The sequence below is a fragment of the Tistrella sp. genome (assembly GCF_002684955.1).
GTDB lineage: Bacteria > Pseudomonadota > Alphaproteobacteria > Tistrellales > Tistrellaceae > Tistrella > Tistrella mobilis.
Genome location: NZ_NYWI01000073.1, coordinates 115,344 through 173,014, shown reverse-complemented (window position 1 = coordinate 173,014; position 57,671 = coordinate 115,344). Strand labels below are relative to the sequence as shown.

Here is a 57,671-nt window from a genome sequence, read left to right as displayed (position 1 = left end):
TGGGTGTGCTCTCGGCCGAGGATGCGCTGGACTGGGGCCTGACCGGGCCGATGCTGCGCGGCTCGGGCGTGCCCTGGGATCTGCGCAAGGCGCAGCCCTATGACGTCTATGACCGCATGGACTTCGACATTCCGGTCGGTCGCAACGGCGATGTCTACGACCGCTACAATGTTCGCATGAAGGAAGTGCGCGAGTCGCTGAAGATCGTGCGCCAGTGCATCGAGCAGATGCCCGACGGCCCGTACCGGACCGAGGATCGCAAGGTGGCGCCGCCGGCCCGCGCCGACATGAAGCGGTCGATGGAAGCGCTGATCCATCACTTCAAGCTCTACACCGAAGGCTTCAAGGTGCCGGCCGGCGAGGTCTATGTGGGCACCGAGGCGCCGAAGGGCGAGTTCGGCGTCTATCTGGTGTCGGACGGCACCAACAAGCCCTATCGCTGCAAGATCCGCGCGCCCGGATTCGCTCATATCGCGGCCATGGATTTCATGTCGAAGGGCCATCTGCTGGCCGATGCCGTCGCCATCCTGGCGAATATGGACATCGTGTTCGGCGAGATCGATCGTTGAGGGGACCGGGACCAGTGAGCGACACCAACGTCGAACCTGCGAGCTTCGCCTTCACGGAAGAGAATCTCGCCCAAGCCGCGAAGATCATCGCGAAATACCCTGAAGGCCGCCAGCAGAGCGCGGTCATGCCGCTGCTCGATCTGGCCCAGCGCCAGGGCGATGGCTGGCTGCCGCGGGTGGCCATGGATTACATTGCCGATCTTCTCGGCATGCCGCCGATCCGGGTGTACGAGGTCGCGACCTTCTACACCATGTACAATCTGAAGCCGATCGGCCGGCATCACGTCCAGGTCTGCACCACGACGCCGTGCTGGCTGCGCGGGTCGGACGAGGTGCTGGGCGCGTGCAAGAAGCATCTCGGCATTGAGGTGGGCGAAACCACCGAAGACGGGCTGTTCACGCTGGCCGAGGTGGAGTGCCTCGGTGCCTGCGCCAATGCGCCGATGATGCAGATCGGTGACGACTACTACGAGGATCTGGACGCGGAGCTGACCGTGCGGGTGCTCGAGGCGCTGAAGCGTGGCGAGACGCCGAAGCCCGGTCCGCAGACCGGCCGCCGCAGGGGCTCGGAGCCCGAGGGCTGGCAGCCGTCGGCGACCCAGGCCGCACCCGGGACCGCAGGAGGCAACGATGCTGCGTGATCAGGATCGCATCTTCACCAATCTCCACGGCTATGACGATTTCCGTCTGGCCGGTGCCCGCCGCCGCGGCGATTGGGATGGGACCAAGGACATCATCGCCAAGGGCGCCGACTGGATCGTCCAGGAGATGAAGGCGAGCGGCCTGCGCGGCCGTGGCGGTGCGGGCTTCCCGACCGGCGTGAAGTGGTCCTTCATGCCGAAGAACGACCCGCGCCCGTCCTATCTGGTCGTGAACGCCGACGAAGGCGAACCCGGCACCTGCAAGGATCGCGAGATCATGCGCCACGACCCGCACAAGCTGGTCGAGGGCTGCCTGATCGCCGGTTTTGCGATGAAGGCGGTCGCCGCTTATATCTACATCCGCGGCGAATTCCTCCGCGAGGCCCAGGCGCTGCAGACCGCGATCGACGAAGCCTACGAGGCCGGGTTGATCGGCAAGAATGCCTGCGGTACCGGCTATGACTTCGACGTCTACATCCATCTGGGTGCCGGCGCCTATATCTGCGGCGAAGAAACCGCGCTGATCGAGAGCCTGGAAGGCAAGAAGGGCCAGCCGCGCCTGAAGCCGCCGTTCCCGGCCATGGCCGGCCTTTACGGCTGCCCGACCACGGTGAACAACGTCGAGAGCATCGCGGTGGCGCCGACCATCCTGCGCCGCAGTGCCGCCTGGTTCGCCGGCCTCGGCCGCGAGAACAACACCGGCACCAAGATCTTCTCGATCTCCGGCCACGTGAACAAGCCGTGCAACATCGAAGAAGAGATGGGCATCCCGCTGAAGGAGCTCATCGAACGTCATGCCGGTGGCGTGCGTGGCGGCTGGGACAACCTGCTGGCCATTATCCCCGGCGGCTCTTCGGTGCCGTTGCTGCCCAAGTCGATCTGCGACGACGTGCTGATGGATTTCGACAGCCTGCGTGCGGTCAAGTCCGGCCTCGGCACCGCCGCGGTGATCGTGATGGACAAGTCCACCGACGTGGTGCGCGCCATCGCCCGGCTGTCGAAGTTCTACATGCATGAGAGCTGCGGCCAGTGCACGCCGTGCCGCGAAGGCACGGGCTGGCTCTGGCGGACCATGGACCGCATGGTCAAGGGTCAGGCGACCGTCGCCGAGATCGACCGGCTGGAGCAGGTGACCTACCAGATCGAAGGCCACACCATCTGCGCGCTGGGCGATGCCGCGGCGTGGCCGGTGCAGGGCCTGATCCGTCACTTCCGTCCGGAACTCGAGCGGCGCCTCAGCGCCGCCCGGGACGCGGCCCGCGCGGCCTGAGGAGGATCCGATGCCTAAACTGACCATCGACGGCCTCGAAGTCGAGGTGCCCGCCGGGGCGACCGTGCTTCAGGCCTGCGAAGCGGCCGGCGCCGAGATCCCCCGCTTCTGCTATCACGAGCGTCTGTCGATCGCCGGCAACTGCCGTATGTGTCTGGTGGAGCAGGAGCGGGCGCCCAAGCCCATCGCGTCCTGCGCCATGCCGGCCGCCGACGGCATGGTGATCCACACCAACACCGAGCGGGTGAAGAAGGCCCGCGAGGGCGTGATGGAGTTCCTGCTGATCAATCATCCGCTCGACTGCCCGATCTGCGACCAGGGCGGCGAGTGCGATCTGCAGGACCAGGCCATGGCCTATGGCCGCGGCCAGAGCCGCTATGACGACGAGAAGCGCGCGGTGAAGGACAAGGATCTGGGTCCGCTGATCCAGACCTGGATGACCCGCTGCATCCACTGCACCCGCTGCGTGCGCTTCGCCACGGAAATCGCCGGCGTGCCTGAGATGGGCGCGACCGGCCGCGGCGAGCACATGGAGATCGGCACCTATGTCGAGAAGGCCCTGAGCTCCGAGCTGTCGGGCAACATGATCGACCTTTGCCCGGTGGGCGCGCTGACCTCCAAGCCCTATGCCTTCAATGCCCGCCCCTGGGAGTTGAAGAAGACCGAATCGATCGACGTGCTCGATGCGGTCGGCGCCAATATCCGCGTCGATGTCCGCGGTCGCGAGGTGCTGCGCATCCTGCCGCGCCTGCACGAGGATGTGAACGAAGAGTGGCTGGGCGACAAGAGCCGCTTCGCCTATGACGGGCTGAAGCGCCAGCGCCTGGACCGCCCCTATATCCGCGAGAACGGCCGCCTGCGCCCCGCCGGTTGGGACGAGGCCTTCGAGGCGATCCGGGCCCGTCTGGCGGGCCGGGATCCGAAGAAGGTGGCGGGCCTGGTCGGCGATCTGGTCGATTGCGAATCGATGACCGCCTTCCGCGATCTGATGCGCGACGTGATCGGCACGGTTCATGTCGACTGCCGCCAGGACGGCGCGGCGCTGGATCCGACCCAGCGCTCCACCTGGCTGTTCAACAGCACCATCGCCGGCATCGAGCAGGCGGATGCGGTGCTGCTGGTCGGCACCGATCCGCGCCGCGAGGCGCCGCTGGTCAACGCCCGCTTCCGCAAGCGCTGGCGCAAGGGCGGGTTCCGCGGCTGGTCGATCGGGCCGAAGCTGGAGCTTACCTGGCCGGTCGAGGATCTGGGCGCTGACGCGACCCGGCTGGAGGCGATTGCCTCTGGCGCCGATCCGCTGGCCGAAGTGCTGCGCAATGCCGAGCGGCCGATGATCGTGGTCGGCATGGGCGCGCTGACCCGCGCCGACGGTGCCCGCATCCTGGGTGCCGCCCGCAAGGTTGCCGAGCGCTGCGGCATGGTTCGCGACGGCTGGAACGGCTTCAACGTCCTGCAGACCGCGGCTGCCCGCGTCGGCGGCATGGAGCTGGGTCTGGTGCCGGGCGAGGGTGGCCTCTCGACCCGCGAGATCGTGGCGGCTGCCGGCCGGGGCGAGATCGACACGGTGTTCCTGCTGGGCGCCGACGAGATCCAGACCGATGCGCTGGGCGATGCCTTCGTGATCTATCAGGGCCATCACGGCGACGCCGGCGCCCATCGCGCCGATGTGGTGCTGCCGGGTGCCGCCTATACCGAGAAGAACGCCACCTATGTGAACCTTGAGGGCCGCCCGCAGCGCGCGCATCTCGCGGTGTTCCCGGTGGGTGAGGCGCGCGAGGACTGGAAGATCCTCCGGGCGCTCTCAGGCGTGCTGGGCAAGGCGCTGCCTTACGACGACCTCTCGGGCGTGCGCGCCCGGATGGCGGCGATCGCGCCCCGTCTGGCGAAGATCGACCGGATCGAGCCGGCGGGTCTGGGCGGTGCCTTCGGTCAGACCGGCGCACCGGACAAGGCGCCGCTCTCGTCCCCGGTCACCAACTACTACATGACCGACCCGATCTCGCGCGCGTCGAAGACCATGGCGACCTGCACCGCGATCTATGCGGGCAACCCGCTCCAGCAGGACAAGGCGACCGGCACCAATGGCTGAGTTCTTTTCCGGATATGTCTGGCCCGGGGTGATCATCGTCGCCCAGATCCTGGCCATCGTGCTGCCGCTGCTGATCGCGGTCGCCTATCTGACGCTGATGGAACGCCGGGTGATCGGCTACATCCAGATGCGCCGCGGTCCGAACGTGGTCGGCCCCTTCGGCATGCTTCAGCCTTTCGCCGACGCGCTGAAGCTGCTGACCAAGGAAACCATCATCCCCTCGCGCTCGAACCGGTTCCTGTTCCTGTTCGCGCCGATGCTGACCCTGATCCTCAGCCTTGTCGCCTGGGCGGTGATCCCCTTCGACGACGGCTGGGTGCTCTCCGACATCAATGTCGGCGTGCTCTACCTGTTCGCGATCTCGTCGCTCGGCGTCTACGGCATCATCGTCGCAGGCTGGGCGTCGAACTCGCGCTACGCCTTCCTCGGCGCGCTGCGCTCGGCGGCACAGATGGTGTCTTACGAGGTCTCGATCGGCCTCGTGATTATCACGGTGCTGCTGTGCGTCGGGTCGCTGAACCTGTCGGAGATCGTGCGGGCGCAGGAGACGGTGTGGTTCGCCATCCCGCTCTTCCCGATGTTCGTGGTCTTCTTCATCTCGGCGCTGGCCGAAACCAACCGTCTGCCCTTCGACCTTCCGGAGGCGGAAGCGGAGCTCGTGTCGGGCTATAACGTCGAGTATTCCTCGATGCCCTTCGCGCTCTTCTTCCTGGGCGAGTATGCCAACATGATCCTGATGAGCGGGATGACCACCATCCTGTTCCTCGGCGGCTGGCTGCCCCCGTTCGACATCGCGCCGCTGAACTGGATTCCGGGCGTGGTGTGGTTCCTGATCAAGATCTTCCTGCTGCTGTTCACCTTCATCTGGATCCGTGGCACGTTCCCGCGCTACCGCTATGACCAGCTGATGCGTCTGGGCTGGAAGGTCTTCCTGCCGTTCTCGCTGCTGTGGGTGGTGCTCACTGCCGGTGTGCTGGTCGGTTTCGGCTGGCTGCCCGGGCAGTAAGCTCCCGTCAGGCAGCCTGCCCGGGCAAAAGCCGGGCAGGGGACCCAGAATGCGGGGACGCGTGCTTGCCAAGCGCGCTTCCCGGAGTAAGGTAAGCCCGCCATCCGGGCCGGCCCATGCCGGACCGTCCCGGACGGGGGAGGAGAGGTTGAGATGGCATCCATCGGCCAGACCGCACGCGCATTCCTGCTCACCGAGATCGTGAAGGGCATGGCGCTGACGTTGCGCTACTTCTTCAAGCCGAAGGTGACGCTGAACTACCCCTATGAGAAGGGCCCGATCAGCCCCCGCTTCCGCGGCGAACATGCGCTGCGCCGGTATCCCAACGGCGAAGAGCGCTGCATCGCGTGCAAGCTGTGCGAGGCGATCTGCCCGGCTCTGGCGATCACGATCGAGGCGGAACCCCGTGCCGACGGCAGCCGGCGCACGACCCGCTACGACATCGACATGACCAAGTGCATCTATTGCGGCTTCTGCCAGGAGGCGTGCCCGGTGGATGCGATCGTCGAAGGTCCGAACTTCGAGTTCGCGACCGAGACGCGCGAGGAACTGTTCTACGACAAGGCCAGGCTCCTCGCGAATGGCGACCGGTGGGAACGGGAGATCGCGGCCAACCTGGCCGACGTTGCCCCCTACCGTTGACGGTAAGAGATCGCCGGCCCCGATGAGGGGCCGGCGGACGGTTTGAAGGGACCCGCCGCCGCAGCGGGTGCCATGCGACAAGAAACGAGATCGGACGAGGGCGGAGAATGGTTCTTCAGGCGCTGGCCTTCTACCTCTTCGCCGCGGTGACGGTGGCATCGGGCGTGATGGTGATCACCGCCCGAAACCCGGTTCACTCGGTGTTGTTCCTCATTCTGGCCTTCTTCAACTCGGCCGGCCTGTTCGTGCTGCTGGGTGCCGAATTCCTGGCGATGATCCTGGTCGTCGTCTATGTCGGCGCCGTGGCGGTGCTCTTCCTCTTCGTGGTGATGATGCTGGACATCAACTTCGTCCAGCTCCGCGAAGGCTTTCAGCGATATCTGCCGGTCGGTGCGCTGATCGGGCTGGTGCTGGCGGCGGAACTGGTGCTCATCGGCGGCAGCTACGGCCTGTCCGATACGGCCCAGCCGCTCTTTGCCGCACCGGTCGGCGTGCCCGAGGGCGTCTCGAACGTCGAGGCGCTGGGGCAGCTCGTCTACACCAAGTACGTCTATCTCTTCCAGGCTGCCGGCCTCGTGCTGCTGGTCGCGATGATCGGTGCGATCGTCCTGACCCTGCGCACCCGTCCCGGCGTCGTCCGTCAGGACCCTGCCAAGCAGAGTGCGCGGACGATCGAGGAGTCGGTCGAGATCAAGAAGGTCCCAACGGGTAAGGGCATCTGATGAGCATCGGCGTCGAGCATTATCTGGTCCTGGCCGCGATCCTGTTCACCCTCGGGATCTTCGGGATCTTCCTGAACCGCAAGAACGTCATCACGATCCTGATGTCGATCGAACTGATGCTGCTTGCGGTCAACATCAACTTCGTCGCTTTCTCGACCCAGCTCCAGGATCTGGTGGGGCAGGTTTTCGCGATGTTCGTCCTTACCGTCGCTGCGGCCGAAGCAGCGATCGGCCTCGCCGTGCTCGTGGTCTACTTCCGTAACCGCGGCTCGATCGAGGTCGAGGACATCAACCTGATGAAGGGCTGAGGCCGCGATGTACGTCGCACTGATCCTGCTTCCGCTCGCGGCGGCGATCGTCGCCGGCTTCTTCGGCCGTGTGATCGGCGATCGGGGGTCGCAGCTCGTGACCACCGGCGCCGTCGGCCTGGCCGCGCTGCTCTCCGTCGTCGCCTTCTTCGATGTCGCCGTGGGCGGCAACGCGACCACCGTCAACCTCTTCACCTGGATCCGGTCGGGCGAACTCGCCTTCTCCTGGGCGCTCCGGATCGACTCGCTGACCGCCGTCATGCTGATCGTGGTCAACGGCGTCTCGTTCATGGTTCATATCTACTCGATCGGGTATATGAGCCATGACCCCCACAAGCCGCGCTTCATGGCCTATCTGTCGCTGTTCACCTTTGCGATGCTGACGCTGGTGACCGCCGACAACCTGGTCCAGATGTTCTTCGGCTGGGAAGGCGTCGGTCTGGCCTCGTATCTGCTGATCGGCTTCTGGTACAAGCGGCCCTCGGCGAACAAGGCGGCGATGAAGGCCTTCGTGGTCAACCGCGTCGGCGACTTCGGCTTCTCGCTGGGCATCTTCGCGCTGTTCTTTGTGACCGGCTCGGTCGGCTTCGATGCGATCTTCGCCGATCTCGGCACGGTGGCCGGCACCAATATCGACTTCCTCGGCATGACCCTGCCGACGATCGAAGTCATCGCGGTGCTGCTGTTCATCGGCGCGATGGGCAAGTCGGCGCAGCTCGGCCTGCACACCTGGCTGCCGGATGCGATGGAAGGCCCGACCCCGGTCTCGGCCCTCATCCATGCCGCCACCATGGTGACCGCGGGCGTGTTCATGGTCGCGCGCCTGTCGCCGGTCTTCGAACTCACCAGCTTCACCAGCGACATGATCACGGTGATCGGCGCCTCGACCGCCTTCTTCGCGGCGACCGTCGGCCTCACCCAGACCGACATCAAGCGGGTCATCGCCTATTCGACCTGCTCGCAGCTCGGCTACATGTTCTTCGCGGCGGGTGTCGGTGCCTATCCGGCGGCGATCTTCCACCTGATGACCCATGCCTTCTTCAAGGCGCTGCTCTTCCTGGGGGCCGGCTCGGTCATCCACGCGATGTCCGATGAACAGGACATGCGCAAGATGGGCGGCATCTGGAAGCTCATCCCGGTCACCTACACCTTCATGTGGATCGGCTCTCTGGCGCTTGCCGGTCTGCCGCCCTTCGCCGGCTTCTTCTCGAAGGACATGATCCTCGAAACCGCCTATGCAGCCCATACCGGCGTCGGCGCCTATGCCTTCTGGCTCGGCATCGCCGCGGCGTTCATGACTGCCTTCTACAGCTGGCGCCTGCTGTTCATGACCTTCCATGGCAAGCCGCGTGCCGACAAGCACACCATGGATCATGTCCATGAGAGCCCGCTGGTCATGACCGCGCCGTTGTTCCCGCTGGCGGTGGGCGCGATCGTCGCCGGCTATATCGGCCTGCCGATGGTGGATCCGGAGCTGCACTTCTGGAACGGCGCCATCACCATGCTGGGTGAGCACAACATCCTGGAAGAGGCGCATCATGTGCCCGGCTGGGTGAAGCTGCTGCCGCTGGTGATGAGCGTGGGCGGCATTGCGCTGGCCTGGTTCCTCTACACCCGCCGGCCCGACCTGCCGGGCAAGATCGCCCGCGACTTCTCGGGTCTGCACAAGTTCCTGCTCAACAAGTGGTATTTCGACGAGCTCTACGATGCGATCTTCGTGCGTCCGTCGCTCTGGATCGGTCGTGTGCTCTGGCAGGCCGGTGATCGCAAGATCATCGACGGCCTCGGCCCCGACGGCATCGCCGCGGTGTCGGTCGATCTGGCACGGCGTGCCGGCCGCATGCAGTCCGGCTACGTCTACCACTACGCCTTTGCCATGCTCATCGGTCTCGCGCTGATCGTGTCCTACTTCTTCTTCGGTCTGGAGGCCGGCTGGTGATGACGGATTGGCCGCTTCTCTCAACGGTCGTCTTCCTGCCGCTGATCGGCGCGGGGTTCATCCTGCTGATCCGTGGTGACGAGGCGACCGTGGCCCGCAACGCCCGCAGCGTCGCGCTGTGGACGAGCGTCATCACCTTCCTGATCTCCCTGCTGCTGTGGACGGGCTTCGACAGCTCGACCGCTGCCTTCCAGTTCGTCGAGAAGGCGGAGTGGTTCCCGGGCTACGGGATCGACTACCATCTCGGCATCGACGGCATCTCGCTCTGGTTCGTCCTGCTCACCACCCTGCTGATCCCGATCTGCGTGCTGGCGAGCTGGGAATCGATCACCAAGCGGGTGAAGGAATACATGATCGCGTTCCTGGCCATGGAAACGCTGATCATCGGCTCCTTCGTGGCGCTCGACTTCGTCCTCTTCTACTTCTTCTTCGAGGCGATGCTGATCCCGCTGTTCCTGATCATCGGCATCTGGGGCGGCAAGCGGCGGATCTACGCGTCCTTCAAGTTCTTCCTCTACACCATGCTCGGTTCGGTGCTGATGCTGGTGGCGCTGCTCTACATGTACTTCCAGGCCGGCACCACCGACATCCCGACCCTGATGGCCACCCCCTTCGGCCGCGAGGCGCAGATCTTCCTGTGGCTGGCGATGTTCGCCTCGTTCGCGGTGAAGATGCCGATGTGGCCGGTGCACACCTGGCTGCCCGACGCCCATGTCGAGGCGCCGACGGCCGGTTCGGTTCTGCTGGCAGGCATCCTGCTGAAGGTCGGCGGCTACGGCTTCCTGCGCTTCAGCTTGCCGATGCTGCCGGATGCGAGCCAGTACTTCGCGCCGCTGATCTTCGGCCTGTCGATGGTGGCGGTGGTCTACACCTCGCTCGTGGCCCTGGTGCAGGGCGACATGAAGAAGCTGATCGCCTACAGCTCGGTCGCCCATATGGGCTTCGTGACCATCGGCATCTACACCTTCAACACCCAGGGCATCGAAGGCTCGATCATTCAGATGCTCAGCCACGGGCTTGTGTCCGGTGCGCTGTTTCTCTGCGTGGGCGTCGTCTACGACCGCATGCACACCCGCGACATCGACCGCTATGGCGGCCTGGTGAACCGGATGCCCGGCTACGCGCTGATCTTCCTGTTCTTCACCATGGCCTCGATCGGCCTGCCCGGCACCTCGGGCTTCGTGGGTGAGTTCCTGGTGCTGGTCGGCGCCTTCCAGGCCAATACCTGGGTTGCCTTCATCGCCGCCACCGGCGTGATCCTGGGCGCCTGCTACATGCTGTGGCTCTACCGTCGGGTGGTGTTCGGCGAGCTGGTCCGCGAGGATCTGAAGGGCATCCTCGACATGAACCGTCGTGAGGTCCTGGCCTTCGCGCCGCTGGTGGTGCTCACCCTCTGGATGGGCATCTATCCCGAGACCTTCCTCGAGCCGATCCGCGCCTCGGTCGCCAACCTGCTGACCCAGGTTCAGGTCGAGAAGGCCGCCATGGTGCTCGACACCGTGAACCAGCTCGCGCAGCGCTGACGAGAGGCATCGAGGCACAAGATGACGTCCTATCCTCTTCCCGATCTCGCCCCGGCGCTGCCCGAGCTCTGGCTCGCAGCGCTGGCCCTTGCCCTTGTCGTCGTCGGCGTCTTTGCGGGTAAGGACAAGGCCACCGGCCTGCTGTCCTGGCTGGCCGGCATCGGCTTCGCCATCGCCGCCGTTCTGATCGTGACCGGCCCCGAGGGGCGGGTCGTGACCTTCAACGGCATGTTCGTGACCGACAGCTTCGGCGCCTTCATGAAGGTGCTGGTGCTGATCGCGTCGATGTTCTCTCTCGTCATGGCCCGCGACTACCTCGCCCGCGAAGGCGTGGTGCGCTTCGAATATCCGCTGCTGATCGTGCTCGCCACGGTCGGCATGATGATGATGATCTCGTCGAACGACCTGATCGCGCTCTATATGGGCCTGGAGCTGCAGAGCCTGTCGCTCTACGTGCTCGCCGCCTTCAAGCGCGACAGCGTGCGGTCGACCGAGGCGGGTCTGAAGTACTTCGTCCTGGGCGCGCTGTCCTCGGGCATGCTGCTCTACGGGTGCAGCCTGGTCTATGGCTTCGCCGGCTCGACCAGCTTCGAGGCGCTCGCGCAGAGCCTGCAGGGCCAGCCCTCGCTCGGCGTTCTGGTCGGTCTGGTCTTCATCCTGGTCGGCCTGGCCTTCAAGATCTCGGCGGTGCCGTTCCACATGTGGACGCCCGACGTCTATGAAGGCGCGCCGACCAGCGTGTCGGCCTTCTTCGCCATGGCGCCCAAGATCGCGGCAATGGGCCTGCTCATCCGTGTGCTGGCCGAGCCCTTCGGTGGCCTCGTCCACAGCTGGCAGCAGATCACCTGGTTCATCTCGGTGGCCTCGATGGTTCTGGCGGCCTTCGCCGCCATCGGCCAGACCAACGTCAAGCGCCTGCTCGCCTACAGCTCGATCGGCCATGTCGGCTATGCCCTGGTCGGCCTCACCGCCGGCACGGCGGACGGCTTCCGCGGCGTCGCGGCCTATATGGCGATCTACCTGTTCATGACGCTCGGCACCTTCTCGATCGTGCTGGTCATGCGCCGTCAGGGCCGGATGGTCGAAGAGATCTCGGATCTCGCCGGCCTGTCGCGTTCCCGGCCCGTGCTCGCCTTCGTGATGGGGGCGATGATGTTCTCGCTGGCAGGTATTCCGCCGCTGGCGGGCTTCATCGGTAAGCTGTTCGTCTTCCGCGCTGCGGTCGATGCCGGGTTCATCGTTCTGGCGGTGGTCGGCGTGGCGTCGAGCGTGGTCAGCGCCTTCTACTATCTGCGCGTCGTCAAGGTGATGTATTTCGACGAGCCGGCCGAGGCGTTGGACCGTGGCGTCAGCCCGGGCCTGACCGTGACGCTGGGGGTCAGCTTCGCCTTCACGATGCTGTACTTCATCTGGCCGGGCCTGCTGCTCGACTATGCCGGGCAGGCCGCTGCGGCGCTGATGCCGTGACCGCGGCCGCGGACGGCGCGCCGGAGCTGCCGCCGGCCTTTACGGTGGTGGCGCTGGAGGAGGTGGAAAGCACCAACCTCGAAGCGCGCCGCCTGGCCGAGGCCGGTGCACCCGACGGCACCCTGGTCATCGCGTCCCGCCAGACCTCGGGGCGTGGTCGCCAGGGCCGCCAATGGCTGTCGCCGGTCGGCAATCTGTATATGAGCCTTCTGCTGCGCCCGCAGGTCCCGATCGGACTTGCGGCGCAGCTTTCTCTCGTCTCGGGCCTGGCGATGGCCGATGCGGTTCGGGCGATCCTGCCGGCGGGCGCTACCGTCCGTCCGGCGGTGAAATGGCCCAACGACCTGCTGCTGGCGGGCGAGGGGGGCGTCGGCAAGCTGAGCGGGACGCTGCTGGAGAGTGGCGAGGATGCCCGCGGTCTCTATGTGATCGCAGGGATCGGCGCCAATGTCCGGGTGCATCCGGGGCCGACCGACGGGGTGTTTCCGCCGATCGTGCTGGCGGAACAGCCCGGCGCACACCATCTCATGGTTCGGGATCTGGTCGAGGCGTTCGGCCCTGCCTTCCTCAACCGCCGTTCGGCCTGGATGCGGGGCGGGCTGGCGGCCATTCGGGAAGACTGGCTGGCGGCAGCCTATGGCATCGGACAGACCGCGACCGTGCGCTATGGCACAACGCCGGTGACCGGTCGGTTCGACGGCATCGATGACGACGGATCGCTGCTGCTCGCACAGCCGGATGGCAGTGTCCGCCGGCTGGCGGCCGGCGAGGTGGTGTTTGCGAAACCGCCGGTAACGGGCGGCGCATGAACGAGATGAGACGGGAAGGAACACGCCCATGCTGCTCACCATCGATGTCGGCAACACCAATACGGTGTTTGCGGTTCATGACGGCGATGGCTGGCGCGGGCAATGGCGGGCGAGCACCGACGGCCGGCGCACGGCGGATGAATACGCCGTCTGGCTGCTGCAGCTGTTCGCGCTCGAGGGGCTGACCGTCGACGACGTCCATGCGGTGATCATCTCGTCGGTGGTGCCGCAGACCAAGTTTTCGCTTCGGCAGCTGTGCCTGAAGTATTTTCGCTCCGAGCCGATGATGATCGGCGACCCCGAGGTCAATCTCGGGCTTCGGATCGATATGGACCGCCCGCGCGAAGTGGGCGCCGACCGCCTGGTGAACGCCATCGCCGCCCACAAGATCTATGGCGGGGACCTGATCGTGATCGACTTCGGCACCGCGACCACCTTCGATGTGGTCGGCGCCGACGGCTCCTATCAGGGTGGCGTGGTCGCACCGGGCATCAACCTGTCACTGGAGGCGCTGCACCGCGCCGCCGCGAAACTGCCGAGGATCGCCGTGGAACGCACGGAGAAGGTCATCGGCAAGGATACCGTGCCGGCAATGCAGGCCGGCGTCTTCTGGGGGTATGTCGGGCTGATCGAAGGTCTGGTACGTCGGATCGTCGATGAATACGGCAAGCCGATGACGGTGATCGCCACCGGCGGACTCGCCCCCATCTTCTTCAACGCGACCGATGCGATCCAGCATGCCGACCCGGATATCACCCTGGTCGGCCTGCTGGAAATCCACCGGCTCAACATTTCCGAGAAGGCATGACACGACAGAAGGATGACGCGCTACCCCCGACCGTGAGGATCGAGCCGGGCGAGGAATTGCTGTTTCTGCCGCTGGGCGGGGCCAATGAGATCGGGATGAATCTCAATCTCTATGGCTGCCGCGGCAGCTGGGTCGTGGTCGATTTCGGCCTGGGCTTTGCCGATGACCGGCTGCCCGGCGTCGATGTCGTCCTGCCCGACATCGCATTCCTCGAAGCCCGGCGCGACGCGATCGCGGCAATCGTGCTGACCCACGCCCACGAGGACCATCTGGGCGCGGTTCCCTATCTCTGGCGGCGGCTGCGGCTGCCGATCTACGCCACGCCTTTTGCCGCCGCCGTGGTGCGCGCGAAGCTGAAGGAATCCGGCGTTTCGGAGCGCGAACTCGACATCACCGAAATTCCGCTCGGCGGCCGCCTGCAACTGGGGCCGTTCGACATGGAATTCGTGTCGCTGACCCATTCGATCCCCGAGCCGAATGCGATCGCGATCCGCACGCCCTTCGGCACGGTGATGCATACCGGCGACTGGAAGATCGATCCCGAACCGCTGGTCGGCGACGTGACCGACGAAGACCGGCTGCGCGAGATTGGCGAGGAAGGCGTCCTCGCCATGGTCTGCGATTCGACCAATGTATTCCGCGAAGCGGATGCGGGGTCGGAAGCCGATGTGCGCGCCAGGCTGGGTGATCTGGTCAAGGGCCGCAAGGGGCAGGTCTTCGTGGCCACCTTCGCGTCCAACATCGCCCGGGTCGAGACGGTGGTGAAGGCCGCGGCGGATGCCGGGCGCAAGGTGGTGGTTCTGGGCCGCGGCCTCGACCGGATGATCCGGGCGGCGACCGAGACCGGCTATCTGGACATCGCCGATCTTCTTGCCAGCGATCGCGAGGCCGACCGGCTGCCGGCCGAGCGTCTGCTCTATCTGGTGACGGGTTGCCAGGGGGAACCCAATGCGGCGCTTGCCCGCATCGCCCGGGGCGAGCATCCGGCGGCGGATCTGCGCGAGGGCGACACCGTTCTGCTGTCCTCGCGCCAGATCCCCGGCAATGAGCGCAAGATCGGCCGGCTGCTGAACCAGCTGGCCCGTCAGGGCGCCGAGGTGATCACAGAGCGTGACGCCGACATCCATGTCTCGGGCCATGGCGGCCGCGACGAGCTGGCCCGGATGTATCGCTGGGTGAAGCCGCGCATCGCCGTACCGGTGCATGGCGAACCCCGCCATCTGATCGAGCATGTCGCGCTGGCCCGCAGCCTGCAGGTGCCCGAGGCGGTGACGGTGGAAAACGGCGCGCTGGTTCGCCTGGCACCGGGGACGCCGGGGCGGATCGCGAAGATCGCCAGCGGCTATCTGATCGCCGACGGCACCGAGGTGTTGCCCGCCGATGGCGAGGTGATCCGCGCCCGCAAGCGCATGCTCTACGAAGGGGCCGCCTTCGCCACCGTGGTCGTCGACCAGTATGGCGAGTTGAAGGCGGATCCGCGGGTGGCGCTGCCGGGTGTCTCCGACCCCGATGACGACGAGGACAGCCTGGCCGCCGATCTGGTCGAGGATCTGGCCGAGGCGATCGACGGGCTGGATGACGACGAGGTGCTGAAGGACGAGCGCATCCACGAGGTCGCCCGACTGGCCCTGCGTCGCCGGCTCAGGACCCGTCGTGGCAAGAAGCCCTTGATCGACGTGCATGTCGTGCGAATCTAGGTCATTATGTTGCGTTGCGGCCGGACAGGACGCAACGCAACAACGGCCTTCCGTCCGCCCCCTCGATATCCGCAGCCGGGGGCGGGCGAATACCGGGTGCAATCAATAGCAAGAACGGGTGCCGGCAAGCGGTTCCGGCCCCATCGTGAGGAGACACAGAGCCGATGATCGGACGCCTCAACCACGTGGCCATCGTCGTCCCCGATATCGAGGCGGCGGCGAACCTGTACCGGAACACTTTCGGCGCCACCGTTTCGGCCGCCAAGGATCAGCCGGCCCATGGCGTGACCACCGTCTTCGTGCGTCTCGACAACACCGCGATCGAACTGCTGCATCCGCTGGGCGAGGACAGCCCGGTGGCCAAGTTCCTGGAGCGCAACCCGTCCGGCGGCGTGCACCATGTGTGCTACGAGGTCGAGGACATCTATGCCGCGCGCGACAAGCTGAAGGCCGACGGCATGCGGGTTCTGGGCGACGGCGAGCCGAAGATCGGCGCCCATGACAAGCCGATCCTGTTCCTGCACCCCAAGGACACCAACGGCACGCTGGTCGAGCTGGAGCAGGTCTGAGCGGTCGTCCGGTCAGATCCGGGTTTTGTGCGACGCCCGCCGGTCCGATGCGCCCGGCGGGCGTCGTGCATGATAGTCCTTGCACATACGGGAGCCCTCGCCCGATGCAGAGCTGGTTCACCGCCGCCCTGGTCTATGTCATCGTCTGGTGGCTGTTGTTCTTCATGGTCCTGCCGATCGGCGTGCGCCACGACCGGAAGGACGAACACGCCGAGGCATCGGGCGCACCGCGCAATCCGCGCATGTGGATCAAGGCAGGCGCCACCAGCCTGGTCGCCATTGCCGTCACCTATGGCATTGACCAACTGATCCGGTCGGGCATGCTGGCCGGGCTGGTGCAATGATATTTTCCATGACTGCGGAAGTCCGCCAGGTATAGAACCTGGCACAAGGGTGACTTGGCCTGTCGTCGAGCCGTGGGGGCGCATGCATATTTTCGTCATCAGTCTGCAGACATCCGTCGACCGTCGGCGCCGTATTCTGGACAGGCTGGCCGAGCTGGGCCTGACGGCGGAGATCTTCTGGGGTATTGATGGTCGGAAGCTCCCCCCCTCGGAGCGCCGATATGCCGGTAGATTACGCCGACTCCTCTACGGCAAGGATCTGACGGACGGTGAGATCGGATGTGCCCAGTCTCATTTCGCAGTCTGTGCCGAGATTGCGGCACGCGGACTGGAGTGCGCCATGGTGCTTGAGGATGACGCCATTCTCGCAGATCACCTGCCGCAGGTGCTGGAGATTCTCTCTGGCTGCGGGCCGGTGCAGGGTGATCGGGGCTGGGATTTCGTGCGCTTTCTCGGCAAGCCCAAAAACATCAAGCGTCGGAAGGTGGTTGCCGATCTCGGCAACGGCCTGACGCTCTGCCGCTTCTTCGGAACGCCGGGGACTGCCTGCGGCTATGTGGTCACGGCCAGGGCCGCCGGAGTTCTTGCTGCATGTGGCCGCACGCTCTGGACGCCCGTCGACATTCTCTACGGCCAGGTATGGCTGCATCGTCTGCGTGTACGATGCATTGTGCCGTCACCAGCCATTCCCGATGACGACGTCGCCTCCACGATCGAAGACGCGCGTTTCGTTAAGAAGCGAGGGCTTCGGGGGTGGGAGCGGATCGTGCATCCCATCGCCAGGATGGGCTTCAAGATCTTCGATGGCGCCATGAAGTACGCAACTTATTATGGCGGCATCTGTCTGGACCGTCTGCCGATCAGATCCCGCGGATGATCGCCAGCCGCAGCCCCAGCGCCATCAGTGCTCCGCCCGTCAGGCGGTCGATCCAGGGGCCGACCCTGAGCAGGCGGCGGCGGATGCCGGGGCTGCCGATGAAGCAGGCGACGCTGCCGAACCACAGAAGTTCCACCGCAACCATGGTCGCGCCATAGAGGATCTTCACCGGCTCGGGCGTTGCCGGATCGATGATCTGGGTGAACAGCGCCAGAAAGAAGATCGAGACCTTGGGGTTGAGCAGATTGGTGGCGAGCCCGGCCATCATCGAGGCGCGGTAGCTGCGCGGCTCGACCGCGGTCCCGGCTGCCATGCCCGCGGCCACGATCGGCGAGTGACGCGAGAACAGGGCCTTGGCGCCGATCCAGATCAGGAAGGCGGCCCCCGCCCAGCGCAGCACGTCATAGGCCCAGGGTGTGCTCGCGATCAGCACCGTGATGCCGACGAGGCCAAAGGTCGCGTGCACGGCATTGCCGCAGGCGAGGCCGGTTGCAACCGCAAAACCGTGGGCGCGGCCGCGGGTCAGCGTGGTGCGCATGGTGATGATCAGATTGGGCCCGGGCGACATCGCCCCCAGCATGCCGATGCCGAAAATCGCAGCCCAGGCCAGGAACAGGCCGTCGGGCAGGGTGTTGCTGACCATGGGAAGCGCTCATCCGTCGAGGGAACTGCCGGTGATGATCGGTCACCGAGATGGCCTGCGCAAGTCTGGGTCTAAGCCGCGCAGCGTCCGGGAAGCAGAGCGCGCAACCGCTCGGCGACGAAGCCGGTGAAGGACTGGGCGAGGGCGGGCGGCGCTTTGGCTTCTCCGAAGACAGCCAGCTCAACTTCGCCCAGCGGCGGGAAGCCGTGCTCATCGGTCAGCAGTTTCAGCCCGGCGGGCACGGTCGAGTCGCAGAGCACGCCGATGCCGAGGCCGGCGGTCACCGCCGCCGAGACGCCTGCGACGCTTTCCGAGGTGTAGACCACCCGCCAGCGCCGCAGCCGCTGGTCGAGGGCCTCGATCGCCCGGGCGCGAAAGATGCAGGGCGCGGGCAGGGTGCAGAGCGGCAGCGGTGCCTCGGCATCGATCTGGAAATCGGGAGCCGCCACCCAGCGCAGCGGCTCGGTCATCAGCACCCGGCCGCGGTCGACGCCGGCATCACGGTTGGCGATCACCAGATCCACCGTGCCCCGGTCCAGTGCCTCCATCAGGCTTGAGCCCATGGCGGCGCGAACCTCTACCCGCACCCGCGGATGGGCACGGGCGAAGGCCGAAAGCACCGCCGGCAGATGGCGGGGAACGAAGTATTCCGCAACCCCGATGCGCAGCTCCCCCTCCGCCTCGGGTTCCGAAAAGCGGCGCAGGGTTTCGTCGTGCAGCGCCAGCATGCGCCGGGCATAGCCCAGCAGCAATTCGCCATCGGCGGTCAGCGCCAGAGACCGGCTGGTGCGGGCAAAGACCCGCCGGCCCAGACTCTCTTCCAGCCGGCGGATCTTGACGCTGATCGCCGATTGCGTGCGGCCAAGCCGTTCACCGGCCGTGGTGAAGCCGCCGGTCTCCGCCACCGCCAGGAAGCTGCGAAGCAGATCGACATCCAGATCGGGCTGGCTCATCACCCACCATCCATGAAGAAACGTGTTTCTTGGGATTGAGACTATTCATTTCCATCATGAATCGCGCCGCGCTTCAATGCGGTTCTACACAATGCCCCTCATTCCGGAGACCGACAGGATGACCACGATCCCGCGCGAAATGTCCGCCGCCGTGCTGCACGGCTTCGGCGATCCCGACAATCTGAAGCCCGGCCGGGTGCCGGTGCAGCCGCCGCGCCGCGGCGAGGTGCTGGTGAAGATCCACGCCGCCAGCGTCAACCCGGTCGACTGGAAGATCCGCCGCAACGGTCCGCCGATGGCGCCGGCCCTGCCGGGCATCCAGGGCTGCGACATGGCCGGCGAAGTCGTGGCGCTGGGCGAGGGCGTCACGGGCTTCGCGGTCGGTGACCGGGTGTTCGGTTCGCCAGGCGGTGTAAAGACCGTTGACGGCACCTATGCCGAATATATGCGCGCCGATGCCCGGCTGATTGCCCGCATGCCGGCCGGGTTGGGGTTCCGCGAGGCGGCCGCCCTGCCGCTGGTCTCCATCACCGCCTGGGAAGGGCTGATCGACCGGGCGCGGGTGCAGCCGGGCGAACGGGTGCTGATCCATGGCGGTGCCGGCGGTGTCGGGCATGTCGCGATCCAGATCGCCAAGGCGGCCGGCGCCCATGTCACCACCACGATCTCGTCGCCCGAGAAGGCGGCGATCGCCCGCGATCTGGGGGCCGACGAGACGGTGAACTATCGCGAGGAGAGCGTCGAGGCCTATGTCGGCCGGTTGACCGGCGGCCGCGGCTTCGACGTGGTCATGGATGCGACCGGGGGCAAGGATCTGGTGACGTCCTTCGCCGGCGCGCGGCTCAACGGCCGTGTGGTCACGATCGTGTCCCAGTTCCCGGCCGATCTGACCCTGATGCATCTGAAGGGGCTGGATCTGCATGTGGTGTTCATGATCATCCCCGTGCTGCACGATGTCGGGCGTGAACATCATGGCGAGATCATGCGCCGGATCGCGGCCCTGGTCGACAGCGGGCGGATGAGGCCGCTGCTCGATCCGGCGCGCTTCGATCTGGCCCATGCTGCCGATGCCCAGGCCCATCTGGAAGAAGGGCGGGCGACGGGCAAGGTGGTGATCGACGTGGCCGGCTGAACCGCTGTCCGGTCGACCGATGCGGGATCACTCGGCGGCGGCCATCGCCGGCTGCCGCCGGGGCCGGCCCGGGAAGACCAGGGCGCCGGCGAAGACCGCACCACCGAAAGCGGCGAGCACCGGGAACAGCCCTGCAAAGCCCGAGCCGTGATCATGCATGAAAGCGACCAGCGGCACCGCGCAGGCGCTGGCCCCGAACGAGACCAGATAGCGCACGGCATAGGCCCGGGCCCGCCAGCGGTCGGCGGTGTAATGGGCGACCATGCCGTCATTGATGGTCACCTGACCGAAGATCGCGAACATCATCACCACCGCAAGCGGCAGCAGCACCCAGCCGCCGGTGGTGGCGGCCAGCAGCAGGCAGGGCGCCTGCAGGGCGGCGAGCGGCACGAAGACCGCCCGCAGGCTGTAGCGGTCGATCAGCCGGCCGACGATCAGCTGCGAGGTGGCGCCGAGCACGAAGACCAGACAGGTGAGGGCACCCACGCCCAGCGGCGTGGAGACCAGATTGGCGAGCCGTTCGGTGAAGAGCTGCGGCATGACGATGGTGGTGGCGTTGAACACCAGCCCGCCGGCGATGGTGACCACGGCCAGAATGGCGAAGGCGCGCACCATCACACCGCGCGGAATCGGCCCGGCGGAGGCCTTGGTTTTGGGGGTCGGGGCCGGCCGGTCCGGCACCAGCAGCAGGAAGGCCACCCCCACCGCCATCACCAGCACGCCGGGAATGATGAATGCCGCACGCCACCCCAGATACTGGGTGATGCCGCCGGTGATCAGCGCCGCAAAGGCGACCCCCAGATTGCCGAACACGCCGTTGACGCCGATTTCGTGGCCCAGCCGGTCGGCATGGGCGGTGAGCATCGCCGTGCCCACCGGGTGGTAGATGGCGGCGAACAGGCCGATCAGGGTCAACCCGGCGGCGATGCCCGTGGGGCCCGAGGCGAAGCCGGTCAGGATTGCCGCGGTCCCGATGCCGAAGAAGAACACCGCCATCATGTTCCGCCGGCTCCAGACATCGCCCAGCCAGCCGGCGGGGAGCGAGCCGGCACCGAAGGCGATGAAGCCGCCGAGCGACAGGGTAAGCAGCTCACCATAGGACATGTCGAAACTGGCGGTCATGCCGATCACCGCGGTCGGGAAGATCAGCATGAACATGTGGTCGACCACATGGGCGATGTTGATGAAACTGATGACGCGGCGGGCGTGGGTCATGGCGGCGGTCCGGCGGCGCGGGGTGGCAAGGGAGCAGGGATACCGGGCTTCCCGGCGATCTGGTTTCAGTCTAAGGTCGACCGATAGGCGATGTCTGGTCGAAGATCGTCGAGAATCGGACAGGACGCCATCGCCCGATAGGGAGGGCAGGGGCATGCGCAGCACCGACGCGGCCGACTATCAGCACGTCACCCGGCCGGTGGCGGCGATGGCCAAGGAACTGACGCCGGGCACGGTCATTCCGCCGCATATCCACCCGCGTGGCCAGCTGCTTCATGCTGCGGCCGGGGTTATGGAGATCACTGCGGCCGACGGCATCTGGCTGGTGCCGCCGATGCGCGGGCTGTGGGTCCCGCCCGGGGTGGAGCATTCGGTTCGGATGATCGGGCCGGTGTCGATGCGCACGGTCTATGTGGCGCCCGAGCCGGCGAAGCGGCTGCCCGATGCCTGTACCGTGATCGAGGTCACGACCCTGCTGCGCGAGCTGATCCTGGCGGCCGTGGCCGAGCCCATGGACTATGCAGATGGCAGTCGCGGCGAGGCGGTGGCGGCCCTGATCCTTCATGAATTGCAGGCGCCGCGCACCCTGCCGCTGCATCTGCCCTGGCCGCGCGATCCGCGGCTTCAACGCCTGTGCCGGCGGGTTCTGGATGATCCGGGGGAAGATGCGGGTTTCGAACGGCTGGCGGAAAGCGCCGGGGCCAGCACCCGGACGCTCGCCCGCGCCTTCGCGCGCGAGACCGGTATGGGCTTCCTGCGCTGGCGCCAGCAGGCACGGCTGGTCGAAGCGGTCTCGCTGCTGTCGCAGGGCATGCCGGTGGCCATGGTTGCAGCCCGCCTCGGCTATGACAGTCCAAGCGCCTTCACCGCCATGTTCCGGCGGATGCTGGGCACCACGCCCCAGCGATATGCGGCGCGCGACACCAGGTCCGACGGCCACTGAAGGTGACCGCTCCTGCGCAAAAAAAAGACCGTGCAAGCACGGCCTTGATCGAAGATTCCGCTTGGTGCTGATCACCACGTCCGATTCGACGGCAACCGATCGGCGTAGCTGATTGTTATCATTGTTGTTTTGTGGGCGCCCGATCGTTGCTGCCGGGACGCCTGAACTCTTTACTCTCCTGGGATCGCCGTGGCTCCTGGCGCCGCGCGTTCAACCCGGCGTGGTGGCATCGTGGCCACCGGATGCTCTTGCGGTCGATCCCTCCGGCTTGCGCCGGTTACACCCTCCCTAGACGTTGGGCCGGTTCTGTCTGCCGGTGCCCTTTACGTCGGCAAGGGGAGAGTACGCAGGAATGTGACGTCCGTCACCAGTTTTTTGCATGTGTGCAGTGCAAAAAACGCAAAAATCGTCAGGTCATTACAAAAACGGGGGAAATCGGGAAAGCTTCGAACCGTGCTGATCCGTGTGATGGTGCGGTGCACATTCGGGTTCCGACATATGAAAACGGCGACGCACCATGTGGAGCGTCGCCGCTTTTGTCCGTTGTATCAGCAGGTCAGCCGATAAAGGCGAACTTCAGCACGAAGACCACGGCCAGCACCCAGACGGCGATCGAGACCTCGCGGGCCCGGCCGGCCAGCAGCTTGATCGCGGCATAGGAGATGAAACCGAGGGCGATACCGTTGGCGATGGAGTAGGTGAGCGGCATGCTGATGGCCGCCAGCACACCCGGTGCCACCTCGGTCATGTCGTCCCAGTCGAGTTCGGCCAGGCCGCGCGCCATCAGCAGAGCCACGAAGAGCAGGGCCGGTGCGGTGGCATAGGCCGGCACCGAGCCCGCCAGCGGCGAGAAGAACAGGGCGACCAGGAACAGGATCGCCACCACCACCGCGGTCAGGCCGCTGCGGCCGCCGGCATTGATGCCCGAGGCGCTTTCGATATAGCTGGTGACGGTAGAGGTGCCGAAGATGGCGCCGACCATGGTGGCGCCGCTGTCGGCCAGCAGGGCCTTGCCGATGCGGGGCAGCTTGCCGTCCTTGTCGAGCAGGCCGCCGCGATGGGCGACACCGACCAGCGTGCCGGCGGTGTCGAACATGTCGACGAACAGGAAGGCGAAGATCACGCCGAACATGCCGGCCTCGAAGGCCCCGGCGATGTCGAGTTCGAAGAAGGTGGGCGCGATCGACGGCGGCGCGCTGACGATGCCCTGCGCCTGGTTCAGGCCGAGCAGGATCGACAGGATGGTCACCAGCAGAATGCCGATGATGATGCTGCCGGTGATGTTGCGATAGTGCAGGGCGCAGATCACGAAGAAGCCGAGGGCTGCGAGCAGCACGGTGGGCTGGCCGATGTCACCCAGCGTCAGCAGGGTGGCCGGATGGTCGACGATGACCTTGGCGTTCTCGAGCGCGATGATCGCGAGGAACAGGCCGATACCTGCCGAGATCGACAGCTTCAGCGTCATCGGGATCGAGTTGATGATGTATTCCCGGACCTTGAGCAGGGCCAGGATGAAGAACACCGCGCCCGAGATGAACACCGCACCCAGGGCCTGGTTCCAGGTGTAGCCCATCTCCATCACGACCGTGAAGGTGAAGAAGGCGTTCAGACCCATGCCCGGTGCCAGAGCCACGGGATAGTTGGCATAAAGGCCCATGATCAGCGAGCCGACCGCCGCCGCCACGCAGGTGGCGACGAAAACCGAGCCCTGATCCATGCCGGTGTTGGCGAGGATCACCGGATTGACGAAGATGATATAGGCCATGGTCAGGAAGGTCGTCACACCTGCGACGACTTCCCGGCGGACCGTGGTGCCGAGCTGATCGAGCTGGAAATAGGTTTTGAGCATTCCCGCAAGCTCCTGGACGGGTAAGGCAATGCCGATTGGGAAGACCGATCCGATGCTCCGGCGGCGGGGCTGCACACAAGCCGCACAGGGCCTGCGTCAGCGGCCCCGGGGGTCGCTTCGGTTTCTGTCGTTGTCGAGGGCGCCGCGACCGGAGGGACGTCACGGACCCGGTCGGCGGGCGACCGGACGTGCGGCGGGGATCGGCGCGATTGTCCTTCTCGGCTTATACACCGGCGCGGTGGCGGCTGGCGAGCATGCTACGGCACCGATCCGCATCGACGGCAATGGTCGTGGCGTGACCGTCACGGTCGACCGGGCCTTCTGCAGCCGGCTGACCGTCCACCGGCCGGATGCCGACGTGACCTATCAGCCGGGCGTGGATGTGAACGGAAATGCCGTGGCTCCCGCCGATCTGGATGGGGGCTATGGCGCGCGCGCAGCCGAACGCGCGCTCGGCCGCGGCATCACCATCGACCTCGGCCTGCCGCTTGAACGCTTCGGCTATTTCGAGGACCAGCCGCTGGGGGCGGCAGAGGTCGATCTCGGCCAGGTGACGATCGCCGCCGACGGCACGGTCACCTGGAATGGCGAGCGGCTGGACGATCCGGCCCAGAATGCGATCGCAGCGGCCTGCGCGCGGCTGGAGCGCGAGGGACGATGAAAATGTCGGGTTGCTACAGCCGTTCGGCGGGCGGGCGCAGCCACCACCAGAAATCGAGCGGACCCCGGCGCTCACGATAAGCATGGTGTGAGACCGGCGATGCCGCGCCGGCGGCAGCGATGCCAAGGCCGAAAGCATAACCCGTCGGCCCGCCCTGTGTCGTCCATCGCGCCAGATGGTCGAAGAGCGCATCGCGTGTGCTCTCGTCGCCATAAGCGATCACCTGGCCTGCGCGCCAGAGAGTGGCAGACCCGGCGGCCGTGTCCACCAGACCGAAGCCATGCATCTCCGGATCACCGAACAGGGATGGCCGCCCGTCGCCCGGGCCGAGCCGCCAGGCGCGGAAGCGCGGCTCCAGCTTTGATGCCCAGGCGGTGAAGGCGAGGGCCGGCGGCATCATCCGATCCGGTGCCGATTGGCCGAAATCGAGCGATCGTGGCTGGCCGGTTTCGCCGAGTCGGGCGATGTCGGGGTCTGCGGTCAGACGAGGCATGAGGAGATCGGCATCCGCGCCATCGCGGCCAGCCAGCGGCACGAAGCGGCAGAGGCGTGTCAGGCGCGACACCAGCGCCGGGCCACGCCGCTCCAGAACATGAACCTCTTCGGACAAGCCCTTGTTGCGAATTGGAAGAATGGCAAGTCCGCCTTCCGTGAGAAGGGTGAGAGTCGCGGCCGGAAGATGCCAGGCCGAGGCGGTCATGATGATCCGGTCGAAAGGCCCAGGGCCGGCGGCAGCCAAGCCGTCGCCGGCGACGGCGATGGCGTTTGGGGCCCCTGTAACCGCAAGATTGCGGGTCGCCAGAGCCTGCAGAGCGGGATTGATCTCCACGCCCAACGCCTCTCCGTCCGGTCCCGCGGCATGAGCGAGGATCGCGAGCAGCCAGCCGGTGCCGCAGCCGATTTCCAGCACCCGATGACCGGGCCGCACGTCCAGCAGCTCGGCCAGATGGAAAATGAAGCCCGGCTCGGAGCAGGAGGCGGGCAGGGAGGCGCCGCGATCGTCGACGTACCAGAGCGGGCAGTCTTCATAGGCGCCGTCCGGAAATCCGGCGTCACCCGGGGCAAGTGCCGGCCCCTCAGGCTGATCTGCCGGGCGATAGCGCGGCAAAAAGAGATGGCGAGGATACCGCCGGAACGCCTCGATCAGGGCCGGGCGTGGCGGTGCCGGCCGTCCACGCACCGGCACATAGCTCTCTATTCTGTGCAGGAGCCTGTCCTGCAACGCTTCAAGCTGAGGATCCTCTGCCATCGTCGTCCGGTCCGCTCGAAGGAGTTCATGGGATCATGGACCGGTTTTCCGCCCCGATCCCGTGACGATGTCGTGATCCCCTCTGCATGATGGGGCATTTGGTTGCACCATGATCGGGCTGTGCCTAAAGTCGGCCCGCACATATCGTCCCCATCCCCTCGATCCTCTGGCCAACGGAACCCGCATGTTCAGGACAGTCGAGCGTCTTCTCGCCTTCCGCTATCTCAGAGCCCGGCGGAAGGAAGGGTTCATCTCGGTCATCGCCGGCTTTTCGCTGCTGGGCATTGCACTCGGCGTGGGCACGCTGATCGTGGTGCTGGCGGTGATGAAGGGCTTCCGCGACCAGCTGGTCGACCGGATCCTGGGCCTTAACGGCCATATGACCGTGTTCAGCGCCTCGGGGCGCGGCATTCAGGATTATGGCGGCATTTCGGCCGACCTCGAAAAGGCCCAGGTGGTCGTCCGCGCCCTGCCGATGGTCGAGGGCCAGGTGCTGGCGAGCGGACCCGATGATGCCCGCGGCGCGCTGGTCCGCGGCTTCACCCGCGAAAGCCTTGAGCGCAAGACCCTGATCGCGAACAACATTCGTGCCGGCAGTCTGGACGATTTCCAGGGCAAGGGCGTGCTGATCGGCACCCGTATGGCCCAGCGCCTGGGGCTCCGGCTTGGCGACGAGCTGAACCTGATCTCGCCACGCACCGTGGCGACGCCGTTCGGCGGCATGCCCCGGCAGGTGAGTTTCCCCGTGGTCGGCCTCTTTGAAGTGGGCATGTTCGAATTCGACAGCTCGCTGGTCTTCATGCCCTTCGATACCGCCCAGGCCTTCTTCCAGACCGGTGATGCGGCGACCGCGATCGAGGTGGACGTCACCGACCCGCAGAACGTCAAGGCGATCCGCGGCGAGATCGGGTCGATCATCGCCGATCGCGGCGTGGTGCTGACCGACTGGCAGCAGACCAATTCGACGCTGGTGGGCGCGCTCGACGTCGAGCGCAATGTGATGTTCCTGATCCTGACCCTGATCATTCTGATCGCTGCCTTCAACATCATCTCGGGCATGGTGATGCTGGTGAAGGACAAGTCGCGGGACATCGCCATCCTGCGCACCATGGGGGCCACACGGGGCATGATCCTCAGGATCTTCATGATGACCGGCGCCTCGATCGGCATCGTCGGCACCGTCATCGGCTTCGTGCTGGGGCTTGCCTTCGCGACCAATATCGAAAGCATCCGCCAGGCGCTGCAGGCCCTGACCGGCACGCAGCTGTTTTCGGCCGAGATCTACTTCTTGTCGAAACTGCCGGCGGATGTGGTCTGGTCGGATGTGGTGAGCGTGGTCGGCCTGTCGCTGGTGCTGTCTTTCCTGGCGACGCTTTATCCGGCGTGGCGCGCTGCCCGCCTCGATCCCGTGGAGGCGCTGCGCTATGAGTGAGCCGGTCCTGATCCTGGAACGCCTGGTCCGCCGTTTCGAACAGGGCGGCCAGGTGCTGGAGGTGCTGCGCGGCATCGATTTCCGCCTGCATCCGGGCGAGATGGTCGGTCTGATCGGCCCCTCGGGTGCCGGCAAGTCGACCCTGCTGCACGCCGCCGGGCTGCTGGAGCGGCCCGATGGCGGCCGGGTGGTGATCGACGGCACCGATGCCGGCCGTGCCGATGACGGCGTGCGCACCCGGCTGCGCCGCGCGACCATCGGCTTCGTCTATCAGTTCCATCACCTGCTGCCCGAATTCTCGGCGATCGAGAATGTGATGATGCCGCAGCTGCTGGCGGGGCAGGGCTGGTCGAAAGCCCGTGCCCGCGCGGCCGAGCTGCTGGAGCTGATGGGGCTGTCTGCCCGCGCCGATCATCGTCCGGCGCGGCTGTCGGGTGGTGAGCAGCAGCGGGTGGCGATCGCCCGCGCGCTGGCCAACCGGCCCCGCCTGCTGCTGGCCGACGAGCCGACCGGCAATCTGGATCCCGAAACGGCGGAACGGGTATTCGGCCTGCTGGTTTCCGCGGCACGGGATCAGGGCGTGGCGGCGCTGATCGCCACCCACAATCCCGAACTCGCCGCCCGCATGGACCGTCGGGTTCGGCTGGATCAGGGGCGGCTGGATCACGTCGCCTGAGGGTGATCCGCCAGCCTTTTCAGAAGAAGAACAAGGGACTGACGTCATGTCTTCGACCGAACTCACCATCACGCCGCCGGCCGATCCGGTGCCGTCGGCGGAACTTGCCGCGCGCTTCCCCGGCGCGATCATCCTGCCCTTCGACGGCATCTGGCCGAAGATCGACGCCAGTTGTTACGTGGCGCCGGGTGCGGTGGTGGTGGGCCAGGTGGAGATCGGGCCCGAGAGCAGCATCTGGTATGGCTGTGTGCTGCGCGGGGATGTGAACCATATCCATATCGGCCGCGGCACCAATCTTCAGGACGGCACCATCGTCCATGTCAGCCGTCTGGCGCATCCGACGCTGATCGGCGACGACGTCACCATCGGCCATCGCGCGATGATCCATGCCTGCACCCTGATGAGCGGTGCCTTCGTAGGCATGAGCGCCACCGTGCTGGACGGCGCCGTGGTCGAAGGAGGTGCCATCGTCGGCGCGGGGGCGCTGGTCGGCAATGACAAGCGGGTCGTCACCGGCGAGCTTTGGGGCGGCGTGCCGGCCAAGAAGCTGCGCGATCTGGGCGAGGAGGGCATGCCCCGGCTTGCGGCCACGGCCCGTCATTATTCGGGGCTTGCCGCGAGCCACCAGGAGATCGCCCGCGAGGTGCTCGGCGCCGCCGTGGTGCCGATATCCTGATCGTTCGCTAAAATCGATCAGAACAAGCTGTATAATTCATTGGAGCGAACGGTCGCCAACGGTCATCTTTCGGTCATGAACCACACCCCGGGAGGTGCAAAAATCGCCCCCGGGCAGGACGGACCGGAGATCACGCCATGGCGAGCCTTCCCACCACTGAAACCGCAGGAGCCCTGCCACGGCTTGCGGCGAAACTGCCGGGGCTGGCGCTGGCCGGCGTGATCGGGGGGGCTGCGATCCTGATGGTTCGCGCCTCGGGCATGCAGGCGGTGAGCCCGGTGCTGGTCGCGATCGGACTGGGGCTTGTCCTGCGCGCGGTGATCGGCCGGGCGCCTGCCGTGGCGGCCCCCGGTCTGGCGGTCGCCTCCAAGCCGCTGATGCGCCTTGGCGTGGCGCTGCTCGGGCTTCAGGTCACCGCCGGCGACATCCTGGGGCTTGGCCTCGACGGTATTCTGGCCGCGCTGGCCGCCCTGGGCGTGACGCTGTCGCTGGCCCGGCCGTTGGGCCGGCTGGTGGGCGTGGAGCCGCGACTGGCCACCGTGATCGGCGGCGGCACGGCGATCTGCGGTGCCTCGGCGGCGGCGGCCGTCGGTTCGGCCGTGCGGGCCCGCGATGACGAGATCGCCTATGCGGTGGGCGTGGTCACGCTGTTCGGGACGGCGGTGATGGCCCTCTGGCCGCTGCTCGGCACGGCGCTCGGCCTCGACGACCGCGCCTACGGCCTCTGGATCGGTGCCTCGGTGCACGAGGTGGCGCAGGTGGTGGCGGCCGGCTTCCAGCACGGCACGGCCGCCGGTGAAGTTTCGGTCATTGCCAAGCTCGCCCGTGTCGCCATGCTGGCCCCGGTGGTCGGCTTGCTGGTCTGGGCGACAGACCGGGCCGCCCGCCGCGGCGACCATGCGATCGAGGATGCCGAGGCAGCCGCGGCCAAGGTGCCGGTTCCCTGGTTCGCGGTCGGCTTCGTGGCCCTTGCCGGCCTGAACAGCCTGGGCGTGGTGCCGGAAGAGGTCCGCCATGTCTCTGCGGCGGCGACCCCGATCATGCTGACGGTGGCGCTGGCGGCGATCGGCTTCGGCACCGATCTCGGCAAGGTGAAGGCCCGCGGCATCCGCCCGGTGATCCTGGGCCTGCTGCTGACGCTCGTGGTCGGCGTGGTGCCTCTGGCCGTGGTCTCGGTGCTCGGCTGATCCGGCCGGGCCATCCGCCATGTCGAAGCCGTTGCTCCAGGGGGCGGCGTGGCGGCATGATGCCCGGATGACCCCGCCCGATGTTTCCAGATCCGATCTGATGGCGGCGCCCCTGCGGGCGCCGCTCCTGCGTCCGGCACCGATATCCTTTCATGGCCGGATGGCGGCGGCATCATGACCCTGGAACAGCTCAGAATCTTCGTCGCGGTGGCCGAGCATGCCCATGTGACCCGGGCCGCGCGGGCGCTGAACCTGACCCAGTCGACGGTTTCGGCTGCAATTGCGGCGCTGGAGGCCCGTCACGGGGTGGCGTTGTTCCACCGGGTCGGGCGCGGCATCGAACTGGCGGAGACCGGCCGGATCTTCCTGGAAGAGGCCCGCGCAGTTCTGGCCCGGGCCGCGGCTGCCGAACAGGCGCTGGCGGATCTTGCCGGCAATCCGCGGGGCCGGCTGCGCATTCACGCCAGCCAGACGGTCGCCAACTACTGGCTGCCTGCGCGGCTGATCGGCTTCATGGCCGATTTCCCGGCGGTCACCGTCGAGATCGCAATCGGCAACACCGCCGAGGTCGCGGCAGCGGTCAGGGCCGGAACCGCCGATCTGGGCTTCGTCGAGGGGCCGGTCGAGGATCCGTCGCTGTCGGAACGGCTTCTGCCCGGCGACCGGCTGATGCTGGTGGTGGGGGCAGGCCATCCCTGGGCGGCGCTGCCCCGTGTGGCTCCCGGCCAGCTGGCGGAAACCCCCTGGGTGCTGCGCGAACGCGGGTCCGGCACCCGCGCCGAGTTCGAGGCGGCGCTCGCCGGCCTGGGCGTGGATCCCGGCACCCTGAATGTGGTGCTGGAGCTGCCCTCGAACGAGTCCGTGCGGGCGGCGGTGGAGGCCGGGGCGGGGGCGACCGCGCTCTCCGCTCTGGTGGTCGCGGGCGGGATGGCGCTGGGCAGCCTGCGCAGCCCCGGGCTTGATCTGCCGCAGCGGGCCTTTCACCTGCTGTTGCATCGCGAGCGCTATCTGGGGCGGGCGGCCAGGGCCTTTCTGGAGACCGTCACCGCCTGAAACGGAACCGGCGGTTCCTCCTGGGGAGAAACCGCCGGGATCTTCGTCAGAGGCTCTGGTCAGTCACGCATCTTCACATAGCTGCCGGGGGCGTCCTCGATCACCCCCAGAACCTCGCCCGGGGTCCGGGCCGGCACCTGCGCGCCGCCCAGGCGCTTGATCCATTTCGCCCAGTCGACCCACCACGAGCCGGCATGTTTCTCGGCGCCGGCAAACCAGGCCTCCGGATCGGCAGGCAGATCCTTATTGGTCCAGTAGTTGTACTTGTTGGCCGCCGGCGGGTTGATCACGCCGGCGATATGGCCCGAGGCGCCCAGCACGAAGCGGGTGTTGCCCGAATAGAGCTGGGTGGCGCGATAGGTCGATTTCCACGGCGCGATATGGTCCTGCTGCGCCGACAGGATGTAGACCGGGATGTCGATCTGCCTGAGGTCGATGGGCACGCCGCGCATGGTGATGCCGCCCGGCTCCACCAGCTTGTTCTCGCGGTACATATGCCGCAGATAGAAGCTGTGCATCGCCGCCGGCATGCGGGTGGCGTCGCTGTTCCAGTAGAGCAGATCGAAGGGGAAGGGATCCTTGCCCAGCAGGTAGTTGTTGACCACGAAACTCCAGATCAGGTCGTTGGACCGGAGCATGTTGAACGCGGTCGCCATCTTCCGGCCTTCGAGATAGCCCTTCTTCGACATGACCTTTTCCAGGTTGCCGATCTGGGCCTCGTCGACGAAGACCTTGATGTCGCCGGCGTCACGGAAGTCGGTGAGGGTGGTGAAGAAGGTGGCGCTCTTGACCCGCTTGTCGCCCTGCGCCTTCAGATAGGACAGCGTGGTGGCGAGCAGCGTACCGCCGATGCAGTAGCCGATGACGTTGACCTCGGCCACGCCGCTTTCTTCGGTCACCTTGTCGAGGGCGGTGATCAGACCTTCCACCATATAGTCTTCGAAGGTCTTCTTCGCCATCTCTTCGTCCGGGTTCACCCAGGAGACCACGAAGACGGTGTGGCCCTGTTCGACCGCAAACCGGATGAACGAGTTCTTGGGCTGAAGGTCGAGGATGTAGAACTTGTTGATCCATGGCGGCACGATCAGCAGCGGCCGCTTGTGCACGGTCTCGGTGGTGGGCGTGTACTGCAGGATCTGCATCAGCCCGTTCTGGAACACCACCTTGCCCGGTGCGGTCGCGACGTTGCGGCCCAGCTCGAAAGCCTTCTCGTCGGTCATGGAGATGCGCAGCTCACCGCCGCCCTTTTCCATGTCGCGGATCATGTTGTTGAGACCGCGGACCAGATTCTCGCCCTTGCTCTCGATCGTCGCCCGCAGCACTTCGGGGTTGGTGGTGACGAAATTCGACGGCGCCATCGCATCGACGAACTGACGGGTGTAGAAGTCGATCTTGCGGGCTTCGTCGGGGTCCATGCCCTGAACACCGTGTACGGTGTTCAGAATCCAGCGGGCGGTGAGCAGGTAGGACTGCTTGATGAAGTCGAAGAGCTGGTTCTCGCTCCAGTCCTTGTCCTTGAACCGCTTATCGGACGGCTCGGGTGCAATGACCGGCTTCGCCTCACCGCCGGCCATGCGGCTGGCGGTGGACTGCCAGAGATTGAGATAATCCTGCCAGAGCGCAGCCTGGGCCTCGACCAGACGGGCCGGGTTCTCCATCATGCGCTCGGTGAGATGGGTGAAAGCGGTGGTGAGGTTCAGGGGATCGGCGGGAGCGGACGTGTCCAGGCCTTCGTTCCGCGACAGAAAATCGCGGATGATCTGCTGGCTGCGCTCGGCAACCTCGCGCATGTTGCGTGCGAAGGCGTCGGCGTCGTCACGGCTGCCGGTGCTGCTTCCCCGGTCGGCTCCTTGCTCGGCCATCCTTACGTCCCTTATAGTTGCGCCGCCACAGTCGGCGATCGGTGGTACTGCGAGGTCGAGGTGAAGGCCATGATACGGGTGCAGGCGGCGGGGCTCAACGCTGCCTCGGTGGGGATGCGACGGAATTTCGCGGGACGCGCGGGCGGCGGCATGGCCGTGGCCGCGATGTTCGCGCTCGCCCTCGGCGCCTGTGCCGAAGGGCCCGGCGCCGGCACCGATCCCGATATCCGGGCTGCCCGCGCGGAATTTGCGGCGGCGCCGTTCCCGACCCTGAATTCGGTGCCCGAGAAGGCGCCACCGGTGACCCCGCTTGCCGAACGGGCCGAAATCCGCCAGGGCCTGGCGAGTGACCAGGCCCGCGCCGGCCAGGCGATTGCCGAGGCTGCGGCCGCCGCTGCTGCGGCGGCGAGCCGCCCCGAGGCGCCGCGGCCCGGGCTTTCGGTGGGCCGGATCGGTTTCGCCCCCGGCAGTGCCGCGATCGACGATGCCGCGGCGGCCGAACTGCGCGCCGCCTGGCGGATCGCCGCAGCGCGGGACGAAAGCCTGGCGCTCGTCGCCGGAACCGATCAGGGAACGGCGCTGGCCACCGCGCGGCTGGAGGCCGCATCCCGTCGTCTCGCCGAGATGGGGGCGCCCGCCACCCGGATCGCGCGGATCCAGGCGCCGGCAGGCTCGATGGCCCCGGATTTTGAAATTTTCATCGCACCCACCGGGGGCATCCGCTAAAAAGCGAAAATTTTCCCCTGTAGCGGACGACGGGCGCCGTGCGGGGGCGGCGCCCCGGCGCCGACGCATCCCGCGCCCGGAGACGTTCGAACCTCCCTTGCGGGCGACGGAAGTTCCGCCACCTGCTTCACCTGGTCTCCAAGCTGCGAGACGATCGACGGGAAGTGGTCCCATGGCAGACGAATTCGCGCGGATCCGGCGGCTGCCGCCGTATGTCTTCGCCGAAGTCAATCAGATGAAGGCCCGGCTGCGCGCCGCCGGCCGTGACATCATCGATCTCGGCATGGGCAATCCCGACACCCCGACGCCGGCCCATATCGTCGACAAGCTGGTCGAGGCGGTGCGCGATCCGAAGACGCATCGCTATTCCCAGTCGCGCGGCATTCCGGGCCTCCGCCGGGCGGCGTCGAGCTATTATCGCCGCCGTTTCGGGGTCGAGATCGACCCCGAGACCGAGGTCGTGGTGACCATCGGCTCGAAAGAGGGGCTCGCCAATCTCGCCTCGGCGATCACCACGCCGGGCGACGTGATCCTGGTCCCCAATCCGAGCTATCCGATCCATCCCTACGGTTTCGTGATCGCCGGCGCCAATATCCGCCATGTGCCCCATGGCCCCGGCTATGATTTCCTGGCCGAGCTGGAATATGCCGTGCGCCACACCTCGCCCAAGCCGGTGGCCATGGTGCTGAACTATCCGGGCAACCCGACCTCCGAGGTGATCGATGTCGCCCAGTATGAAAAGCTGGTCGCCTTCGCCCGCCGCCACGAGATGTACATCCTTTCGGACCTCGCCTATGCCGAGGTCTATTTCGACGGCGTGCCGCCGCCCTCGATCCTGTCGGTGCCGGGCGCGCGCGATCTGGCGGTGGAGTTCACCAGCCTCAGCAAGACCTACAACATGGCCGGCTGGCGCGTGGGCTTTGCCGCCGGCAACCGGCGTCTCATCCAGGCGCTGGCCAAGATCAAGTCCTATCTCGACTATGGCCAGTTCACCCCGGTTCAGGTGGCGGGTGCCGCGGCGCTGAACGGTCCGCAGGACTGCGTCGAGGAGATGCGGACGCTCTATCGCGAGCGTCGCGACGTGCTGGTCGAAGGCCTGCACGGCATCGGCTGGCCGGTGCCGACGCCGAAGGCCTCGATGTTCTGCTGGGCGCCGATCCCCGACGAGTTCAAGCATCTGGGCTCGCTCGAATTTTCCAAGCTGCTGCTCGCCCGCGCCGATGTCGCGGTGTCTCCGGGCATCGGCTTCGGTGAATATGGCGACGGCTATGTCCGCATCGCCATGGTCGAGAACAAGCACCGCATCCGTCAGGCGGTGCGCAACATCAAGCGGTTCTTCAAGGAATACCGTGAAGAACAGGCCCTGAAACCTGCCGAAGCACTCGAGGAAGTCCGATGAACGCCAGTCCCCTCTCCGCCGCCTCCGGGCATGCCGTGCCGCTCCGTGTGGGTGTGGCCGGCCTCGGTACCGTGGGCGTCGGGGTCGTCGAGATCCTGCGCAACCAGGCGGCGCTGATCGCCACCCGTGCCGGGCGGCCGATCGAGGTGACCGCGGTCTCGGCGCGTGATCGCGGCCGGGATCGCGGCGTCGATCTGGCAGGCCTCGGCTGGGAGGATGATGCCGTGGCACTGGCCCGGCGCGATGACGTCGATGTGGTCGTCGAACTGATCGGCGGCGCAGAGGGGACGGCGCTGGATCTTGCCCGTGCCGCTTTCTCGGGCGGCAAGTCCTTCGTGACGGCCAACAAGGCCATGATCGCAGCCCACGGCCCCGAGCTTGCGGCAGCCGCCGAGGAAAGCGGTCTGGCGCTGGCCTTCGAGGCGGCGGTTGCCGGCGGCATTCCGATCCTGAAGGCGCTGCGCGAAGGTCTGGCCGGCAATGCGGTCGGCCGGGTCTACGGCATCCTGAACGGCACCTGCAACTACATCCTGACCGAGATGCGGACCATCGGTCGCGACTTCTCGGACGTGCTGGCCCAGGCCCAGGCGCTGGGCTATGCCGAGGCCGATCCCACCTTCGACGTCGACGGCATCGACACCGCCCACAAGCTGGCGATCCTGGCGGCGCTGGCCTTCGGCGGCCGGCCCGATATCGATGCGATCCATGTCGAGGGCATCCGCCACGTCACCATCGACGACATCCGCTTTGCCGAGGAGCTGGGCTTCCGGATCAAGCTGCTGGGGGTGGCGCGGATGACCGGGCAGGGGCTTGAACAGCGGGTGCATCCCTGCATGGTGCCGCTGTCGGCGCCGATCGCCCATGTCGAAGGCGTGTTCAACGCCGTGGTCGCCGAAGGCGATGCCGTGGGCGGCACGATGTTCCAGGGTCGCGGCGCCGGCCGCGGCCCCACGGCTTCGGCGGTGGTTGCCGATCTGATCGACATTGCCCGCGGCCATGGCGGCCCGGCCTTCGCTGTGCCGGCCTTCTCGGTACCGGCTCTGGCGCTGGGTGCGCCGGCCGCGGCGCCGATCGATGCCCATGTCGGTGCCTTCTATATCCGCCTGATGGTGCTGGATCAGCCGGGCGTTCTGGCCGATGTGGCGCGCGCCTTCGCCACCGAGCAGGTCTCGCTTGAAAGCCTGATCCAGCGCGGTCGCAGCGAGGTGGAGGCGGTGCCGGTGGTGCTGACCACCCATGCCACCTCCGAGGCGGCGCTGCGCCGGGCGCTCGACACCATCGCCGCCCTGCCGGCGGTGATCGAGCCGCCGCGGATGATCCGGATCGAAAACAGCCTCTGAACCAGACGACGAACGGGTGAACGGGCGGGACAGGCTGCATATCCCGCCCGTTTTCCATCCGGTTGGTGTCCATCCCCCGATTCAGCCTCTGGCGCCCGAGGCGCTTCGGGCTTAGGGTATCGCCGGAGTGGGATGACATCCGTCGTCGGCGCGACCCGGCCGCAATCTGGCTGTCCGGAACTCTGATGATTCCGGGCGGTCGTTGCGTTATTTTCCCCCGTGGGTTTCAGACCGACGCTGAACGGCTACAAGACGAGAGCGATGATCACTTACAGCATGGATCGCAACCTGGCCCTCGAGGCCGTGCGTGTCACCGAATTCGCCGCGCTGGCCTGCGCCAAGATGATCGGCAAGGGTGACGAGAAGGCCGCCGACCAGGCCGCCGTGGACGCGATGCGCCGCGCGCTGAACAGCCTCGAGATCGATGGTACGGTTGTGATCGGTGAGGGCGAGCGCGACGAAGCCCCGATGCTGTACATCGGCGAGAAGGTCGGCACCGGCAAGGGGCCGAAGGTCGATATCGCCCTCGATCCGCTGGAAGGCACCACCATCTGCGCCACCGGCGGCCCCAACGCGCTCGCGGTTCTGGCCATGGCCGAAGAGGGCAAGTTCCTGAACGCGCCCGACGTCTACATGGACAAGATCGCCGTCGGCGGCGGCCTGCCCGAGGGTGTGGTGAGCCTCGAGAACACGGTCGAAGAGAACCTGAAGAGCCTGGCCCGGGCCAAGGGCGTCGAGATTTCGGACCTGACCGCCTGCATCCTGAACCGCCCGCGCCATGCCGAGCTGATCGCCAGGGTCCGCGAGTCCGGCGCGCGCATCCAGCTGATCGGCGATGGTGACGTGGCCGGCGTGATCGCGACCGCGCGTCCCGATACCGGCATCGACATCTATATGGGCTCGGGCGGTGCGCCGGAAGGCGTGCTGGCGGCGGCGGCGCTGCGCGCCATCGGCGGCCAGATGCAGGGCAAGCTGCTGTTCCGCAATGACGACGAGCGCGGCCGTGCCCATCGCCTGGGCATCACCGACCTCAACCGGATCTACAACCTGCTGGATCTGGCCTCGGGCGACGTGATCTTCTCGGCCACTGGCGTCACCGACGGCTCGATGCTGCGCGGCGTGCATCGCGTGGGCGTGAACCACTGGTCGACCCAGAGCCTGATCATGCGGTCCAAGACCGGCACCGTCCGGGTGATCTCGGCCGAGCATAATTTCGGCCGCAAGACCGCCTTCGACTGATCCGGCCGCTCTCTCCGAGCGACCCTCATTCTCTCCGGAGTATCGAACCTGCCCATGGACGTTCTGCTCCGTGATGCCGCGGTTCTCGGCGTCGAACGCTCGCTTGGCGGACGACGTTGGGAAACGCGGCTCGCCGATCAGCGCCTGGGATTGGCCCTTGCCCAGCGCCTGGGCCTGCCCGAGATCGTCGGGCGGGTCCTGGCCGGGCGCGGGGTCGGCCTGGACGACGCCGACGATTTCCTGAACCCCAGCCTGCGTGTCGCACTGCCCGATCCGTCGCATCTGCGCGATATGGACCGGGCCGTCGACCGTCTGGCTGCGGCGATCGCCGGCCGTGAGCCGATCGCGGTCTTCGGCGATTACGATGTCGACGGCGCCACCTCCACCGCACTCGTCACCCGGTTTCTGCGCGGGATCGGCGTGCCGGTGGTGGTCTATATCCCCGACCGGATGACCGAGGGCTATGGTCCCAACGCCGCGGCCATGACCGCGCTCGCCGCCCGTGGTGTGCGGGTGGTGGTGACGGTCGATTGCGGCACCACGGCCTTCGCCGCCCTCGAGGCCGCGCGGGCCGCCCATCTCGACGTGGTGGTCGTCGATCATCATATCGGCGAGCCGGAACTGCCGGCGGCCCTTGCCGTGGTCAATCCCAACCGTTTCGACGAAACCAGCCCCCATGGCCAGATGGCCGCGGTGGGCGTGGCCTTTCTGCTGCTGGTGGGGCTGAACCGCGCCCTGCGTGACGGTGGCGTGTATGACAGGCTGGGCGTCAAGCCGCCCGATCTGATGGGGCTGCTGGACCTGGTGGCACTCGGCACCGTGTGTGACGTGGTGCCGCTGACCGGCGTCAACCGGGCCTTCGTTGCCCAGGGCATCAAGGTCCTGGCTCGCCGCCGTAATACCGGGCTGGCACGTCTGGCGGATATCGCCCGGCTCGATGAGACCCCCGAAGCCTATCACCTCGGCTATGTGCTGGGCCCCCGGATCAATGCCGGTGGTCGGGTCGGTCAGGCGGATCTGGGGGCGCGGCTGCTCGGCACCGATGATCCCGACGAGGCCACCGGCATCGCCATGGAACTCGACCGGCTGAACACCGAACGCCGCGAGATCGAGGCGGCGGTCGAGGCCGAGGCGCTTGAGGCCGCCGAACGCCAGGCCGATGCGCCCTTCATCCTGGTCGCGGGCGACGGCTGGCATCCGGGCGTGATCGGCATCGTGGCCGGGCGGATCAAGGAACGCTTCCATCGGCCGGTCTTCGTTGTTGCGGTCGACGGCACCACCGGCATCGGCAAGGGCTCCGGCCGCTCGGTGCCGGGCGTCGATCTGGGGTCTGCCGTGACGGCCGCGCGCCAGGCCGGGCTGCTGGTCAATGGCGGCGGCCATGCCATGGCGGCCGGGCTGACGGTCGAGGTGGCGCAGCTGGTCGATCTGCATGGCTTTCTGGCCGAGCGTATCATCGCCCAGACCGGCGGCGAGCCGCCGGCCCCGCGGCTGGGCCTGGATGGCGTGCTGGCGGTCGGGGGGGCCACCACCGATCTTGTCTCGGTGCTGGAACGCATCGGGCCCTTTGGAACCGGCAATGCCCAGCCGCGCTTCGCGCTGTCGGGCGAGCGGATCCTGAAGGCCGATGTGGTCGGCCAGGGGCATATCCGGGTGATCATGGGTGCCGAGGATGGCTCGCGGCTGAAGGGCATGGCCTTCCGTGCGGCGGACAATGCCATCGGCAGCGCGCTGCTTCAGGCGCGTGGCATGCCTTTGCATGTGGCGGGCGGTCTCAGACGCGATCGTTGGCAGGGCCGTGACGACGTTCAGATGTTCATCGACGACGTGGCGGCCGCCCGCTGACGCCGCTGTCCTGCTTCAAAGGCGCGCGGTCGGCAATGGCACCCGCCGGCCGTCGATCTCCACCCGCGTGACCGAAACGCCATAGGCGCGGGCGAGGGCGGCATCGTCGAGTGCCGTCTCGGGCGGGCCGTCGGCCAGGACCCGCCCCTCGCCCAGCAGGATCGCCCGGTCGGCGAACCGTGCTGCCAGCGCCAGATCGTGCAGAACCACCACCACGACCCGCCCCTGGGCCGCGAGGTCGCGCAACAGCGCCATGACCTCCAGCTGATGGGCCGGGTCGAGCCCGGCCAGCGGCTCGTCGGCGAGGATGACCCGCGGCTCTCCGGCGAGCACGCGGGCGAGATGGGCGCGCATCCGCTCCCCACCCGACAGATGATCGATCCGCCGGTCGCGGAAGCCGGTCATGCCGGTACGGGCGAGGGCGGCTTCGACCGCCGCTTCGTCGGCGCGCGGATCCAGACTGCCGAAGGCGCCGCGATGGGGCAGGCGGCCGAGGCGGGCGAGGGCCGCGACACTCAGCGGCCAATGGCATTCCGGCTGCTGTTCCAGATAGCCCATCACCCGCGCCCGGGCACGGTCGCCCAGACGGGCGAGCGGCTCGCCGTCCAGCCGGACCTCGCCCGTGGCCGGCGCAAGCAGCCCGGCCAGGATCGCGAGCAGGGTCGATTTGCCGGCCCCGTTCGGCCCGACCAGGGCGATGAGGCCGCCGGCCGGCAAAGTGAGGGTAACCCGGTCCAGAATGGTCCGATCGCCCAGCACGGCGCGGACATCCGCAAGGTCGAGGGCCGGCACGGCGCTCACCATGAGCCACGCTCCGCCCGGGCCCGGGTCAGCAGGATGTGCAGGAAGACCGGTGCGCCGATCAGCGCGGTGGCTACGCCGACGCGGATTTCGGTACCGTCGCCGATCAGCCGGCCGGCAAGATCGGCCAGCGGCAGCAGGATTGCGCCGCCCGCCATGCTTGCCGGCACCAGCCGGCCGGGGCGGTGGCCGACGAAGGGTCTGAGGGCATGGGGCACGATCAGCCCGACGAAGCCGATGCCGCCGGCAACGGCGGTGGCCGATCCGACCCCGATCGCGGTTGCCGCCACCACCTGCAGGCGCAGCCGGCCAAGGCGCACGCCCATCGAACGGGCGGTGCGCTCTCCCAGCCCCAGGGCATCGAGCCCGGCGCCGCAGCCGGTGAGCAGCAGCAGAGAGACGGCCGCGAAGGGGGCGAGCAGTCCGGCATCGGCAAGCGTGCGATCGGCAACCGATCCGATCAGCCAGTCGACCATTTCCAGCGTCGCATAGGGGCTGGGGGCGAAAGTGAGGGCAAGCGAGACGAAGGCGGTGGCGAGGGCGCCGACGCCCACGCCCGCCAGGATCAGCGACAGCCCGCCACCGCGCCCCAGCGCCAGGACCAGCGCCAGGCCGATCGCCGCGCCGGCAAGCCCCGCCGCGGCCGGTGCGGGACCGTCGAGTACGCCGGCATGGCCGAAATAGATCGCGGTCACGGCGCCCAGAGCCGCTGTAGACGAGGCGCCGAGGGTGGATGGCTCCGCCAGCGGGTTGCGGGTCAGCCCCTGAAGCGCTGCCCCGCAGGCCCCCAGCACCGCACCGATCATCATGGCGATCAGCGTGCGGGGCAGGCGCAGCTCCAGCATCACGATTTCCGACGCAGTGGACGGCGCATCGATGCCGAGCAGAACCCGGGGGTCGGGCGCGATCCAGCCCGACGGCCCATAGCCGAGCGAGGCCCAGCCCACGATCAGAGGCAGGATCGCCAGCAGGATCCAGGTCACCCGGCGGGTCGCCGTGCCGCTCATGAGGCGTCTCCTTCGGCGGCAATCGCGGGTCTGGCGGACAGCCGCCGGGCGACCGGCAGCAGGGCTTCGGCGATGTCGAGTGCATCGGGCAGCCCGCAGACCAGAAGATTGCCCGGCACGCGGATCATCTCGGGCGCCATGTCGCCCAGCGCCGCGAGGCGGGCGAGGGCGGGATGGCGCGGCAGGCGATGGACCAGGGCCGGTGCGGCGCCGGGCATACTCTCGATCAGGATTGCCTCGGGCCGGGCGCGGATTGCGGCTTCCAGCTCCACCCGCCAGTCACCGCCGCGACGGGCACGCCCTGCCGGGTCGAACCGATGCTCGAGGATGTTGTCGAAACCGCCCATCACCAGCATGGCATGGGCAAGACCGCCCGGCCCGACCATGCTGCCATCGGCGCGCAGCATCAATGCGCGCGGGCGGCGGGGCAGGGTGGCGGCACGGGCGGCAAGGTCGGCGGCGCGGGCCTCCAGCCGGGCGACCTCCGCCTCGGCCCGGGCGCTCGCCGCAGGGCCCAGCAGGCGGCCTGCGCGCAACAGGCCGTCGCGGATCATGTCGACGCTGGCGGCGGGGCGGAAGCGTTCGACCCGTGTGCCCAGCCGCTCCAGGGCGGCGGCGGCTGCCGTGGCGCCGAACCGGCCGGCCAGAACCAGATCGGGTTCCAGTGCATGCACCGTCTCGGCCGAGGCGGCCACCTGGGGAACGGTCGCCGCACGTGCGGCCTCGACCGACAGCTTCGGGTCGCGCGACAACGGGCCGACCCCGGCGATCTGGCCGGGGTCGCCCAAACGCAGCAGCAGCTGATCGGTGCAGAGATTGATCGACACCACCCGCATCGGCCCCTCCGCCGCATCGGCGGATGCGGCGAGCACCAGGAGCGCCAGTACGGCGCCGGTCATGGCACGACGAAGGGACAAGATCGGGCGCTGATCCAGAGGGATGGCAAGGGCGGCGAATGGTGGCGCAAGCCCCGCCCGAGTGCAAGCCGGAGAGCGGTCGCGTACCCGCCTTGCAATCTCTCTTCGTAAAATGCTTGACGCGGCGCCCGACGCCGAATATGTGTACGCCCCGTGGACGGCGGCGGCGCCCGGAGGCACCGCGCACCGGCCACGAAAGACAGGCAATGCCCCTATCGTCTAGAGGTTAGGACACCGCTCTTTCAAGGCGGAGACACGGGTTCAATTCCCGTTGGGGGTGCCATCTTCTCGCATTCCGATGAATGCGTTTCCGCAGGCCGGTCCGGGTTCGGGCCGGTTTTTTTTGCGTCTGATGGTGGGCGGTACCCGGCTTCGGATCAGGCGCCGTCGGCGAGGGAGTAGACCTCGTTCGGCCCACGGCCCTTGCGGCGCAGGGTCTCCAGCGCTTCCGACACCAGCATGTCGTCACGTCCCCAGACCACCCGATCGCCCTGGAGCGAGGCATTGACCATCGCACCGGTGCGCACCGTCACGGCGGAACTGGCGGTGAATTCGGTGGTGACGTCGTAGGGCAGCAGGAAGGTCGAGATATTCGAGATCTCATCCTCGTTCATCTCTGCCGGCTCAAGGATCTTGTGCCAGCGCCCGGAGGCGGTATAGAGCCAGCGCCCCGCATATTCCGTCTTCGGGAAGGTCGTGTCGACGGTAACCGTCGTATAACCCGTGGCAGTGTTGTAGCTGGCCGAGGTGACGGTGGTGGTCAGCAGCGCGGCGAAGAGCGGGAGACTGTACTCGAAGCTTCGCGGATCGAGTTTCACGTCCAGACCATGGTGGGGAAGGTGCTCGACGAAAACGTTGCTGTTCACGCTCATACCCAGAGCCGAGGCTGTCGTCCCGGTGAGGGTGTACCAGCGCTCGGACGACGTGATGTAGTCGCTTCCGGCCAGGGCACGCGCGACGTGCCCGTTCGTTGCGGACGCAACCGTGCATCGGATGTCCTGGTCGCTCGTACCGGTGTTCAGATCGGTGATGGTTCCGACATGGATGTTGTTTCCCGAGGAAACGGTCACCTTGCCCTTGCGCTTGAGCGGTGACGGCATGCGGGCGTCGATGAAGCAGGTTGCGAACTGGTCGGTGTCGACGCCGAGATAGCCGATGCTCCCCATCCAGGTGATCCTGGGCCAGGTTGGCCGGCGCGAGGCATAGGTGGCGCCGGTGTGGCCATAACTTCCTTCCAGGACGATCTGCGGAGCATTGCCACCGCCGCCCATTGCGCAGGTCCGGTCACCGTGCAGAGAGGCCGTCCCCTTCATGATCACCCGGGGGCCGACGATCCCCGCAAGCAGGAAATTCGACAGCTTGATGGAGCCGCCATCAATATAGATGGCACCCTCGCTCGGCGACTTGCTGGCATCGCCATAGCAGTCGATTTTGCCTTCCTGGACGGAGATTTCGGCACCGTCGGCGACGTAGATCCCGCAATACTTCGGTTGTTCCAGATGAAGGCCGTCGATGTTCAGGTTGTTGGTGCCCGCCAGGAAGATCACGGCGGCATCGGTTGCAGGGGTGGGCGTGACACCGGGACGTGCTTCAGGCCAGTAGATGTCGATGTCCGCCCAGTTCATGTCGTAGACCCCGTCGGTGACGATCGACGGCCCCTTCTGGCGCCAGAAGCGGACTTTGCGCAGCATCCAGAGATGAGCGCCATTCTGGATCGAGGCAGGATGGGTCAGATAGATGGAGGCTCTGGTGTTGCACTCGTTGAAAGTGAGGTTCTCGATCAGGCCGCCATTGGTGCCCTCGGAATAGAAGATGTAGTCATCCGGCACGGTTCCGTAGATCGTGGCATTGGGACCGGTACCGATCAGGTTCGTCCGGCCATACATCGTGATACGCCGGGTGATCTTGTAGCTGCCGTCGCTGATATGCACGGGACCGTAGAAGCAGGCCGCTTCGAAGGCGTCGCTGTCATTGGTGCTGTTATTGCCCCGGGCGCCGAAACAGCGCACGTTCAGCCGGTCTCTGGATGCCATCACGCGCCGCCACAGGCCGGGGCCACTCGTCTGCCCGGTCGGCACAATGCGGGTGCCGCCGTCATCGGGCGTGCTGCGTCCGGGGATGATCTCGTTGCTGTTCCAGGCCGAGGCATCCCAGCGGAACAGTCCGCCGGCACCATCGCCTGCACTGTGATAGCCGAGCACCCGGACCATCGTCCAGGGACCGGTGGTGGCGAGGCTGCGCAGATCGGTAATGGTGTCGACGATCGCGAGTTCGTCGATGTCGTGAAGTGCCATCGGGTGGCCTTTCCTCGTGTGGTGTCGGACGCTGGTGTCGGCCCGTTCCGGTTGACTGCAGGGAGAGGCTAGAGCCCTCCGCACCCTTCGTGTTCGCCGGGGGGGCGCCACATTGCTGCCGCATCACCGCACTTGCCCTGACCTCGCCACTTGACCAGCCGGGCCCGACGCGGTCTTAGTATGGCCCGAGCGCGGGAGCGTGGCCGGAAGACGCCGCGCCTGGCGCCGCGGTCGGTACCGGCCGGTGGCGATCGCGGTGAGGAACTGCGACGGCTGCCGGTCTGACACCCATAGCGGACGCTGACGAGGAACGAAGACGGCATGTCACTGGGGCTGAACGCCGGCCGCCGCCGCGAAAAGCGGCGCCGGCGGATGATGATGCTGAAATGGCTGGCGGGGCTGGCGATCATTGCCGGTGCGGGCGCCTATGCCTATCGCACCGGCGCGATGCTGGCCGAAGGCGAGGTCCGGCGACTGGAACAGTCCGTCGCCGACCTGAATGTCAGGCTTTCGGAACTGGGCGCCGAGAATGCCCGCCTGCGCGAGGCGCGCGAAAGTGCGCTGATCGAGGTGGAACAGTGGCGCCAGCGCTATCAGAAGGATGTCCCGACGGGGCAGCTGGCCGAGATTCTGACCCGTGTGCAAAGCCGGATGGCCGACGGGGTGAAGCCCGAGCGGCTGAATTTCGTGATCGGCGCGGTCAGCAACGAGCGACGCTGCGAGGGCGGCCCGGTCACCAAGCGCTTCATTCTGCCGACCCCGCTTTCCACCGGCAGCAATGACGCGGTGACCTTCGCCGACGGGCTGATCACCGTCACCGGCCGGGGCGAGACCTCGGTCAACGACAAGGGTGACCGCGAGGCCTGGTTCGATCCGTCGCAGCCGGTGACGCTGCGCTTCATCGAGATCGGCGGTCGGGCGACCGAGGCCACCGGCACACTGCCATTGCAGCACAGCATGGTCATCGGCGACCGCGAATACCGCTTCGCCATCCGGGCCAGCAATCGCAGCTTCGTCGAGGTGTCGTCGGACGTCTGCGCCTATCCCTGAATGCCGGCCCTGCCGTCATCGAACGATCATGCCGTAGTCATGGGGGCGACATCTCGCCGGGGCATCCTCTGCCCCGGCTTCCGCGGCGGCCCGATGGTCGGGCGGAAGCGGCGATTGCATTCACGGAAAGGCCGACCTTCGCCCCGGGCTCGCCCCCGGGGCATTTTTTTGCGCAGCCACCGGCTTCCGGGAGGCTTGCTCCGGATCAGGGGGCATGCCAACGTCTCGGCCCAGAGCTGATATCTGACCGGTTCCGGAGACGAGAGGATGATCCGCACGGGTTGGCGGCCGCTGACGGCCGCAGATCTCGACCGTGTGAACGAGATTGCCGATGCGGTGCATCTCGATTTCCCGGAACGTGCAGAGGTTCCGGCCGAACGGCTGCGCCTGTTTCCGGCCGGCTGCTTCGCCGCGATCGCCGATGACCGGATGGTCGGGTATGCGGTGACCCATCCCTGGATCGACGGCCGGCCGCCGGCATTGGACAGCCTGCTGGGTGCGATCCCCGGCGACGCCGACTGCCTGTATATTCACGACGTGGCCCTGCTGCCCGCGGCGCGGGGGCGGGGGCTCGCCCGGCAGCTTGTGGGGATGCTGGACCGGCTGGCCCGCGATCATGGCCTGCCGCGTCTGGCATTGACGGCGGTCGGCGGGTCGGCACCCGGATGGGCCGCGATGGGTTTCAGCGCGCGTGACGTGGCGCCGGGCTCGGCGCTTGCCGTGAAGCTCGCCAGTTATGAAGCCGATGCCCGCTATATGACCCGGGAGCCGGACACCCATGGATGACCGCCTGATCGCCATCGAAGAACGTATGGCCCATCTGGAGCGCATGCTGGACGAGGCCTCGGCCGAGATCCTGCGCCAGGACCGGCTGATCGACGGGCTGGTCCGGCGGATCCAGCGGCTTGAAAACCGGCTTGCCGAGCTTGCGTCCGGCATTGATGACGGGCCGGAGCCGGGCGCCTCCTTCATCCCCTGATACATACCCAGATCCACAGGTCGATCGGGGGCGGGCAAATTTTTGTCGGGTCATCGGGGCGCGGCGGAATGCCGCAGTGCTGCCGGATTTCCGTGGCCTGAGCGGGGGCCGGTCCGGCCGGCGGTGTGGCCGCACGGCGATTTCTTCTTGAAGCCTGCGTGTCCGGGCAACAAGTGATTCATATCGGAGCCTGAATGAACCCGCATCGCTCCGGTCCGGATGGCATACGGCAGGGCCGTTCGGGAACCGATCGCGGCTCTGAACCGCGACATGCGCGATAGACCTTCACGTCTGCCGTCGTTCGGCGATCAGGGTGACCCTTATCCGGCCACATGGGCCGGTCGATCCGACGTCGGCGGACGCGAACCGGACGCAAGGGCTCTGGCTGGCCCCCGCGGCAATCGCTTCAACGGACGGGAAGGGCGATCATGGAGCAGCCCAAAACCTCTTTCGCCAGTCTGATCGAGAAGGACCGCGAGGAACGCACCTCGCAGGACTGGTCCGGCACTTTTCTGGAATATCTGGAAAAGGTCCGGGACAATCCCGAGATCACCAAACTGGCGCATGCCCGCATTTACGACATGATCATGAAAAAGGGCGTGGATCTGGTCGGCGGTGCCGACGACCCGCGCCTGCAGCGCCTGTTCGGAGACGAGCCGGTGAAGACCTACCGGTTCTTCTCCGACGAGTTTTTCGGCATGGAACGTACCATCCAGCAGTTCGTGCGCTATTTCCATTCCGCCGCCCTGCAGGGCGAGGAAAGCCGGCAGGTGCTCTATCTGATGGGCCCGGTCGGTTCGGGGAAAAGTTCGCTGGTCGAACGGCTGGAACGCGGGCTGGAGGAAGCCCCGCCCATCTACGCCATCGACGGCTGCCCGATCCGCGAGGAGCCGTTGCATCTGATTCCCCGCCATCTGCGCCGGGAATTCGAGAAGATGCTCAACGTCCGCATCGACGGCGATCTCTGCCCGATCTGCCGCTGGCGGCTGAAAGAGGAGTTCAACGGCCGGTATGAAGAGATGCCGGTCAGGACCGTTTCGATTTCCAAGCGCGCCCGGCGCGGCATCGCGGTCGTACCGCCGGTCGATCCCAACAACCAGGACACGTCGGTCCTGATCGGGTCTGAAGACATCTCGAAACTCGATCGCTTCTCCGAGGGCGATCCGCGGGTTCTGGACCTGAACGGCGCCTTCGATGCCGGCAATCGCGGCATCGTCGAGTTCATCGAGGTCTTCAAGAACGAGACCGAATATCTCCACGCCATCCTGACCGCGACCCAGGAGAAATTCGTGCCCGCCCCCGGGCGGCACGGCACGGTTTATGTCGATGAATGCATCGTCGCCCACTCGAACGAGGCCGAGTGGCAGAAGTTCAAGTCGGACCACACCAACGAGGCAATCCTGGATCGCATCGTGATGATCCGGGTGCCCTACAATCTCAGGCTCTCGGAAGAGGTGAAGATCTATTCGAAGATCCTGGGCAAATCGGGCTATCGCCATCACATCGCGCCGCACACGCTGGAAGTGGCGGCCATGTTCGCGATCCTGTCGCGGCTGGCGCCGACACCCAAATGCGATCTGATGACCAAGCTCAGGCTTTATAACGGCGAGGAGGTGGTCGAGAAGGGCCGGGCGAAGAAGATCGATGTCGACGAACTGCGCGACGAGGCGATTTCCGAAGGCATGAGCGGCATTTCCACCCGTTTCATCGTCAAGGCGGTGGACAATGCCCTTGCCGACAGCCCCGACGGCATCACGCCGATCCATATCCGCGAGGCGCTGATCGCCATGGTCAAGGGCAGCGAAATGCCCGACGACCGGCGTAAGCACTATCTGGAGCTGCTGCAGGACACCATCCACAAGGCCTATCTGGAGATCCTGGAGAAGGAGATCACCCGCGCCTTCGTGTATGCCTATGAAGAGCAGGCCGAGACCCTGTTCCAGAACTATCTCGACCACGCCGAAGCCTATATCAACCGCACCAAGGTCAAGGACCGCAACACGCGGGAGGAGTTGCAGCCCGACGAGGCTTTCCTGAAGTCGATCGAAGAGCAGATCGCGATCATCGGCACCGCGGCCGAAGGCTTCCGGCAGGAGGTCATCGCCTATCTCTGGGCAGCCACGCGCCGCGGCGAGAAGGTGCATTACTCGTCCTATGAGCCGCTCAAGGATGCGATCGAGCGCAAGCTGACCAATTCCGTGCGCGACATCAGCCGCATCATCACCAAGGCCCGGACCCGCGACGAGGATCAGCGGGAGAAGTACGACCAGCTGGTCAAGAACCTGCTGGGCAATGGCTACAACAGCTATTCGGCCGACGTGGTGCTGAAATACGCCGCCAACAATCTCTGGAAGGATTGAGGCGGGCGGCGGTCCGATCCAGCAGATCGCGGCCGGCCGGCGGGCCCGTTCCGGGCGTCGCCGGCCGATCGCGGCAGCAGAGGGATGGCAGAGCTGCATGGCGACGATTTTCCGGGACTATGCCCAGAGCGAAGGCCTGCGCAGTGACCGCAGCGCCGGTGACCGTCAGCGGCATCGCGACAAGGTCCGCCGGGCAATCCGCGACAATATCGCCGATCTGGTCGCCGAGGAGGCGATCATCGGCCAGTCGCGGGAGAAGACGATCAAGGTGCCGATCCGCGGCATCAAGGAATACCGCTTCATCTTCGGTGACAACCAGGGCGGCGTCGGCCAGGGCGATGGCGACACCGCCGAAGGCCAGGTGGTCGGCAAGGCCGGTGACGGCCAGGGAAAGCCCGGCCAGGGCCCCGCCGGCGACCAGGCCGGCCGCGACGTCTACGAGACCGAGATCACGCTCGACGAGCTGATCCAGATCATGTTCGAGGATCTGGAGCTGCCCGACCTGGAGCGGCGCAAGCTGCGCGAGGTGATTTCGGAGCGCACCCACCGCCGCAAGGGTTATCGCAAGAGCGGCATCCGCGTTCACATGTCGAAACGGCGGACCGCCATTGCCCGCGTCCGCCGGCGGATGGCGACCGGCACGCCGCCCGTCTCGGATCCTGATCTCGATGCGGCTGAGGACGCCGAAGACGAGCTGCCGGAGGATGAGATGGCGGAGGATGAGATGGCGGGTAACGACGGTGCGGCCGTCGCCGGTACCCGCTTCCGCTTCCGCAAGGACGATCTGCGCTATCACCGCATCCGCCCGCAGGTGGAGCCTGAAAGCAATGCCGTGGTGATCTGCATCATGGATACCTCGGGCTCCATGGATACGATGAAGAAGTATCTGGCGCGGAGCTTTTTTTTCATGCTCTATCAGTTCGTGCGCACCAAATACGACACGGTCGAAATCGTGTTCGTTGCTCATGATGCGGTGGCGCGCGAGGTGAACGAGCATGATTTCTTCCATCGTGGCGAAAGTGGCGGCACGCTGATTTCCAGCGGCTATGAAAAGGCCCTGGAGATCATTCGCGAGCGCTATCATCCGTCGCTGTGGAACATCTATTCCTTCCACTGTTCGGATGGCGACAACTTCCCGTCGGACAATGACCGGACGGTTGCGGCGGCGAACGAGCTGTGCGAGGTGTCGAACCTGTTCGGCTATGGCGAGATCAAACCCAATGCCTGGCGGTTTCGCGATGCCACGATGCTGGACGTCTTCCGCCGCGTGACCGCGCCGAATTTCCACATGTTGTCGATCGAGCGGAAGGAGGATGTCTGGCCGGCCTTCCGGGCTTTCCTGACCAAGGAGAAACGCCCGGAGGAGGCACCGGCCGAGGCGGCGGCGGGCGCCTGACTGCGCATCCGCCATGCGGCGCCTCGTCGTTCCTCGTCTCGTCGGACATGACCGGGAGGGCCTGCCCCCATGGGCATGAGCTGGACCATGCGCGATCTGGAAGAATGGGATGCGCGCATCCGCGACAAGGTCGCGGAATACGAACTCGATTGCTACGACCAGGAATTCGAGATCTGCGACCGTGACCAGATGATCGGCTTCATGGCCTATCACGGCATGCCGTCGCACTATCCGCACTGGTCGTTCGGTAAATCCTATGAACGCCAGCGCACGCTCAACGACCTGGGCGTGGCCGGCCTGCCCTATGAAATGGTGATCAACAGCAGCCCGAGCATCGCCTATCTGATGCGCGACAACTCGCTGTGCCTGCAGATCCTGACCATGGCCCATGTCTATGGCCATAACGACTTCTTCAAGAATAATTTCTACTTCGCCCGCGGCACCCGCGCCGAACTGATCCTGGGCCAGGTGAAGATGCATGCCGATCGGGTGCGCAGCTATGTCGAGGACCCATCGATCGGGCTGGAGGCGGTGGAGAAGGTTCTGGATGCCGCCCATGCGCTGTCGTTCAACATCGGCCGCAACCCGGCCGTGCCGCGGCTGTCGCCGGCCGAACAGCGCGCCCGGGCGCTGGACCGGGCGACGGGTACGCCCGACCCCTATGCTGCGATCCATGCCCGCAAACGTCCGGACGAGGCGGCGACAAACGCCGATCTGGAACGGCTGCCGCTGGATCCGGACCCCGACCTGCTGCTGTTCATTCGCGACCACGGCGCCTATCTGGCCGACTGGCAGCGCGATCTGATCGGTATCGTGGACGAAGAAGCGCGCTACTTTCTGCCCCAGATGGAAACCAAGATCATGAACGAGGGCTGGGCCAGCTTCTGGCACCGCGCGATCATGAACACGCTGGGTCTGCCGCCCGACATCCATATGGAATTCCTGGTCCGCCACAATCAGGTGGTGCGGCGCATCCCGGGCGACGTGAACCCCTATTGCCTGGGTCTCGCGATCTGGGACAGGCTGGTGGCCGAGGAAGAGGGGCCTTGGGATCCGCGGCGCGGCCTGCCGGCGGCGCCTGCGGCCGCCACCCGCCAGAAGCTGTTCCAGATCCGCGAGAGCGAGCGCGATGCCAGCTTCCTGCGGCGCTTCCTGGACGAGGAGCTGATGCGCGATCAGGACCTGTTCGCCTATGAACCGCGCGGCAATGATCTGGTGGTGGCGAAAGTGTCGAATGAAAGCGGCTGGCGCGAGGTGCGCGACCGGCTGATCCGCCAGACCGGCACCAATGCCATGCCGATGATCCGGGTGCTCGACGGCGATTACGGCCGCAGCCGCGGGCTGCTGCTGGAACACGTCCATGACGGCCGGGATCTGCAGCTGGGCTATGCGGAGAAGACCCTGGATCACGTCTACACACTTTGGGGTCGAGAGGTGCACCTCAAGACAACGGTGAATCGCGAGACGGTGATTCTAAGTCGCGGAACGGATGGGTTCCGCACGAGGGTGGTTCGCGACGAGTGACCTTATGTTGACAAGCTGCATCATTGGTGGTTGAGTCCATCGTCGACTTCGCTCCGACAGCGAACAAGAACACCGGGAAAGCGATCAGGACGGGCCCGATGGTGTCTTCATCACCATGGGGCCTGATACCGTGGTCGAAGCGGCGTAACCGTCTCCGGCGATGGCCGGAGGGGGTGGCGGGTCAAGAGGTTCGACGACGTGGCCTGGGGAGGCGTGCAGTTTTCGCGCGAGCCGTCAAAGACCGGCAGCATGCCCGCCGATGCGGGGCAGCCGGAGGGGGCATCTGTGTCTCCGGTTCTGCCTGCGCCGCCGGTTTTGACCTTGCCGGCCACCGCCTGTGCCGGGCTTGAGCCCGCACTCATCGCCGCGGCCCTGTTGTTTGCGGGCGTCGGCATCTGCGCAGGTCTTCATCTGAGCGGTATCGTGCAGCTGCCCGGGGCGGCCCTTGGCGGCGGCCTTCTGTTGCTTGCGGTCGCCGGTGCGCTGGTCGCGGGCGGGCTGTGGTGGCGCTTCAGGCGGATCTCGTCGTCGCCGCGCCATCTGATCGACGGAACCGGGCTTCTCTGGGACCGGACGAATGACGGCGTGGTCCTGTTCGATGCCGCGGCGCGGGTGATCGGATGGAATGGCGGCGCCGCCCGGATGACCGGGCTGGATGCCGGCCGGGTGGGGGGCTACACCATCCATCATGTTCTGGCGGGCGAGGATCTGCCGCGGCGGCTGGAGGCGATCCGGGATCAGGTGATGGAGACCGGCAGCTGGCGCGGTGCCCTGGATTTCCGCCGTCCCGACGGCGCGATCGGGCGGTGCGAGACCCTGGTCATGCGTCTCGCCTCGCCCCAGAGCGGCGGCGCCGTGTCGATGATCGCGATTGCGCGCGACGTTACCGACCAGACCGAGGCGGAGCGGGCGGCCGATCTGAGGGACAGGCGGCTGAAGGCCCTGATCGAGAACGTGCTGGACGTGGTCCTGGTGCTGGAGCGCGACGGCAGCGTCGCCTTCGCGAGCCCCAGCACGCGACGGGTTCTGGGGCGGGCACCGGGAGAGGTGGCCGGGACCGCCTTTGCAGCACTGCTCCATCCCGAGGATCGCAGCCGTGTCGCCGAAGTCTATCGCGCGGCTCTTGCGGACCCTGGTGTGACCGCCGTGCTGGAATTCCGCCTCCGGCATTCGCTGGGGCACTGGGTGACGGTGGAGGCCATCGGCCGCAGCCGGATCGAAGACCCGGCGGTAGGCGGTGTGGTGGTCAATCTGCGGGATGTGACCGGTCGCAAGCGGGTGGAAGTGGCGCTCAGGGCCGCCAAGGAACAGGCTGAGTCGGCCAACCGGATCAAGTCGCAGTTCCTGGCCAATATCAGCCACGAGCTGCGCACCCCGCTGAATGCGGTGATCGGATTTTCAGAAGTTCTGACGGCGGGTTATGCCGGAGACCTCAGCGCCAAGCAGAGGGAATATGTCGAGGATATCCGGGTATCGGGCCAGCACCTGCTGTCGCTGATCAACGATATTCTGGACCTGTCGAAGGCCGAGGCCGGCAAGCTGGAACTGGTCGAGGAACAGGTCGTGGTCGATGCGCTGGTCGGCCAGGCGGTCGGCATGCTGCGGGAACGGGCCGAGGTGGCCGGCATCAGCGTATGTTCCGAGGTTTCGCCGGGGCTGCCCGTGCTTTCCGGCGACGGCCGCAAGATCAAGCAGATCGTGCTCAACCTTCTGTCCAATGCGATCAAGTTCACGCCTGCCGGCGGGCGGGTCACGATAACGGCCGGCCGCGGCAGCGATGGCGGGTTGCGCATCGTGGTGGCGGATACCGGGATCGGCATGTCGCGCGACGAGCTGGATGTGGCGCTGGAGGCCTTCGGTCAGGTCGACAGCAAGCTGAACCGGCGGTTCGACGGCACCGGGCTTGGCCTGCCGCTGGCCCGGATGCTGGCCGAACTTCATGGCGGCTCGCTGACACTCGACAGCGAAAAGAACATCGGCACCACGGCGACACTGCTGCTGCCGGCCGCGCGATTGGGCGGTGCCGTCGGGTTGGGAGCCGCTGCCGGCGGCTGCCCTCCGGATCGTGCAGCGGCGGGACCGTCCTGATATCGGCCGCCTCCGGCGTCAGCCGGTCAGCAGATCCGGATGGCGGCGATAGGTCCAGACCGAGGCCGGCCAGAGATTGAACGGTACGAAACGCGTGCGACGGCCGTCTACCCGGGTCCGGTCGAAGGGCACCGGGCTGTCATACCAGTAGGTGAACTGAACGAAGCGGCCGGCGGCCGGTCGGGCGAGGTCGAGCGCGTCCTCCAGCAGCCGTGTCCGCAGGGCATCGGGCCGGCCACGGAGCGGCAGGCCCGAGACCACGCCTGCAATCTGCGGTTCGGCACCGCCGCCGATTTCGGTGGTGATCAGCCGGCGCATGTCGAAGGCCGAGCCGTTGAGCACGGTGGCCTGCGGGAACATGCGGCGGACATGGTCGGCGAAGCTGGGGTTGAGTTCGATCAGGATCAGGCGGTCTTCCGGAATGCCGCGGTCGAGCAGCGCCCGGGTCACGACGCCCGTGCCGGGGCCCAGTTCGACCACCGGCCCGTCGGCCGCGGGGTCGATTTCGGCGGCCATGGCGGCGGCGAGGGCGCGGCTCGAAGGTTGCTGGGCTCCCGTGCGGAGAGGGGCGCGCAGGAATTCACGCAGAAAGAGGCTGTCTGCCATATGTCGCCATCCGTTCATGCGCGCGCGCCCCGCGGCTGGAACGGCCCGACCGGGGCGGGTGCTGGTTCATCTGAAACGTCATCTTCCTTTATAGGAAGCCGACGGATGCACCCGGGTGATAAGGCGAGGACAACTGCATGGCCTTGTTGGGACATGCAGTGCCGTGCACGGAAGAAGCACATCCGCCTTCATCATAGACATGAAGCTGATCTGCGATCCATGGTTGATGAGATCATGGTGCCGGCCCGCGCCGTGCCCTGCGATCGAGGATCAGTGAAAATCGCGCGATCGCAGGCGGATCTGGCCGGCGGGCGCGGTTGTCGTCGGTGCGGTCGCGTCCAGCCGGATGCCGAGGGCCGCCAGATGTTCGGCCGCGGCCCGGTCGTCGGCACGTCCGACCGCGGCGGTCAGCATCGGCTCGGCATCGGCCAGGGTTTCGACCAGCAGATGGATGATCTGCCCCGATCGCTCCAGCCGGCCGCGCGCGGTGAGCACCCGGCCGGTATGAACCAGGACGCGATGGCGATCACGAATGTCGGGCCGGACGATCAGATTGGCATAGCCGGTTTCATCTTCCAGCGTGATGAACACGATGCCCTTGGCGGTGCCCGGCCGCTGGCGGGTGGTGACCAGCCCGGTCACCGACGTGCGCCGCCCGCTGGTGATGCCGCCGAGCGCCGAAACCGGTACCACGCCGCTCCGGTCCAGTTCGGCGCGGATCAGGGTAATCGGATGGCGGCGAAGGGTGAGGCCGGTCGAGGCATAATCCTCGACCATCGCCCGTGCCGCCGGCGTCGGCGGCAGAGGGGCCGGCGCCTCTGCCGGCCTGCCGCCATCATCCAGCCCGGCGAACAGCGGCAGGGCTGCCCCCGCCTCCATCCGTCGCAGCGCCCAGAGCGCCCGGCGCCGATCCAGCCCCATGCCACGGAAACCGTCGGCTTCAGCGATGCGCATCAGGGCAGCCGGTGCCACCCCCGCCAGCCGGGTGACGGCGGCCGGGCTGTCATAGCCGCCGGGCGGTCGCCGCCCGGCGATCCGCCGCCCATCCGCTTCCGCAAGCCCCTTCACCAGACGGAAGCCCAGGCGCAGCGCCGGCAGACCTGCCGCACCGGTGGCGGTGGTGGTCGGCTCCAGCGTGCAATCCCAATCGCTGCGGGCGATGTCGACCGCCCGGATCTCCACCCCATGGGCTGCGGCATCGCGCACCAGCTGGGCCGGTGCATAGAAGCCCATGGGCTGGCTGTTGAGCAGCCCGCAGGTAAAGGCCGCCGGGTGATGGCATTTCATCCAGGCCGAGACATAGACGATCAGGGCAAAACTGGCGGCATGGCTTTCCGGAAAGCCGTACTCGCCGAAGCCTTCGATCTGGCGGAAGCAGCGTTCGGCAAAGTCGCGGTCATAGCCGCGGGCGACCATCCCTGAGACCAGCTTGTCGTGGAAACGGTTCACCGATCCGGTGCGGCGGAAGGCGGCCATGGCCCGGCGCAGCTCGTCGGCCTCTTCGCCGGTGAAGCCGCCGGCGACCATGGCGATGCGCATCGCCTGTTCCTGGAACAGCGGCACGCCCATGGTCCGCTGCAGCACCGCCTTCAACTCGTCCGACGGATAGTCCACCGGCTCCAGCCCGTCGCGCCGGCGCAGATAGGGGTGAACCATGTCGCCCTGAATGGGGCCCGGCCGGACGATCGCCACCTCGATCACCAGGTCGTAATAGGTCCGCGGCTTCAGGCGCGGCAGCATGTTGAGCTGGGCTCGGCTTTCCACCTGGAACACCCCCACCGCATCGGCCCGGCAGAGCATGTCATAGACCGCCGGATCCTCGGGCGGGAGGGTGGCCATGGTCCAGCTCTGGCCGGTGGTCTGCCGGATCAGGTCGAAACCCTTGCGCACGGCGGTCAGCATGCCCAGCGCCAGCACGTCGATCTTCAGGATGCCGAGCGCATCCAGATCGTCCTTGTCCCATTCGACGAAGGTGCGGTCGGGCATGGCGGCATTGCCGATCGGCACCGTCTCTTCCAGCGGCCGGCGGGTGAGCACGAAGCCGCCGACATGCTGCGACAGATGGCGCGGAAAGCCAAGCAGGCTGCGGGCAAGCGCGATGGTCGCCCGGATCCGCGGCGCATCGGGATCGATCCCGGCAGCCCGCAGGGCCTCGCGGTCGAGCGGCTCGTCGGAATGACCCCAGATCTGACCCGAAAGCCGGCCGGCGGTATCCTCGTCCAGCCCCATGGCGCGGGCGACCTCGCGCAGCGCACTTTTCGGCCGGTAGCTGATGACGGTGGCGGCAAGTGCGGCATGGTCGCGGCCGTATTTTTCATAGAGATGCAGGATCACCTCTTCCCGGCGTTCGTGCTCGAAATCGACGTCGATATCGGGCGGCTCGTCGCGGGCGTCGCTGATGAAACGCTCGAACAGCAGGTCGACCCGGGTAGGGTCGACGGCGGTGATGCCGAGCAGGAAGCAGACCACGGAATTCGCTGCTGATCCGCGCCCCTGGGCCAGAATGCCGCGATCGCGTGCGAAGCGCACGATCTCGTCCACCGTCAGGAAATAGGGCGCATAGCCCTTGCGGCCGATCAGCCCGAGTTCGGTTTCGACCCGTTTCCGGATCCCGGCCGAGGCTCCCTCGGGATAGCGCCAGGCGAGCCCTTCCCGCGTCCGGCGCTCCAGGGCCTGCTGGGGTGTTTCGCCGGGCAGGCCGGTCTCCATCGGATATTCATAGGAGAGTTCGTCGAGCCGGAAGTTCAGCCGGTCGGACATCCGGCGGGCGGCTGCAAGGGCGTCGGGATAGCGGGCGAAGCGGCGGGCCATCTCAGGCGGTGGCTTCAGATGGCGTTCGGCATTCCGGGCGAGCCGCCGGCCGGCCCGATCGATCGTCACATGCTCGCGGATGCAGGTCATCACATCGGCGAGCATCCGCCGCTCAGGTACATGCATGCGCACGTCGCCGGTGGCGATCATGTCGATGCCGAGCCGGCCGGCCAGCGCATCGACCCGGGCGATGCGGGCGTCGTCATCGCCGGCAAGCAGATGGCGCGCCGCCAGATGCACCGCATCGGGGAAAGCGGCCGCCAGCCGGCTGGCGGCGGCGGCATGGGCATCCCAGTCGGGATGGGGGCCGGTTGCAGGGCACGACATCGGCGGCAGCAGGATGATCTCGTGATCCTCCGCCATGGCCAGAATGTCGGCCAGGGTCAGCCGGCAGGCGCCTTTGGGCGCCCGACGCTTGCCCAGGGTCAGCAGGCGGCAGAGCCTGCCATAGGCCTCCCGGTTGCGCGGGTAGAGCAGC

Annotated in this window: 49 protein-coding genes and 1 tRNA gene (2 of these 50 cut by a window edge); 38 read left to right on the top strand and 12 right to left on the bottom strand. The window is 66.8% G+C overall.

Annotated elements, in window-relative coordinates; genetic code table 11:
* From CMO28_RS24110 to CMO28_RS24030, 17 genes are all read left to right on the top strand, one after another.
* Window positions 1–569, top strand: partial view of an NADH-quinone oxidoreductase subunit D gene (locus tag CMO28_RS24110; protein WP_041604900.1) — the 3' end only. It extends 616 nt beyond the left edge of the window; 569 of the gene's 1,185 nt are visible here — the last part of the coding sequence; the start codon falls outside the window, past its left edge; the stop codon is at window positions 567–569.
* A gap of 14 nt (window positions 570–583) precedes the next feature.
* Window positions 584–1,210, top strand: a complete 627-nt coding sequence (nuoE, locus tag CMO28_RS24105; protein ID WP_014745490.1) for an NADH-quinone oxidoreductase subunit NuoE — start codon at window positions 584–586, stop codon at window positions 1,208–1,210.
* The gene (gene nuoF / locus CMO28_RS24100) at window positions 1,200–2,480 is read left to right on the top strand and encodes an NADH-quinone oxidoreductase subunit NuoF (protein WP_296718181.1); all 1,281 of its coding nucleotides are present in this window, start codon (window positions 1,200–1,202) and stop codon (window positions 2,478–2,480) included. Before nuoE ends, nuoF begins: the two co-directional genes overlap by 11 nt.
* Before the next feature lie 10 nt (window positions 2,481–2,490).
* A complete protein-coding gene (gene nuoG / locus CMO28_RS24095) occupies window positions 2,491–4,569 on the top strand; it encodes an NADH-quinone oxidoreductase subunit NuoG (RefSeq protein ID WP_062761417.1) in 2,079 nt (692 codons plus the stop codon).
* Window positions 4,562–5,575 carry an NADH-quinone oxidoreductase subunit NuoH gene (nuoH, locus tag CMO28_RS24090; protein ID WP_014745487.1) on the top strand — a complete coding sequence of 338 codons (1,014 nt, stop codon included), beginning with the start codon at window positions 4,562–4,564 and terminating at the stop codon, window positions 5,573–5,575. The genes nuoG and nuoH overlap by 8 nt, the downstream gene beginning before the upstream one ends.
* A gap of 153 nt (window positions 5,576–5,728) precedes the next feature.
* Window positions 5,729–6,217, top strand: a complete 489-nt coding sequence (gene nuoI, locus CMO28_RS24085; protein WP_062761416.1) for an NADH-quinone oxidoreductase subunit NuoI — start codon at window positions 5,729–5,731, stop codon at window positions 6,215–6,217.
* A gap of 107 nt (window positions 6,218–6,324) precedes the next feature.
* Window positions 6,325–6,939 carry an NADH-quinone oxidoreductase subunit J gene (locus CMO28_RS24080; RefSeq protein ID WP_296718173.1) on the top strand — a complete coding sequence of 205 codons (615 nt, stop codon included), beginning with the start codon at window positions 6,325–6,327 and terminating at the stop codon, window positions 6,937–6,939.
* Window positions 6,939–7,247, top strand: a complete 309-nt coding sequence (nuoK, locus tag CMO28_RS24075; protein WP_014745484.1) for an NADH-quinone oxidoreductase subunit NuoK — start codon at window positions 6,939–6,941, stop codon at window positions 7,245–7,247. Before CMO28_RS24080 ends, nuoK begins: the two co-directional genes overlap by 1 nt.
* A 7-nt stretch (window positions 7,248–7,254) precedes the next feature.
* Window positions 7,255–9,186, top strand: coding sequence for an NADH-quinone oxidoreductase subunit L (gene nuoL / locus CMO28_RS24070; RefSeq protein WP_296718169.1), 1,932 nt, complete (start codon window positions 7,255–7,257; stop codon window positions 9,184–9,186).
* Window positions 9,186–10,709 (top strand): NADH-quinone oxidoreductase subunit M, encoded by a 1,524-nt coding sequence (locus tag CMO28_RS24065; RefSeq protein WP_014745482.1) that lies wholly within the window; start codon window positions 9,186–9,188, stop codon window positions 10,707–10,709. The genes nuoL and CMO28_RS24065 overlap by 1 nt, the downstream gene beginning before the upstream one ends.
* A 21-nt stretch (window positions 10,710–10,730) precedes the next feature.
* Entirely contained in the window at window positions 10,731–12,176 is a 1,446-nt protein-coding gene (gene nuoN, locus CMO28_RS24060) for an NADH-quinone oxidoreductase subunit NuoN (RefSeq protein WP_062761412.1), read from the top strand.
* Entirely contained in the window at window positions 12,173–12,985 is an 813-nt protein-coding gene (locus tag CMO28_RS24055) for a biotin--[acetyl-CoA-carboxylase] ligase (protein WP_296718163.1), read from the top strand. Before nuoN ends, CMO28_RS24055 begins: the two co-directional genes overlap by 4 nt.
* 28 nt (window positions 12,986–13,013) lie before the next feature.
* On the top strand, window positions 13,014–13,793 hold the full coding sequence (locus tag CMO28_RS24050) for a type III pantothenate kinase (protein WP_296718160.1): 780 nt from the start codon (window positions 13,014–13,016) through the stop codon (window positions 13,791–13,793).
* On the top strand, window positions 13,790–15,490 hold the full coding sequence (locus tag CMO28_RS24045; protein WP_296718157.1) for a ribonuclease J: 1,701 nt from the start codon (window positions 13,790–13,792) through the stop codon (window positions 15,488–15,490). The genes CMO28_RS24050 and CMO28_RS24045 overlap by 4 nt, the downstream gene beginning before the upstream one ends.
* A gap of 164 nt (window positions 15,491–15,654) precedes the next feature.
* Window positions 15,655–16,059 (top strand): methylmalonyl-CoA epimerase, encoded by a 405-nt coding sequence (gene mce / locus CMO28_RS24040; RefSeq protein ID WP_296718155.1) that lies wholly within the window; start codon window positions 15,655–15,657, stop codon window positions 16,057–16,059.
* A gap of 104 nt (window positions 16,060–16,163) precedes the next feature.
* Window positions 16,164–16,403 (top strand): DUF1467 family protein, encoded by a 240-nt coding sequence (locus tag CMO28_RS24035; protein ID WP_014745476.1) that lies wholly within the window; start codon window positions 16,164–16,166, stop codon window positions 16,401–16,403.
* 82 nt (window positions 16,404–16,485) lie between these two features.
* Window positions 16,486–17,280, top strand: coding sequence for a glycosyltransferase family 25 protein (locus CMO28_RS24030; protein ID WP_296718150.1), 795 nt, complete (start codon window positions 16,486–16,488; stop codon window positions 17,278–17,280).
* Here CMO28_RS24030 and CMO28_RS24025 read toward each other — a convergent pair.
* Together CMO28_RS24025 and CMO28_RS24020 are read right to left on the bottom strand one after the other, a co-directional pair.
* Complete coding sequence (locus tag CMO28_RS24025; RefSeq protein WP_296718147.1) at window positions 17,264–17,923, bottom strand: LysE family translocator; 660 nt, start codon at window positions 17,921–17,923, stop codon at window positions 17,264–17,266. The genes CMO28_RS24030 and CMO28_RS24025 overlap by 17 nt on opposite strands.
* A gap of 71 nt (window positions 17,924–17,994) precedes the next feature.
* A complete protein-coding gene (locus tag CMO28_RS24020) occupies window positions 17,995–18,876 on the bottom strand; it encodes a LysR substrate-binding domain-containing protein (RefSeq protein ID WP_296718145.1) in 882 nt (293 codons plus the stop codon).
* A 118-nt stretch (window positions 18,877–18,994) separates the two neighbouring features.
* Between CMO28_RS24020 and CMO28_RS24015 the strand changes: the two genes are divergently transcribed.
* Window positions 18,995–20,008: a zinc-dependent alcohol dehydrogenase family protein gene (locus CMO28_RS24015; protein ID WP_296718143.1), complete on the top strand. Its 1,014-nt coding sequence runs from the start codon at window positions 18,995–18,997 to the stop codon at window positions 20,006–20,008.
* 27 nt (window positions 20,009–20,035) lie between these two features.
* Here CMO28_RS24015 and CMO28_RS24010 read toward each other — a convergent pair whose 3' ends face one another.
* Window positions 20,036–21,223 (bottom strand): MFS transporter, encoded by a 1,188-nt coding sequence (locus CMO28_RS24010; RefSeq protein WP_062761406.1) that lies wholly within the window; start codon window positions 21,221–21,223, stop codon window positions 20,036–20,038.
* A gap of 154 nt (window positions 21,224–21,377) precedes the next feature.
* Here CMO28_RS24010 and CMO28_RS24005 point away from each other — a divergent pair, with 154 nt between their 5' ends.
* Window positions 21,378–22,166, top strand: a complete 789-nt coding sequence (locus CMO28_RS24005) for an AraC family transcriptional regulator (protein ID WP_296718139.1) — start codon at window positions 21,378–21,380, stop codon at window positions 22,164–22,166.
* Between the two features lie 556 nt (window positions 22,167–22,722).
* Here the strand turns inward: CMO28_RS24005 and CMO28_RS24000 are convergent.
* Window positions 22,723–24,015 (bottom strand): NCS2 family permease, encoded by a 1,293-nt coding sequence (locus CMO28_RS24000; RefSeq protein ID WP_296718137.1) that lies wholly within the window; start codon window positions 24,013–24,015, stop codon window positions 22,723–22,725.
* A 238-nt stretch (window positions 24,016–24,253) separates the two neighbouring features.
* On the opposite strand from CMO28_RS24000, the gene CMO28_RS23995 reads away from it, so the two are divergent.
* The gene (locus CMO28_RS23995; RefSeq protein ID WP_296718134.1) at window positions 24,254–24,676 is read left to right on the top strand and encodes a hypothetical protein; all 423 of its coding nucleotides are present in this window, start codon (window positions 24,254–24,256) and stop codon (window positions 24,674–24,676) included.
* A 13-nt stretch (window positions 24,677–24,689) separates the two neighbouring features.
* On the opposite strand, the gene CMO28_RS23990 is transcribed toward CMO28_RS23995, so the two are convergent.
* The gene (locus tag CMO28_RS23990) at window positions 24,690–25,925 is read right to left on the bottom strand and encodes a protein-L-isoaspartate O-methyltransferase family protein (RefSeq protein ID WP_296718131.1); all 1,236 of its coding nucleotides are present in this window, start codon (window positions 25,923–25,925) and stop codon (window positions 24,690–24,692) included.
* A gap of 184 nt (window positions 25,926–26,109) precedes the next feature.
* On the opposite strand from CMO28_RS23990, the gene CMO28_RS23985 reads away from it, so the two are divergent.
* The 5 genes from CMO28_RS23985 (at window position 26,110) to CMO28_RS23965 (ending at window position 30,949) form a co-directional block, all read left to right on the top strand.
* A complete protein-coding gene (locus tag CMO28_RS23985; RefSeq protein WP_296718125.1) occupies window positions 26,110–27,357 on the top strand; it encodes a lipoprotein-releasing ABC transporter permease subunit in 1,248 nt (415 codons plus the stop codon).
* Window positions 27,350–28,033 (top strand): ABC transporter ATP-binding protein, encoded by a 684-nt coding sequence (locus CMO28_RS23980; RefSeq protein ID WP_296718122.1) that lies wholly within the window; start codon window positions 27,350–27,352, stop codon window positions 28,031–28,033. The genes CMO28_RS23985 and CMO28_RS23980 overlap by 8 nt, the downstream gene beginning before the upstream one ends.
* Window positions 28,034–28,079: 46 nt before the next feature.
* The gene (locus CMO28_RS23975; RefSeq protein ID WP_296718119.1) at window positions 28,080–28,709 is read left to right on the top strand and encodes a gamma carbonic anhydrase family protein; all 630 of its coding nucleotides are present in this window, start codon (window positions 28,080–28,082) and stop codon (window positions 28,707–28,709) included.
* A gap of 137 nt (window positions 28,710–28,846) precedes the next feature.
* Window positions 28,847–29,896: a YeiH family protein gene (locus CMO28_RS23970; RefSeq protein ID WP_296718117.1), complete on the top strand. Its 1,050-nt coding sequence runs from the start codon at window positions 28,847–28,849 to the stop codon at window positions 29,894–29,896.
* Window positions 29,897–30,070: 174 nt separating this feature from the next.
* Complete coding sequence (locus CMO28_RS23965) at window positions 30,071–30,949, top strand: LysR family transcriptional regulator (RefSeq protein ID WP_296718115.1); 879 nt, start codon at window positions 30,071–30,073, stop codon at window positions 30,947–30,949.
* Between the two features lie 59 nt (window positions 30,950–31,008).
* On the opposite strand, the gene CMO28_RS23960 is transcribed toward CMO28_RS23965, so the two are convergent.
* Window positions 31,009–32,811 carry a PHA/PHB synthase family protein gene (locus tag CMO28_RS23960; RefSeq protein WP_014745461.1) on the bottom strand — a complete coding sequence of 601 codons (1,803 nt, stop codon included), beginning with the start codon at window positions 32,809–32,811 and terminating at the stop codon, window positions 31,009–31,011.
* Between the two features lie 60 nt (window positions 32,812–32,871).
* On the opposite strand from CMO28_RS23960, the gene CMO28_RS23955 reads away from it, so the two are divergent.
* The 5 genes from CMO28_RS23955 to recJ all read left to right on the top strand — a co-directional run bounded on the left by CMO28_RS23955 (window position 32,872) and on the right by recJ (window position 39,360).
* Window positions 32,872–33,537, top strand: coding sequence for a hypothetical protein (locus CMO28_RS23955; RefSeq protein WP_296718113.1), 666 nt, complete (start codon window positions 32,872–32,874; stop codon window positions 33,535–33,537).
* Between the two features lie 172 nt (window positions 33,538–33,709).
* On the top strand, window positions 33,710–34,936 hold the full coding sequence (locus CMO28_RS23950; RefSeq protein ID WP_014745460.1) for an LL-diaminopimelate aminotransferase: 1,227 nt from the start codon (window positions 33,710–33,712) through the stop codon (window positions 34,934–34,936).
* Window positions 34,933–36,276 (top strand): homoserine dehydrogenase, encoded by a 1,344-nt coding sequence (locus CMO28_RS23945; protein ID WP_296718108.1) that lies wholly within the window; start codon window positions 34,933–34,935, stop codon window positions 36,274–36,276. The genes CMO28_RS23950 and CMO28_RS23945 overlap by 4 nt, the downstream gene beginning before the upstream one ends.
* Window positions 36,277–36,537: 261 nt before the next feature.
* On the top strand, window positions 36,538–37,515 hold the full coding sequence (gene glpX / locus CMO28_RS23940) for a class II fructose-bisphosphatase (protein ID WP_231889265.1): 978 nt from the start codon (window positions 36,538–36,540) through the stop codon (window positions 37,513–37,515).
* A 54-nt stretch (window positions 37,516–37,569) separates the two neighbouring features.
* Window positions 37,570–39,360 (top strand): single-stranded-DNA-specific exonuclease RecJ, encoded by a 1,791-nt coding sequence (gene recJ / locus CMO28_RS23935; RefSeq protein WP_296718106.1) that lies wholly within the window; start codon window positions 37,570–37,572, stop codon window positions 39,358–39,360.
* A 15-nt stretch (window positions 39,361–39,375) separates the two neighbouring features.
* On the opposite strand, the gene CMO28_RS23930 is transcribed toward recJ, so the two are convergent.
* The 3 genes from CMO28_RS23930 to CMO28_RS23920 are packed head-to-tail and all read right to left on the bottom strand — an operon-like array spanning window position 39,376 to window position 42,085.
* Window positions 39,376–40,164: an ABC transporter ATP-binding protein gene (locus tag CMO28_RS23930; protein ID WP_296718103.1), complete on the bottom strand. Its 789-nt coding sequence runs from the start codon at window positions 40,162–40,164 to the stop codon at window positions 39,376–39,378.
* Entirely contained in the window at window positions 40,158–41,168 is a 1,011-nt protein-coding gene (locus CMO28_RS23925) for a FecCD family ABC transporter permease (RefSeq protein ID WP_296718100.1), read from the bottom strand. The genes CMO28_RS23930 and CMO28_RS23925 overlap by 7 nt, the downstream gene beginning before the upstream one ends.
* Window positions 41,165–42,085, bottom strand: coding sequence for an ABC transporter substrate-binding protein (locus CMO28_RS23920; protein ID WP_296718095.1), 921 nt, complete (start codon window positions 42,083–42,085; stop codon window positions 41,165–41,167). The genes CMO28_RS23925 and CMO28_RS23920 overlap by 4 nt, the downstream gene beginning before the upstream one ends.
* 208 nt (window positions 42,086–42,293) lie before the next feature.
* Here CMO28_RS23920 and CMO28_RS23915 point away from each other — a divergent pair.
* Window positions 42,294–42,368: transfer RNA gene (locus CMO28_RS23915), tRNA-Glu, on the top strand.
* A 94-nt stretch (window positions 42,369–42,462) separates the two neighbouring features.
* Here CMO28_RS23915 and CMO28_RS23910 read toward each other — a convergent pair.
* Complete coding sequence (locus CMO28_RS23910) at window positions 42,463–44,379, bottom strand: glycosyl hydrolase family 28-related protein (RefSeq protein ID WP_296718093.1); 1,917 nt, start codon at window positions 44,377–44,379, stop codon at window positions 42,463–42,465.
* Window positions 44,380–44,700: 321 nt separating this feature from the next.
* On the opposite strand from CMO28_RS23910, the gene CMO28_RS23905 reads away from it, so the two are divergent.
* The 7 genes from CMO28_RS23905 to CMO28_RS23875 all read left to right on the top strand — a co-directional run bounded on the left by CMO28_RS23905 (window position 44,701) and on the right by CMO28_RS23875 (window position 53,776).
* Window positions 44,701–45,429 carry a hypothetical protein gene (locus CMO28_RS23905; RefSeq protein WP_062761388.1) on the top strand — a complete coding sequence of 243 codons (729 nt, stop codon included), beginning with the start codon at window positions 44,701–44,703 and terminating at the stop codon, window positions 45,427–45,429.
* A gap of 267 nt (window positions 45,430–45,696) precedes the next feature.
* Window positions 45,697–46,215, top strand: a complete 519-nt coding sequence (locus CMO28_RS23900) for a GNAT family N-acetyltransferase (RefSeq protein ID WP_296718090.1) — start codon at window positions 45,697–45,699, stop codon at window positions 46,213–46,215.
* Window positions 46,208–46,408, top strand: a complete 201-nt coding sequence (locus tag CMO28_RS23895) for a SlyX family protein (RefSeq protein WP_062761386.1) — start codon at window positions 46,208–46,210, stop codon at window positions 46,406–46,408. The genes CMO28_RS23900 and CMO28_RS23895 overlap by 8 nt, the downstream gene beginning before the upstream one ends.
* A 428-nt stretch (window positions 46,409–46,836) precedes the next feature.
* A complete protein-coding gene (locus CMO28_RS23890; protein WP_014745449.1) occupies window positions 46,837–48,768 on the top strand; it encodes a serine protein kinase in 1,932 nt (643 codons plus the stop codon).
* Window positions 48,769–48,865: 97 nt separating this feature from the next.
* A complete protein-coding gene (gene yhbH, locus CMO28_RS23885; protein ID WP_296718084.1) occupies window positions 48,866–50,164 on the top strand; it encodes a sporulation protein YhbH in 1,299 nt (432 codons plus the stop codon).
* Between the two features lie 69 nt (window positions 50,165–50,233).
* A complete protein-coding gene (locus CMO28_RS23880; protein ID WP_296718080.1) occupies window positions 50,234–51,688 on the top strand; it encodes a SpoVR family protein in 1,455 nt (484 codons plus the stop codon).
* A gap of 285 nt (window positions 51,689–51,973) precedes the next feature.
* The gene (locus tag CMO28_RS23875) at window positions 51,974–53,776 is read left to right on the top strand and encodes a PAS domain-containing hybrid sensor histidine kinase/response regulator (RefSeq protein WP_296718077.1); all 1,803 of its coding nucleotides are present in this window, start codon (window positions 51,974–51,976) and stop codon (window positions 53,774–53,776) included.
* A gap of 18 nt (window positions 53,777–53,794) precedes the next feature.
* Here CMO28_RS23875 and CMO28_RS23870 read toward each other — a convergent pair whose 3' ends face one another.
* Complete coding sequence (locus CMO28_RS23870; protein WP_014745445.1) at window positions 53,795–54,382, bottom strand: class I SAM-dependent methyltransferase; 588 nt, start codon at window positions 54,380–54,382, stop codon at window positions 53,795–53,797.
* Window positions 54,383–54,652: 270 nt separating this feature from the next.
* On the bottom strand, window positions 54,653–57,671 hold the 3' portion of the coding sequence (locus CMO28_RS23865) for an error-prone DNA polymerase (RefSeq protein ID WP_296718069.1). The gene runs 233 nt beyond the window's last position; only the last 3,019 of its 3,252 coding nucleotides appear in the window; its start codon lies beyond the right edge, outside the window; its stop codon occupies window positions 54,653–54,655.

Coding starts and splice junctions, on each gene's coding strand:
- CMO28_RS23905 (WP_062761388.1), top strand. CDS start 44,701: ATGTCACTGGGGCTGAACGCCGGCCGCCGCCGCGAAAAGCGGCGCCGG.
- CMO28_RS23990 (WP_296718131.1), bottom strand. CDS start 25,925: ATGGCAGAGGATCCTCAGCTTGAAGCGTTGCAGGACAGGCTCCTGCAC.
- CMO28_RS23965 (WP_296718115.1), top strand. CDS start 30,071: ATGACCCTGGAACAGCTCAGAATCTTCGTCGCGGTGGCCGAGCATGCC.
- CMO28_RS24065 (WP_014745482.1), top strand. CDS start 9,186: ATGACGGATTGGCCGCTTCTCTCAACGGTCGTCTTCCTGCCGCTGATC.
- recJ (WP_296718106.1), top strand. CDS start 37,570: ATGGACGTTCTGCTCCGTGATGCCGCGGTTCTCGGCGTCGAACGCTCG.
- CMO28_RS24010 (WP_062761406.1), bottom strand. CDS start 21,223: ATGACCCACGCCCGCCGCGTCATCAGTTTCATCAACATCGCCCATGTG.
- glpX (WP_231889265.1), top strand. CDS start 36,538: ATGATCACTTACAGCATGGATCGCAACCTGGCCCTCGAGGCCGTGCGT.
- CMO28_RS23890 (WP_014745449.1), top strand. CDS start 46,837: ATGGAGCAGCCCAAAACCTCTTTCGCCAGTCTGATCGAGAAGGACCGC.
- CMO28_RS24050 (WP_296718160.1), top strand. CDS start 13,014: ATGCTGCTCACCATCGATGTCGGCAACACCAATACGGTGTTTGCGGTT.
- CMO28_RS23970 (WP_296718117.1), top strand. CDS start 28,847: ATGGCGAGCCTTCCCACCACTGAAACCGCAGGAGCCCTGCCACGGCTT.
- nuoF (WP_296718181.1), top strand. CDS start 1,200: ATGCTGCGTGATCAGGATCGCATCTTCACCAATCTCCACGGCTATGAC.
- CMO28_RS24000 (WP_296718137.1), bottom strand. CDS start 24,015: ATGCTCAAAACCTATTTCCAGCTCGATCAGCTCGGCACCACGGTCCGC.
- CMO28_RS23870 (WP_014745445.1), bottom strand. CDS start 54,382: ATGGCAGACAGCCTCTTTCTGCGTGAATTCCTGCGCGCCCCTCTCCGC.
- CMO28_RS23930 (WP_296718103.1), bottom strand. CDS start 40,164: ATGGTGAGCGCCGTGCCGGCCCTCGACCTTGCGGATGTCCGCGCCGTG.
- CMO28_RS23910 (WP_296718093.1), bottom strand. CDS start 44,379: ATGGCACTTCACGACATCGACGAACTCGCGATCGTCGACACCATTACC.
- CMO28_RS23950 (WP_014745460.1), top strand. CDS start 33,710: ATGGCAGACGAATTCGCGCGGATCCGGCGGCTGCCGCCGTATGTCTTC.
- nuoL (WP_296718169.1), top strand. CDS start 7,255: ATGTACGTCGCACTGATCCTGCTTCCGCTCGCGGCGGCGATCGTCGCC.
- nuoN (WP_062761412.1), top strand. CDS start 10,731: ATGACGTCCTATCCTCTTCCCGATCTCGCCCCGGCGCTGCCCGAGCTC.
- CMO28_RS23985 (WP_296718125.1), top strand. CDS start 26,110: ATGTTCAGGACAGTCGAGCGTCTTCTCGCCTTCCGCTATCTCAGAGCC.
- mce (WP_296718155.1), top strand. CDS start 15,655: ATGATCGGACGCCTCAACCACGTGGCCATCGTCGTCCCCGATATCGAG.
- CMO28_RS23880 (WP_296718080.1), top strand. CDS start 50,234: ATGGGCATGAGCTGGACCATGCGCGATCTGGAAGAATGGGATGCGCGC.
- yhbH (WP_296718084.1), top strand. CDS start 48,866: ATGGCGACGATTTTCCGGGACTATGCCCAGAGCGAAGGCCTGCGCAGT.
- CMO28_RS24080 (WP_296718173.1), top strand. CDS start 6,325: ATGGTTCTTCAGGCGCTGGCCTTCTACCTCTTCGCCGCGGTGACGGTG.
- CMO28_RS23960 (WP_014745461.1), bottom strand. CDS start 32,811: ATGGCCGAGCAAGGAGCCGACCGGGGAAGCAGCACCGGCAGCCGTGAC.
- nuoH (WP_014745487.1), top strand. CDS start 4,562: ATGGCTGAGTTCTTTTCCGGATATGTCTGGCCCGGGGTGATCATCGTC.
- CMO28_RS24005 (WP_296718139.1), top strand. CDS start 21,378: ATGCGCAGCACCGACGCGGCCGACTATCAGCACGTCACCCGGCCGGTG.
- nuoI (WP_062761416.1), top strand. CDS start 5,729: ATGGCATCCATCGGCCAGACCGCACGCGCATTCCTGCTCACCGAGATC.
- nuoK (WP_014745484.1), top strand. CDS start 6,939: ATGAGCATCGGCGTCGAGCATTATCTGGTCCTGGCCGCGATCCTGTTC.
- CMO28_RS23975 (WP_296718119.1), top strand. CDS start 28,080: ATGTCTTCGACCGAACTCACCATCACGCCGCCGGCCGATCCGGTGCCG.
- CMO28_RS23980 (WP_296718122.1), top strand. CDS start 27,350: ATGAGTGAGCCGGTCCTGATCCTGGAACGCCTGGTCCGCCGTTTCGAA.
- CMO28_RS23895 (WP_062761386.1), top strand. CDS start 46,208: ATGGATGACCGCCTGATCGCCATCGAAGAACGTATGGCCCATCTGGAG.
- CMO28_RS24015 (WP_296718143.1), top strand. CDS start 18,995: ATGACCACGATCCCGCGCGAAATGTCCGCCGCCGTGCTGCACGGCTTC.
- CMO28_RS23925 (WP_296718100.1), bottom strand. CDS start 41,168: ATGAGCGGCACGGCGACCCGCCGGGTGACCTGGATCCTGCTGGCGATC.
- CMO28_RS23945 (WP_296718108.1), top strand. CDS start 34,933: ATGAACGCCAGTCCCCTCTCCGCCGCCTCCGGGCATGCCGTGCCGCTC.
- CMO28_RS24030 (WP_296718150.1), top strand. CDS start 16,486: ATGCATATTTTCGTCATCAGTCTGCAGACATCCGTCGACCGTCGGCGC.
- CMO28_RS24025 (WP_296718147.1), bottom strand. CDS start 17,923: ATGGTCAGCAACACCCTGCCCGACGGCCTGTTCCTGGCCTGGGCTGCG.
- CMO28_RS24035 (WP_014745476.1), top strand. CDS start 16,164: ATGCAGAGCTGGTTCACCGCCGCCCTGGTCTATGTCATCGTCTGGTGG.
- CMO28_RS23900 (WP_296718090.1), top strand. CDS start 45,697: ATGATCCGCACGGGTTGGCGGCCGCTGACGGCCGCAGATCTCGACCGT.
- CMO28_RS24020 (WP_296718145.1), bottom strand. CDS start 18,876: ATGAGCCAGCCCGATCTGGATGTCGATCTGCTTCGCAGCTTCCTGGCG.
- CMO28_RS24045 (WP_296718157.1), top strand. CDS start 13,790: ATGACACGACAGAAGGATGACGCGCTACCCCCGACCGTGAGGATCGAG.
- nuoG (WP_062761417.1), top strand. CDS start 2,491: ATGCCTAAACTGACCATCGACGGCCTCGAAGTCGAGGTGCCCGCCGGG.